Consider the following 57,671-nt stretch of genomic DNA (forward strand, 5'->3'; position numbering starts at 1 on the left):
CCTGCATCATGCGGCTTGCTGCTCATTTGTCCACCTCCTTCGCTCTCCAACCGCCTCCGCCGCCTCTCACTTTCCTTGGTCGACGTCGGCAAGTAACGTTCATATGGCGCTTTTTGCATGAAGGATTGCTCATGCAGGCGTCACTCACGCAGAGCTCCGCTCGCGTGATCGTCAGGGCACCGCACTGGCTTGCGACACAAACTTGGTTACGAGGTAGCCATCGAACGTCTCGCTGCCGCCTTCGCTGCCCATGCCGCTATCCTTCACGCCACCGAGCGGCGTCTCGGCCAGCGCCAGGCCGTAATGGTTGATGCCGACCATCCCGGCCTCGATACGGCCAGCGACGTGTTCGGCGGTCGCAATGGAACTGGTGAACACGTAGGAAGCCAGCCCGTACGGCAGCGCGTTGGCACGCGACAAGGCCTCTTCGGTGCTGCCGAATTTCGTTATCGGCACGACGGGTCCGAACGGTTCCTCGATCATCAGGCGTGCGCTATCGGGCACGTCGGTGAGGATGGTCGGCGCGAAGAAGTAGCCTGTTTCAGCCAGACGGCTGCCACCACAAACCAGCGATGCGCCGCGCTCCCGAGCGTCCGTCACCAGCGCCTGCATTGCGTCGACGCGTCGTTCGTGGGCCAGCGGTCCCATCTGGGTCTCGGGATCGAGGCCGTCTCCGACCCGTAGCGGCGCGTATTCGGCAGCGAAGGCGTCCACGAACCGCTCATAGGCTTTTTCGTGCACGAAGAAGCGGCTTGGTGCCATGCAGACCTGACCGGCATTGCGTGTCTTGGTGCGCGCGAGATACCGCGCTGCCTGTTCTACGTCGGCATCATCGAACACCAGCACCGGCGAGTGGCCGCCCAGTTCCATCGTCATGCGCTTCATGTGCGCGCCGGCGAGCGACGCCAGTTGTTTGCCGACCGAGATGGAGCCGGTGAACGAAATCTTTCGGACCGCCGGAGCGTTGATGAGATGCCTGGAAACCTCGGACGGCACGCCGAAGACGACGTTGAGGCATCCTGCCGGCAAACCCGCATCGTGGAATATGCGCGCCAGCGCGACCACTGCGCTTGGCGACTCCTCCGGGCCCTTCAGTACCATCGTGCAGCCCGCGCCCAAGGCAGCGACCACCTTGCGTAGCGCCAGGTTGAAGGGAAAGTTCCAGGGAGTGAACGCAACGCAAACACCGATGGGCTCACGGGAGACCGTCTGCCGCACGCCTGGCGTGCGCGGCGGGATCACACGCCCATAAATACGCCGGCACTCCTCCGCATGCCATTCAGCGTGCTCAGCACAGTTCTGTACTTCCTGAATGGCTTCGGCCAAAGGCTTGCCCTGGTCGAGCGTAATGTTACGGGCGATCTGCGGAGTTCGCTCCCGGATCAACGAGGCGACACGGCGCAGCAACGCTGAGCGTTCGATTGCCGACGCGTGCCGCCAGGTCTGGAATGCATCGGCCGCTGCGCTCACGGCATCATCCAGATCCTGGGGCATGGCGTGCGGCAATCGGGCGAATGCGTTGCCGGTCGACGGGTTGATCACATCCTGTTCGGGCCGCCCGTCGGCGCTCAGGAAACGGCCACCGATGTAGAGGCTGAGTGCTTCGTAATGTGCGGTTGTGGTGTCCATGGCGGTCTGACTCATAGGAACACACTTCCGCCGTCCACGGCGAGCGTCTGGCCGGTGACAAAGCCCGCACCATCACTGACCAGGTACGCGAGCGCCGCCACGAGGTCGTTTGGCACCTGATCGCGCTGGATACAGCGGCCGGAAGTACGGGCGTTTTCACCAATGCGGTCTTGCAGGTCGGTCTGCAGCACGCCGTCGCTCAGCGTGAAGCCCGGGGCAATCGCATTGACCGTGATGAGGTCCTTCGCCAGTTCCCGCGCAAGCGAACGCGTGAAGGCAATGACCGCCCCCTTGCTGGCCACGTAGTGCGCCATATTCACCGGTCCCTTGATCGGCACAGTGGAAGCGATGTTCACCAGGCGCCCCCGACCGCTTTGGCGCAGGTGCGGCAACACCGCCTTCGCACAGTTGAATGGGCCCAGCGTGTTGACTTCCATCACCCGCATCCATTCCTGATTGGTGATCTGCTCAAACGGCTTGAGCGTCAGGGTGGTAAAGAGTGCTGCGTTATTGACCAGGCCATCGATTCCGCCGAACTCCGAGACTGCTGCGGCCGTCATGTCAGCGACATCCGCTTCGCTGACAACGTCCGTGCGCACGCCGATGGCCTGATGTCCGGACTCGCGAAGCCGCGCTGCGGCTTCGTCGGCGCCACGCAGGTCGGCTATGACGACACGGTGCCCCAACTGCGCAAGGTGTTCGCTGAAAGCGTAGCCAATGCCGCTGGCACCGCCGGTGACAATAAGGCGTTTGGGTAATTCAGGTTTCATGGTTTCCTTCGCAAGTCAGAAGACTTCAGGTAGTCAGGTAGCAATGAGTGAGGCCCGTTTCGCCGGGAACCGCAGGCCCCTTTGCTGGCATTTCGCTACATACCTGATCAGATGTCAAAGATCCGGCTAGAATGTCCGCATACCGGACTTTTGTACGGAATTCGAATTTCGTGAGGGTTTATGGTGTCCGACACGGGCGGGAAAGAATCATCGGAAAGCGAACCGGAATACGTGATGGGCCTCGAAAAAGGGCTGTCCATCATCGAAGCATTCGGTATGAAGAAGGGGCCATTGACACTGACACAGGCGGCAGAGATAACCGGCCATACGAAGGGTTCGGTACGACGCAGTTTGCTGACCCTGTGCAGGCTGGGCTATGCCGCGCAGAATGGTCACAGTTTTGTCCTGGCACCACGCGCCCTGCGGCTGGGCTACGCCTATGTGGTCTCGGATCCGTTGACCAAGGTCGCACAACCTATCCTGGAGATCACCAGCGAACGCACGCAAGAGGCTGCCTCGATCGCTGTGCTGGATTCGCAAGATGCAGTGTTCGTCGCGCGCTCAACGCATCGGCGCAGCCTGGCCAGCGGCTTGGGTGTTGGTTCGCGCTTGCCTGCTTACTGCAGCGCCACAGGGCGCGTTCTGCTGTCAGGACGACCACCGGCCGAGGTGAAATTCATGCTGAACAGAATGGCACGTCCCGCTCTGACGCCTCACACCCGTACTACGACCAGCAGCATCATGAAAGAGATTGAATTTGTGGGCAGACACGGGTACGCCATCATCGATGAAGAACTGGAGATCGGTATTCGGTCGATCGCCGTTCCGATCTCCAACACACGTGGCGAAATGATTGCAGCCATGAGCCTTTCGGTCTCCACAAGCCGCATGACGCGCGAAGGCGTAGTGGAACACCTGCTGCCCGAACTTGAAATCGCCCGCCGTCATCTTGCAGCGCTGTTATAGCGTTCCACCTTTCCCCTGCGTGGCAAGGTCAGCGAGCCTGCGCGGTGGCTCGCACTCGCGCGGTTGATCGGCCTCGGTGGCCGCGAAAATCGTCGGCTATACGACGCCCGGGCGGATGGCGAAGGACCCGGTGCTGGGAGCCACCCATCACTTGCCCCCGTTGCGCCGCGGTCCTACGCGGTCAGGCTCTGGCCGCCGCACTGGTTCCGATCGGCACCAGTGCGCATGAGTGCGCCCGCACCCTACGTCAGGAATCCTCGGTAGGGAGCACGCCTTCCTATAGCGAGCGTTGCAGGCGCTCCGCCGTTTCACGCAGCGTTGGCAGAAAGTTTTCCCGCAACGTTTCGATGTTCACGCGCCCTGAAAATACGCTCACGCTCAGTGCCGCCTCGATCTGCCCGGCGCTGTTCTTCACCGGTACCGCCATTGCCGACATGCCGATTTCCAGTTCCTCGTCGCTGATCGCGTAGCCGTCCTCTGCCGCGCGCCGGATCGCCTTCAGCACGCCGTCGAGATTGGCCACCGTGCGATGGGTGAGCCGCTTCATAAGCACGCTTTCGAGGTGCGCGCGCATCTGCTGTTCAGGCAGGCCGCCGAGCAGCACGCGTCCCGTGGCTGAGCAATAGGCGGGCAGGCGGCCACCGAGCTTCACGCCCGTCGACACGATCCGGACCGCCTCGGCGCGTGCGATGAACACCGCAAAACCCTCGTCCAGCACGGCCAGCGAGACGGACTCCTGCAGCCTGTCGCGCGCGCTCGCCAGCAACGGCTGCGCAATCTGCGTCAGCGACGACGTGCTGAGGTATGCGCTACCCAGACGTAGCATGCGCGGCAGCGGCGTGAAGAACTTGCCGTCGTGCGCGAGATAGCCGAGATCGACGAGCGTCAGCAGGCAGCGCCGCGCCGCGGGGCGGCTCAGGTCAGCCAGATGTGCAGCATCGGAGACCGTCATGCGCGTGGTGTTCGCGCCGAACGCCTCGATGATCGCCAGCCCCTTGGCCAGCCCCGCCATGCCTTCCTTTGCGCGGGCCTGGATTGTCCCGGCCTCTTCCTTGTCGGGCGACAACGCGCCGGCCTCTGTCTTGACAGGGCTTTTGATGGGTGTCATATTGGATCACATACCGAACAATGTACGTTATTCGAACACATTCCGGCGAGGCTGTCAACCAGAGTCCCGCCGCGGTCCTCGCAACCTGTATTCGTCAAACGCCCCGCCAAGGAGTCGTCAACTTGAACATCATCCCCATCCAGCCGGCGCGGCGCGCCAGCATCGAGTGGCCCGCCGAGGGCGTCACGCGCGTGCCCTATGCGCTGTTCCAGAGCGACGAAGTCTATGCGGACGAGCAGGAAGCGATCTTTCGCGGTCCGAACTGGAGTTATCTGTGCCTCGAAGCCGAGGTGCCGAATCCCGGCGACTTCCGCAGCACGTTCGTCGGCGATGCTCCCGTGGTGGTCGCGCGCGACACGGACGGCGAACTCTATGCATTCGAAAACCGTTGCGCGCATCGCGGCGCGATGGTTTGCCTGGAGGACGAGGGCAACGCGAAGGACTTTAGCTGCGTCTACCATGCCTGGACCTACAGCCTGCAGGGCGATCTGCTTGGCGTCGCGTTCCGGGACGGCATCAACGGCCAGGGGGGCATGAAGGAAGACTTCTGCCTCGGCGATCACGGTTTGCGCAAGCTGCGCGTGGCGACGCTGCACGGCCTCGTGTTCGGCAGCCTCTCCGACGACGTGCCGCCGCTCGACGAATACCTCGGCGAGGAGATCGTCGAACGCATCGCGCGCGTGCTCGAAAACCGCACGCCCGTCGTGCTCGGCCGCTTCACGCAGATGCTGCCGAACAACTGGAAGCTCTATTTCGAGAACGTCAAGGATTCCTATCATGCGAGCATCCTGCATCTGTTCTTCACGACTTTCCAGTTGAACAAGCTGTCGCAGCGCGGCGGCATCATCGTCGACCCCAGCGGCGGGCATCACGTCAGCTATTCAGCAGTCGATCACGCGGCTGAAGCGGCAACGCAGGCGGCCACGAACGACTACGCGGGCCAGAAGATCCGTTCGGAGAGCGGCCACCAACTCGAGGACACGTCGGTGCTCGCGGGCGCCGATGAGTTCGGCGACGGCATCACGCTGCAGATTCTTTCGGTGTTTCCGGGCTTCGTGCTGCAGCAGATCCAGAACGCCATCGCGGTGCGCCGGATCCTGCCGCGCGGCGCGCGCCAGACCGAACTGAACTGGACCTATCTCGGCTTCGAGGACGATACGCCCGAATTGCGGGAAATGCGTCTGCGCCAGGCGAACCTCGTGGGCCCGGCCGGCTATGTCTCGATGGAAGACGGCTGCGTGGGCGGTTTCGTGCAGCGCGGCATCGACGGGGCAAGCGACGCACGCTCGGTGATCGAGATGGGCGGCGACGGCACGACCAGCAGCGCGAGCCGCGTGACGGAAGCCTCGATTCGCGGCTTCTGGAAGGCTTACCGTAACGCAATGGGATATTGATGATGACGCAGGACATCCATCAACTGATCGCCCGCGCGCAGGCCGAATACGCGCGCTGCATCGACGACGGCGACCTCGGGCAGTGGCCCGGGTTCTTCACCGCGTCGTGCGTGTACAGAGTCACGACCGCCGACAACCATCGCCGCGGCCTCGCGGGCAGCATGATCTACGCAGCCTCGCACGGCATGCTGGTCGACCGGGTCGCGTCGCTGCGCGACGCCAATATCTATGAACGCCACGCCTACCGCCACCTGCTCGGGCAGCCGTACGTGATCGGCGACGACGGCGCCGAAGCGCGCAGCGAAACCTCGTTCATGGTCGCGCGCATCATGCGCGACGGGACCACCGACCTGTTCGCGACGGGCCGCTATTGCGACGTGTACGTGCGCGACGAGGCGGGCGTGCGGTTGCGCGAGCGCGTCGTCGTGTGCGACAGCTCGCGTATCGACACGCTGCTCGCGTTGCCGCTGTGAAACCCGATGCCGGCGCCCGCCGGCTGATCCGCCCCGAACTTCGCCCCGGACTTTGCCCGACGGCTGACAACGCATCGAGGTCCCATCTTGGATATTCGTATTTCCGTCGCTGAGAGCGACATATCGTTCCCGTGCGCGGCCGGTGAGACCGTGCTCGACGCGGCCGAACGCGCCGGCTATGCGGTGCCGTACTCGTGCCGCAAGGGCGTCTGCGCGTCCTGCGAAGGACGCCTCGTGGCGGGCGCGGGGCGTTCGCCCGTGCAGGGCGCGGTGGTGGCGCCGGTCGAGCGCGCGCTGCTGTGCTGCCTGCGCCCCGACACGGACCTGACGATCGCGCCGCGTCGCATCGAGAAGCGCGACCCCGTCGCGCGCAAGACGCTCGAGGCCTCCGTGTACCGCATCACCCAGCCGGCCGACGACGTCAGCATCCTGCAGTTGCGGTTGCCCGCGGGCGTGCGCGCGAAGTTCGGTGCCGGCCAGTATCTGCAGATCGAGCTGGATGACGGCACGCGGCGCAACTATTCGATGGCGAATGCGCCGCACGAAAACGACAGCGTGCAACTGCACGTGCGCCACGTACCCGGCGGCCGGTTCTCCGAAGGCGTGCTGGGCCGCATCGCAAAGGGCGACAGGCTGCGCATCGAGCTGCCGTTCGGAGAGTTCACACTGCGCGAAGGGTCGGACAGGCCCGCCTTGCTGCTCGCGACAGGCACGGGGTTCGCGCCGGTGAAGTCGATCGTCGAGGACGCCATCAAGCGCAGGCTCGAACGGCCGCTGCATCTGTACTGGGGCGCGCGCCGCGCCGAGGACCTCTATCTCGCGGCACTCGCGCAGAAATGGCACGACAGTGGCCGCGTGAAGTTCGTGCCGGTGCTGTCCGAAGCCGACGAGGCGTGGACGGGCCGGCGCGGCTTCGTGCACGAGGCCGTGCTCGAAGACTTCGGCTCGCTCGCGGGATATGAGGTGTACGCATGCGGCAACCCGTCGATGACGAGCGCGGCGCGCGATGCCTTCGTGAAGGCCGGCTTGCCCGAAGACGACTTCTTCAGCGACGCATTCGTCCATACCGGCTGACGCGCCGGTATCCGTGTCCGTGCCCGCCAGCCCCTGACGTTCCCACAATACAAGCAAGGAGACGAAAATGGGGCGCTCGTTCCGCCTGCAGAATGGCTTCGGCAACCATTGCAACGTGCGTCGTCACCCTCCAATTGGAGAGGGAAAAGATTGCGTCTGCTTCGAGAGGTTGCAGCAGGCACCGATGACGCCGGGGCTGTCGCCCCCGTGAACGGAATCATCCGCTCGAAGCCTTCAGTCCAGGGCCGCTTCGTCCTTGGACATACGAATCAAATTGTTCTCAATCTGATGCGCGACCTTCCAGAACACCCGCATGTCACGCGGGGAAATTCCGTCGAGCGAGGCCGAGAACATGTCCACGAGTTCCGGCAACATGTCGTTGACCAGGCGCCTACCCTCGTCCTTAAGACTGACGTAATACTTTCTTCGGTCTTTAGGGTCCCGAACCCTTTGCACGAGCCCGCGCTTTTCCAGGTTGTCGAGTGCCGGCACTGCGGTCGTCGAGGCAATCCCCACTCGCTTGCTTAATTCGAGCTGGTTCAACTCGCCGCGCTCGGCCAGTACGCGAAGGTAATACCAATACGCAACGGTAAGGTTTTCCCTATCGAGAATTTTCTGGCCTTGTGCGTCATAGAGCCGGCGCACGGTTCTCGCCATCCATGGCACAGTTCGGCCACGCTCATCAAAGTGTTCGGGCGAGAGCTTCGCGGCTGCCTCGCCTGCCGGCTCGCGATCGAAAGTTGTCTTGGCGACGCTGGGATTCGACTTGGACATTCCCTCATTCCTTTATGAATGGGCAAACCGGGCAGATTTCCGGGCCACAAACAAATGGTAGTCAGGGCACACCCCACCCCAGTAGCCCTTGACTTTACTTGCACCAACCTACATCATTCGATATAGATTGATTTTTTTCGGTATCATTTCTTTACAGATGATTCGCCGTAGATAAAATCATACACGTGATCGACCGCTGCGTCGCGCTGCTCCGAAAAATTCGCTCATCGGGGCGCAATTCGGAACAGCATGGGACCGATGTCGCGGATCGTTCCCGGAAACACGGAGAGACAGGTAAATCCATTCAAGGCATAGCCGAGAACCGAGGGGCCGCGCGATGCCGTGGCCGCCTGAAACTGGCCTGGAATGGGTGATCGGAGTATGCGTACTCACGCAAGTAACTTTTTACTTATCGGCAACGACGCCTCGGACCAGCACCGGTAGCCGGCTGCTCGACCGATGCCTGACCGGCAGTCGTTGTGTCCAATCAGAGCGCAGTTCTGCTCAGGGGTGACATTCTCATGCAGCGCAAAATCGTTGTTCTTATCCTCTGGCTCATGCCGGCTGTCCTGCGTATTGCGGCCCGCAGGTTTCCGTCCGTGCGCGCGCATCTCGCCACAGGAAATGGCGTCATCCAGCTGCGGCTCAGAGACAACAGTCTCGCGAGGCAGCTTCATTTCAAGGATGGCAGCGTGTCCGGACGCTGGGGAGTGTGCGCCGAGCCCGACGCAGAGCTCATCTTCATGGACGCCGCGACAGCACATAAGATGTTCGCGCCGAAAACCGATCATGCGTTCCTGATCGATGCGCTCAAGAACTTCAAGATCACGCAAGGCGGAAGCGACGAGAAGCTCGTGTGGTTCGGCCAACTCGTCAACACGATGAAGACGGCTGCGTGGCGCAAGGGCACGCCGATGAAGGACGGAACCACGCGTTTCGTCACACTCACCAATGGCGGACCTGTGTTCGTCTTCGTCAAGGACGACAAGATCGTCCGCACCACGCCCATCGATCTGGAAGGGGACGATGGACCGAGTTGGAGTATCACGGCGAGAGGTCGCCGCTTTTCGCCGGCGCGGCGCGCGACGGTCAGCCCGCATGCGCTCTCCCTCAAATCGCTCGTGTACTCCGAGAAGCGCCTCCTCTATCCGATGAAGCGCGTCGACTTCGACCCCAATGGCGAGCGCAATCCCCAGAATCGCGGGATCTCGGGCTATGAACGCATCAGCTGGGACGAAGCGCTCGGTATCGTCGCCGGAGAAATCCGCCGCATGAAAAAGGATTACGGCCCCGGGGCCATCGCCATGGCCACGGGCGCACACCACCAGTGGGGGAACATCAACTACTACCTGAGCGCGATGCTGCGCTTCGGCAACCTGATTGGACACACCCGCGTCGAACCGAGTCCGATCAGTTGGGAAGGGTGGTACTGGGGAGCGATGCATCACTACGGCAACAGCCTGCGCCTCGGCACGCCGAGCTTTTACGGCACGACCGAGGACTGCCTTCAGCATGCCGAGGTCATCGTGTTCTGGTCGAGCGATCCCGAATCGACGAGTGGTGTCTATGGCGGATTCGAAGGCACCGAGCGCCGGCTATGGGCCAAGCAACTCGGCATCGAGTTCGTGCATATCGATCCCTATCTGACGCACTCCGCTCAATTCCTTGGCGGGAAATGGCTGCCGATCAAGCCGGGCACCGACTCGGCGCTCGCGATCGCCATCATGCACGAATGGATGGTTAGCGGCAGCTACGATCAAGCGTACGTGGCATCGAATACGACGGGCTTCGATGAATGGAGCGCTTACGTCCTCGGCAAAGAGGACGGCTTACCGAAGACGCCGGAGTGGCAAGAAGCGGAAACCGGTGTCCCCGCCAAGGATGTCCGCAGTCTGGCGCAGTTGTGGGCGTCAAAGAAGACCTATCTCGCGGCTGGCGGCCTCGGGGCAGGCTTTGGTGGTGCATGCCGCACCGAGACAGGCGCTCAATGGGCGCGAAGCGTCGTCATGATGATGGCAATGCAGGGGTGGGGGAAGCCGGGGATCAACTTCGGCAATTTGCAGATCGGTGCACCGCAGGACCTCAATTTTTACTTTCCCGGGTACGCCGAGGGCGGAATCTCAGGCGATCTGAACAACACTGCGAGCGCGGCCAACAACTACTGCCGCATGCCTCACATCATCACGATCAACCCGGTGAAGCAGTCCGTCCCCCGCCAACGGCTCGCCGAAGCCATCGTGCAGGGAAAGGCGGAAGGCTACGCGTGGGACGGCTTCTCGATCGAGGGACAATTTGCCGAATACTCGTATCCGAGGCCGGGCTATTCCCGCATCCACATGCTGTACCGCTACGGCTCGTCATCGTTCGGCACAACGCCAGGATCGAACAGGCTCGTTGAAGCGTATCGCCATTCATCGCTCGAATTTATCGTCAACCAGTCGATCTGGATGGAAAACGAGGCCCAGTTCGCCGACATCATTCTGCCTGCTTGCACCGCGCTCGAACGTGACGACATCTCCGAATGGGCCAACTGCGGCGGCTACATCCAGCATGCACAGAGCCAGCTCAATCACCGCGTGGTGACCATGCAGCACAAATGCATCGAGCCCCTCGGAGAATCCAAGTCGGACTATCAGATCTTCCTGGAAATCCTGACCAGGCTGGGATACGGCGGGATGTACTCGGAAGGCGGCTGCTCCGAATTGGCCTGGTGCGAGCGGATGTTCAATTCAACGGACTTGCCCAAGCAGACCACCTGGAAGAAGTTCCTGCAAAAAGGCTATCACGTGGTGCCGCCGCCGAAGGACGACGACCAGCCGCCTGTCGACATGCGCTGGTTTGCAGAGGGCCGCAACAAAGACTTGCCGGAAGCCAATCCGCTGCCAGGTGTGTATTCGATCGGCTTCGGCGACGGGCTGCCAACTCAGTCAGGCAAGTTCGAGTTCGTGCCGTCGAGCCTGCGCCGCATCGAACAGACTGATCCCGCAAGGCCGGCCGTCAACCGATACATGAACCGCTCCAGCGCCGCGAATCAACCGTTTCCGCTGCAGCTCGTGACCAACCATCCGGTCTACAGCTTCCATACGCATGCGGACGGGAAGAACAGTCACGTCAGCATGATCGACGAACACCGGATGGAGGTCGGCGGGTATCGATATTGTGTCCTGCGAATGAGTCCCCGCGATGCGGAGATTCGAGGTGTACAGCGTGGCAATCTGGTTCGGGTCTACAACGCGCAGGCGTCGGTCATCTGTGCCGTGGACGTCTCTCAGCTCGTCAAGGCGGGGGTGACGCGCGGCAACGAGTCGTGCGCCGTGCTCGACCTGATCGAGACTTCGGTGGGCCTGGTCGATCGCGGAGGCTGTCTCAATCTCCTGACGCCAGGTTCAAAAATGAGTCCGACCGCGGACGGAATCATGCCCAATAGTTGCTGGGTGGAGGTGGAAAAATGGGACTCAAGACTCGAGAAAGCAGCGTGAGCAGCTGGGCGCTGGTTGTTGATGTTTCACTCTGCATCAATTGCAGAAACTGCGTCCTCGCGACCAAGGACGAGTACACCGGCAATGCCTTTCCGGGTTATTCCGCGCCCCATCCGCCGGAAGGCCTGGAAACGATCCGGATCGAACGTCACATTCGCGGTGAAGGCTCGCTCGTCGATGTCACCTATATCCCGAAGACCTGCAATCACTGCGACAACGCACCCTGCGTCAATGCGGCATCGGACGGCGCGATCTACAAGCGTCCGGACGGCGTTGTCGTGATCGACCCGGTCAAGTCGCATGGCCGGCGCGATCTGGTCGGGACATGCCCTTACGGCATGATCGAATGGAACGAACAGGAACAAGTGCCGCAGAACTGGAACTTCGACGCTCACCTGCTCGACGCTGGCTGGAAAGAGCCGCGCTGCGCGCAGGCCTGCCCCACCAAGGCGATCCGTGCGTTGAAAATAGAGGACGCCCAATTGGCGGACATGGTCGAGAAAGAGCACCTGTCAGTCATTCGCCCCGACTTCGGCACCAAGCCGCGCGTCTTCTACAAGAACCTGGACGATGCGCTCAGCCATCTGGTGGCAGGCAACGTCTGCGAAGACCTGGGTGGCGGTCGACTGCGCAATCTGGAGGGCGCGGAAGTTGTCCTGCGCGACTCCTCCGATGGAAGCGAACGCGCAACCAGGACCGACCATTTCGGCGACTTCCGATTCTCCGGGTTGATTGCGCCGTCATCGCGCATCGAGTTGCGGGTGAGGAAGGACGGAATGGAAAAGGTCCTCGATACGAGAGAGCGCACTGGAAGCGTCAACCTCGGCACGCTACTCTATTGACACCGAGGTCTCTAGAAAAGTGAGCGCGAAACAGAGCTAAGGCAACGCTGAACAAGTACCTGAATTTCGCCGAAAGCTACGTGGCGACAAGGCTCTCGGAGAGGCCAAAAGGACTTAATCAGCGTTGCCCTAAGGATTCAACCGAATCGGCACGCCAATACTTTCCCGCAACGGTCGGCTCCCGACCGAAGGCGCCTTGCAGAAGGCCTGTCTCCACGAGAGCCGCGTCGCCCTCGACTGTCTGTCGCGTCACGCCGAACTGGAAATGGCCGCGGTCGATTGACCGGAGCGGAAATCGGGCCCTGCCTGACGTTGACGTTTGGTCGCCGCACGGCGATCGCGCATGCGGCAACAGCACGGCCGTAGAGGCGCGACCACATCGTCGTCCGCGCGACACGTGCGGTTGGCCTAGCCGAAAATTCACGTAGCCTGCCGGTTGAATCTTGAATCGTGTTCGCATGCCCGCCTGTTCGTTGACGGACACGCGACATTCGGGACAATCGGTTTTCCATCAGCCAGGACCTGTCATTCGGGGCTCGCACCCGGCTTCGACGCGTCGCCCCAGACAAAGCTCGACGCTGGAATCAGATCTTGAAGCTTTCGAGACTCGCAGGATGGAACAACTCCCGCGCCTGAAGCGGACGGCTGGACAATCCCTCGGCATGATGCCGGGCCAGGAAGCGGTCGATAGTCTGCTCGTTCTCGGCAAAGCCGTACGACCAGAAATCGAAGCCCATCAGCTTGCGCGCCGCCCGCAACTGGTCTTCGACAAACGGCAAAGTAATCTTGGTCACACCGGACTCGCTGAGCCGCGCGAGCGCGAGGGCCTTCGATTTCTCGAATGCCTTGACGAGTGCACCCGGCAGCCACGGATGCTGATCGGCGAGCGTTTTTCTGACACCGAGCGTGTGCATGATCGGAAACAGCTTGGTGCGCGCATACCAATCGGCCGCAGTCTTATGTGGATCGTCGAAGAGATACCGAACCTGCGGATGGCCCTGGTCAAAGCAGGAAGGCGCGCGCGGACCGATGACGGCGTCGATCTTTCCCGCCGCCAGAAGGCTGGAAATCGTTTCGCCTTCGGGAGCGTCTTCCAGCTTGATGTCGTCAGGCAGGTTCAACGAGATCTTCTCGACTCTGGCTGGATCTTCGTAGCCCCCGCGCACCCAGGTCACATCCGACGCTTTCACCCCATACTCTTCCTCTAGAAGAAGCCGGACCCAGACGTTGGCGGTGAGCTGGTACTCGGGTACTCCAATGCGCTTGCCCTTCAGGTCTTCAGGCTTGTCGATTCCCCGGTCCGCTCGCACGTAGATCGACGTATGTCGGAACGCCCGCGACGGAAAGACCGGCACGGCAATATAGGCCGACGTACCCGCAGCGGTCTTCACTGAATAGCTGCTGAGCGACAGCTCGCAGATGTCGTAGTCGGCGTGTCGAAATGCGCGAAAGAAGATCTCCTCAGGATCCTGCAGCATGAAGACCGGATCAACGCCGTCGATCTGAACATCCCCATCGATGAGCGGCCGCATGCGGTCATAGTTGCCAACGGCGATAGACAGCCGAAGCTTGTGATTTCCCATTACCTCTTCTCCTTGTTGCGGAACAGTAGAAACGAAAGCGCCAGCACGGGCCAGCCATGCGGGCCGGGAGATCGATCAAATTGATCTTTGTTTATCCTATATCGCATCATCCTACTTGGCTTTAGATATGTCAACGATCATGGGGGCGTTGCGTCTCAGTCCACTTGACCCCGCCTCACCTGCCCTCTCTCAATTTTGGCCTACGGTCAGGTGCGTGGCGCCCGCCCATCCTCACCGCTGCATGCGGAGCGCATTTAGGCCGCACCCGTCGCGTTCAAGTGCGCCTGGCCGGGGACTTTCCCTAGGGTGCTTGACTTAATTCATCCCGCCACACATTATTCGATATACATCGATCTTAAACCGCACTGTTTATTGCATTTGGAATCACGCATCAATGCCGCTACAGGAAAGTCCAGTTGCTTAATCGGCCCATTTCCCCTGCTCATCCATCACCCACGGCGAGGATCACCATGTTATTCAAGCTTGGCGTATCGCAAGCTGCAGTGCAAAAACTGCAAAGTCCGTTCGTTGCGCAAGAGACTACGCCCGCTCATCAGCGCAGCCTCAAGAACCGGCGCGATCTTCGATACTGGCCAGGAAAGATCCTCGTCTCGGCTACGCAATTGAGCGCCAGCCTGCTTCTTTCCACGGGTTTGCTCTGTACTGCTGCCTACGCGGCGGAAGATTCCATCACGAACCATCAAGGCGACATCACGCCGATGTGCGGCACAAAGCCGATGATCGTCGGCATATCCGACGGGTATGGCGGCAACACCTGGCGCAAGACCGGTCTCGAGGAAGCTCGGGACGAGCTCAGTCGGTGCAAGAACGTCAAGCGGATCATCTATAGCAACGCCAATGGCGACGCCCAGAAGGCGAACTCCGACATCAACAGCATGGTGGCGCAGGGCGTCAACGTCCTCATTCTGCTTCCCGACTTCGGCGCGGTGCAGCTTCCCGCAATGCGGGCGGCGATGAAAGCGGGCGTCGCAGTCGTCCCGTACTCGGCTCAGATGGCGGGCGTTCCTGGCCGTGACTATGTCGTCAACGTAGTGGGCGATACGAATCAGATCGGTGTCCTGTGGGCTGACTGGCTCGGAACCACACTCAAGAAGGGAAATGTCGTGTTCATGGGTGGATCGCCCGGAGCGACTACTTCCCAAAACTTCATGGATGGTCTGAGAGGTGGACTCAAGAAATACCCGGGTCTGAAGTTGCTCAACGAGCAGTACATCGTGACGAACTGGAATCCCGTCGACGCCCAGAAGGCCACAGCCGGTCTCATCGCGCAATATCCGAAGATCGACGCCATCGTGACGGATGGTGGCGGAACCGCACAGGCCGCCATAAAGGCATTCGAGCAGGCTCACCTTCCGGTCCCCGCCATCGCGACGATTGCAAGCAACAACGAGCTGAATTGCCATTTTCTCGCGGCGAAACAGTCGGGGAAGCCATTTCCCTATTACACGCTCGACGGCACGACGACTTATGTGCGCTTTGCGGTACGCCAGGGCGTAGCGGCATACCAAGGAACCGTGAACAAGGAATCTCCTGTGATCCTTCCGTTCCCGTATGCGGACAGCGCGAAAGGGCTCGACCCGAAGTGCGACGCCGCGGCACCACCGGATGCCGACCTTACCTCTGCGCTTCCGCCGCAGAAGCTGAAGGCCGTGTTCGAACATTGATAGCCAGGGACGATTCACGAACTGCATTCACTGTTGCAGATCATTGGGTCACGTAGCCCTTCCCGGCGTGCGAGCACTTGGCAACGTTTCGTTCTCGGTGCTCGCGTGCGAAGTCCACGGTCTCGTCAGCAAACCTCGGGGGACACCGAACAGGCGCACCGCCTTATGCTCGCGATCGTCCGGCAGGAGCCGGCCCTGAAGCCCGACATGGCCGCTGCCGAAAATCCCCATCTTCTTTTAGATGAGGATACCAAAATACAACGCTAACCCTTGCCACGACAGCGGTGGCTTTAGGTACGCGCAACGCGTACGCCCAAAGCAGAGCGACACTCTCTGGGCGCATCGCGGGGCCCGACTACGGCACCAACATCGCGACGCATTCTTCGACAAACGGTTACCGACAGGCGGCACAAGATCGTCGTCGCTCACGCGCCGTTCACTAGGGCTTTCCCTGAGTGCCTTGACTTACTTAATTCCGAACAGTATGATTCGATATAAATCGATCGTATGCGGAATTAATTTAGCGCAACCGATCTGATTGCGAGAGGGGCCAGCCCCTCGCATCCCGGCGGTTTCGTTTGCGCGGGGGTCGCGGGGCAGACGCCGTCTCGGGGAGGTCGAATGTATGGAGATGGACGTGGCGAGGAGGTCGCCGTGGTGTGCAAGCACTCCGGCAGGGGAGTTTCAGGCTCCCCCCTCAAGCGACCCGCGATTCGCCAAAGCCTCTCCAGTTTGATTGCCGTGGGTTCGGAACATTTTCGAACCTAATTTCACTACCTGTGTCGAGGATCACCATGATCGAAAAGCTGCCGCTCTGGGAAGCCGCCAAACGCGAATTGGAGGAGTATCAGTTTATTGCTGGGGCCGACCTGCAGCCCAAGTGGGATGTGTCGGAGAAGGTCGCCATCAACTGCGCGGTCTCCGGCCGCTTTGAAGACACGTCGTCTTTCCAGGCGTACGTGGATGAAGCGACCGCCGTGATCGAAGCCGGCGCCTGCGGCGTTCACATCGACTTCTCGTTCATGACCGACGCACAAGGGCGCCGCATGGATCGTGACATCCTGCCGGTCGAAGCGTACAAGCAGGTTATCGAGCCGCTGCGCGCCCGCTTCGGCAAGGATTTCGTGCCGAACGTGAATGTGCTGAACGGCACGACGTTCGATATGTGCTTGAGTCCCGCTCGCGAAGGCCTGACCGAAGTCGCGCCGTGTGCGCCGGGCCATCCGGAGGCGTTCGCGTTGCCGGCCGTCATGACGCTCGAGGAATTAGGCGTCAAGCCCGAATTGGCGGTCCACAGCTCCGGCGAAATCGAGCTTGCCAAGCGCAAGCTGATCGATACCGGCATTCTCAAGAAGCCGTACAACTGGCTGATTCTCTACGGCCTGCCGTTCAACGTCGGCCGCACGCTGGTTTCCGGCACGTGGGTGAGCGACGCCCAGGATATGGCGCAACACATGTTCCTGATGGTCGACCAGATTCGCAAGATCGATCCGACGTCGGTCATCAGCGTCTGCGCGGCGGGTCGCGCATCGCTCTATATGACCACCCTCGCCACCATGATGGGTCTGCATATCCGCGTCGGCACGGAAGACACGCCGTGGAAGTACCCGAACAGCGACGTGAAACTCACGAGCAACCTCGAGATGTTCAACATGGCGAAGGACATCGCCGCCCTGCTCGGCCGTAAGCCGGCAACGGCCAATGAATACCGGCAACTGGTCGGCTTGGCGGCCCGGACCTAAGGGATTCGTGCGGCGATGACGCGCAAGCGGACAGCGGGAACGGGCGATCGGATGTGAAGAGCAACGCAGACGAAGCCCGCTCCGCACGACCGACATCGCTGTACCGCGTTGCACACGGGCGATCTCCTCATGGTTCACGAAGAAGGTCGCCAGTTCTCCGGCATCAACACGTGCGAGCGTCGATGGCTTTCGAATAGCGAAATCCTGCTCTGATCGGCGAGAAACTTCGCTCTCACACCGGCGAAGCGCGATGAATGGAACATTTGATGCAGCAACGCACGATACGGACAGACCGAATGCCCAGGCGTCGCGAGTCCGTCGACCCTCGCCTCTTGACCCGCCCTTGCGGCGTCTTCGGGATGGTTTGCGCATGAAGGCTCGTGCAGTTCGAGGCCCTGCCCACGAAGCACACGGCGGGCGCATTACCAGATCTATTGCGGATGTATGCGTTCGAGAGCAAAAGGAGAGTGACAAATGAGCGATGAGACGAGAAGCGCAGAACCCGCCGTGCAACTGTGGACACGGGACGGGTTTCAAGGCGCGCTGTCGGTCGTTACCCGACCAACGTATGCGCCGGACTACCTTTCCGTCGAAGGGCCGCACGCGCCGCGCAGGGCGGTCCTCGACCACCTCACGCCGGATGATGCGACCGACCCGCAAGCGCTTCCCACCACCGTTGCGACCTCCCGCCTCGGCGTCCGACTGCATGTCTCGGGCCGTCGCACGCCGATGCCGTTCGTGGTCCGCAACGTGGAGGCGGACGAGATTCACTTCATTCAGTCCGGCACGGTCAAATTCGAAACCGATGTCGGCAGCCTCATTGCCGGCGAGGGGGACTTCGTCTGCATTCCTCGCGCGATCGCATACCGGTACTCCCCCGTCGACGGCGCGATGCGGAGCGTCATCGTGGAGAGCCCTTCCGCGGTCAAGCTCACGCCTCCCGCGCCGTCCGGCATGCTCAACGTGGCGCGCGACCTGAAGTACGCAGAGATCGATCAGGACATCCGGCCCGGCGGACCGACCCGTCTGATCCTCAAGACGCTCGATGGTGAAAACACCGTCTTCACGATGCCACACGACCCCCTTTCGCTAGGCGTGCTGCTTTCCGAGAGCGTGCCGGTCTGGAAGCTCAATCTGTCGTCAATCCAGGTTCACGCCTATCTGCCTGAGGGCGGTCCGCCCAGTCAGTTTCTGTCATCAGGCACGGGCGACATTCTGATGTTCAACCTCAGCGCGCGTCCCGGTGGGCGGCCACCGGTTCACATCAACGCCGATTTCGACGAGGTGATCTGTTACGTGCGAGGCCCGGGCGCCTGGGGCGGCTGTACGGAGCCAGGAACCTTGACATGCGTGCCCAAAGGCGTGATCCACCACGGCCCGTCCGAGGACGTTCATGAAGGCTACCAGGCGTGGCTGCTCGAAACACGCGCGACCCTGCGCTGGACGCCACGGGCGATCGCAGTGTCGCAATTGATGGAGACCGGCAATTACGCTCCGCATCCGAGTACGGTGAAGTGACCGCTGGCGCATAGTGCGACTCGATCGTCAGGTTGCGTTCCGGATTCGCAAGTGGAGGGTTCAATCCACTCACCCCCGGCGGCGTGGCATCGATTGCTTCAGCCGCGACGATTCAATCAAGGAGACCGAAGTTGGAAGCGAAACTTCAGCAGCTACTGGATGAAGCGGAGATTCGCCGCGTTCATATCCGCTATTGCCGCGGCATCGATCGGATGGACTGGGATCTCGTGCGGTCCTGTTATCACCCGGATGCGATCGACAGGCACGGCGCGTACAACGGAGATGTCGAAGGTTTCATCGACTGGGCAGCCGAGTTGTTGCCTAACTTCGAATCGACGCAGCACTTCACCGGCAACCAGTATGTCGAGGTGCACGGCGACGTGGCGTTTGCGGAGCACTATGCGCAGGCAAGCCATCGCACCAAACCCGACGGCGACAAGCCGGCGATGGATTGGGTGGTGAACGTTCGCTACGTGGACCGCATGGAGCGGCGAAACGGTGAATGGCGCATTGCCGATCGTTTGATCGTGCTCGATTCCCAGCGATCGGACCCGGTTCCCGGAGATCTGGCACTGCTCGAAAATTTCAATGTCGGGCGCCGTGACAAGGAAGACCCGTCGTACAAATACCAGATCGTATGACGGGCGCGGCCGGCGTCTGTGGCCGGCTCCAGAGGGTCAACCTTTGGGATCATGCGCTCAAGGTTACAGCAGCTACCTGAAGGTTAGAGGAGGAAGCAATGGAAGGAAAATATCGTGTCGGTATCGTCGGCCTGAGCCCGGGACGCGGTTGGGCGGCGACAGCCCATATCCCGGCCTTGCGGGCCTTGTCCGACATCTTTGAGCTCGCGGGCGTGGCGAATACGAGCCTCGCGAGCGCGCAGGCCGCGGCCGCCGCGTTCGACATCCCGCGGGCATTCGAAAGTGCCGCCGCGCTGGCCGCATCGCCGGACATCGACATCGTCGTCGTCACCGTCAAGGTTCAGCACCACAAGGAAGTCGTCACGGCGGCCCTGCAGGCGGGCAAGAGCGTGTACAGCGAATGGCCGCTCGGCAATGGGCTCGAAGAGACCATCGCGCTTGCCGAACTCGCGCGCGAGAAAAAGGCATTGGCCGTCGTTGGCGCGCAGGCGATCGCCTCCCCCGAAGTGCAGTTTATCCGCAAGCTCGTCGCGGACGGCAAGATCGGCGATGTCCTGTCTTCGACGTATGTCGGTTCGGGTTTCAGCTGGGGCGACGACATCCTGCAGGGTGACGGCTACGCCATGGACAATCGGAACGGCGCCACACTGCTTTCCGTGATCGGGGGGCACGCGATTGCGGCGATCGATGCCGTCCTCGGCGATATCGAACAAATCGACGCGGTGCTCTCGCAACGCAGGCAAACCGTGCGCATCATCGAGACGGGCGAAACCGTCGAGATGAAGACGCCCGACCACCTCATGGCGAACGCGATTCTGCGTTCCGGAGCGCCGCTGTCGTTGCAAGTCCGCGGTGGCCTGCCGCGCGGAACGAAGCTGCTGTGGGAGATCAACGGAAGCGAGGGCGATCTGCGCGTCACCGCGAGGAATGAATACGTCCCGGCGATCAACATCTCGCCCTTGCGCGTCGAGTTCGGACGCAAAGGCCAGGACGGCTACGAGGAACTCGACGTCCCGGATCCGTTCCCGATCGATGCCGGCGATGCCGTTGCGGCGCGCAATGTCGCCGGCGTTTACCGGTTGATCGCCGATGACCTGCGCCATGGCACCCGTACGGCGCCCAGCTTCGATCACGCATGCGCACTTCACGAAGTGCTCTATGCAATCGAGCAGTCGAGTGAAACAGGCAATCGGATCAAGGTGAGCAAGTAGCAAGCGTGTGCGGCTTTCAAATGCGCCGCACACGCACATGAAGCGCGCAGACATGAGTGTGCAGTGCTCCATCCTGTCCGTGGTCGGACGGGGTTGAAGGTGATGGCCCGGACTGGCCTCCCGGCGGACGCGAACGCACCTTTGGTGAGCGAGGCCGGTGGTCAGCGGGTTGTAGTCACGTGGTCAAGGCGTACGTGATAAGGAGAAGATGATGGCTAGCGCTGGAAAGTCGTTGCACTCGATGGTGGAACGCTGGCTTGCTCCCACCTCGATGGACACGGTGCACGTGGTCGAATTCAAGAACCAGCGTGCGAGGCGGCAATGTTACGTGTGCGTCGAAGCACGCAGGGCCGCCGGAACCGCAGCAATGTTTTTCTTTCGCCGCAAGGACGGGTTCTGGTGTATTTTCCCGCCGAACCAGGAGCGCCCGACCATGCGCGTGTTGTGAGCGCGACCGCGCCGGCGTTCTCCGCACCGGTCAGCAATGACCCGACGCCATCGTCGTCGTAGCAACGACCGGCGCATCCGGACTTTTGCTATCGTCCACGGGGCGTTGTTGGCGGAACGGATCGCTAAAAAAACGCGCACCGTATAACGCCTCGGATGCCGCCGGATCAATCCACGACCGAGTCGCCTTGGGAGATTTGCATCAGGTTGTTTTCGATCTGATGCATCACTTTCCAGAAGACTTGCATATCCTTCTGGGTGATCCCGTCGAGTGACGCCGAAATCATGTCGGTCAGTTCGGGCAGCATTTCATCGACCAACCGTTTGCCTTCATCCTGCAAATTGATGAAGTACTTTCGTCTGTCGTTCGGGTCTCGGGTTCGTTGTACGAATCCACGCTTTTCGAGGTTATCCAGCGCAGGCACTGCGGTTGTGGATGCAATGCCCACGCGCTTGCTGAGTTCCAACTGGTTCAGTTCACCGCGCTCGGCCAGTACGCGAAGGTAGTACCAGTGCGCAATAGCAAGGTTCTCCCTGTCAAGAATCTTCTGCCCTTGCGCGTCGTAGAGCCTGTGCACCGTCCGCGCCATCCACGGCACAGTCCGGCCACGGTCATCAAAAACGTCGGAAGATCTTTTCGCTCCCGGTACCCGTCCCGGTCCCGGCCGGATAGCAACGTCCATCTTCGCTTTGGTCGCAGTGGAGTTTGACTTAGGCATTCGCTCATTCCTCTACATAAGAGTGGCCAGTCGGACACGGAGCCGGTTGGCAATAAATACGACGATGACAGGCGTCTCGCCAGGAGATTCCCCAATCCCGTTGACGTTATGTTTCATGAAACACATCATTCGATATACGTCAATCTTGGGCGGAATCTTCTTTTCACAAATGATCCTTCGCGATGAGGATCATACATCAGGTGCCGATGCATTCGTCTCAATCCCTGGAGCATCTTGTGATGCAGCAACGCAATCCGACGCCTGCGGGCATGTAAGACGGCGCGGGGCAATTCAGAAAGGGCGCTGTTTCGGCTAGCTGGGGTGTGAATCGTCAGCCCGTCGCCGAGCCCGGATGCGATCACGGCACGCCACATGCTGGCACCGACCTCAGAACCGGGGAATTTTCGGGCGACGAGCGTGTCAGTTGGGACGCGGCGCTCGACATCGACGACCGGCGGTTTGCCGCCGATGAGATCGTGGTTTCACAGCGCAGTGTGCGAGCCGGCACCCGCCAGCAGTTTCTCTTTGAGGAAGACGCCGAGAGCATCCAGCGCTTTTGCCGATGCCGTCAACTTTCCGACACTGCCCGCAAATCCGTGCGGCATTCCCATCCAGACATCAAGCCGCACATCCGTCCCGGCAGCAACAGCGCGCTCGACATATCGGCGCGAATCGTCGAGCAATACTTCGTCGTCGCCGACATGGATGCGCACGGGAGGCAGGCCGGAAAGCCGGCTGTAAAGCGGCGAGGCCAGTGGAAGTTTCGGGTCGGCACTTCCCAAGTATGAACGCACCAGTTCCGTCACCTGCGGGAGCGTGAAATACGGATCGGCATCCGCGCGCGTCACATACGACTCGCCCGCGAGCGTCAAATCCGTCACTGGCGACAACGCGGCCACTCCTACAAGCGCCGTCTTGCCGGAAACGGCGTCGCCGGGGATGTGTGCGGCAAGCATGAGTGCGAGATTGCCTCCGGCAGAGTCACCCGTCACGGCAATCCGGCGAATGTCCCTTGCCTCAAGCCCGCGGTAACACGCCAGCACATCCTCCACGGCCGCAGGAAAAGGATGCTCGGGAGCAAGCCGGTAGTCCGGGATGAATGCGCTCGCTCCCGCCCTCGCGGCGATGTGCCCGACAAGGTGACGGAACGCTTTCGAAGTTCCCAAGGCGAACCATCCGGCGTGCAGATGGAGGATCGCTTCGTCAGACCGACGATGCGCAGGATGAACCCAGAGTCCCGGTATGCCGCCTAACGTGTCGGATTCAAAGGTCACGTCATCACGCGGCAAGACTCGCTCCATCATGGCATCGAATGGCTCGCGTGCTGCGATTCCTCGCAAAACGCCTTTCATGGAACTCGACATCGCTCGAGTCGCAGCGATGATCGCCGCATCTTCAGGGTCAAGCGGATGCGTTACGACGTGTTCTCTCAACGTGCTTTCAGTCGCCGGAGGTCGCATGGTCAGCTCATTTTGAATGGGTGAATCATGAATGACCTCGCCCGATGTCGGAATCGGGTCAGGTCGCGAGAAAGCCGCCGTCCACGGCCAACTCAGCGCCCGTCACGAAGGAGGACAAATCCGACAGGAGCCATACCGCAGCCGCGGCAATTTCTGCGGGTAAGCCAATACGGCCTACGGGGTGAGACGTCCGAAGTTTCTCGATCAGGTCGGCAAACTGAGGATCCGACGTCAGCGCCTGAACCATGGGCGTATCGACAGCACCGGGAAGAATCGCGTTGACGCGTATACCCTGTTGGCCATAATCGACAGCAGCGCCCTTAGTCAGACCCAACACGCCGCCCTTTGACCCGCAATAATCGGCCGAGCGCGGCACCGCCACCCGTCCGAGCGTCGACGATGTATTGACGATGGAACCCCCTCCGGTTCGCAACATCGCGCGTATCTCATGTTTCATGCAGAAGAAAACGCCGTCGTAGTTGACGCTTTGAATGCGGCGCCATTGCGTGACGGTCAAGTCATGCAGCAAGACGTTCGCTTGAGCGAGACCGGCGTTGTTGAACGCGCCGTCAAGCCGTCCGAACTTGCCTACCGCTGTCGCCACGAGCGCTTCGACCTGGGCTTCGTCGGCAACATCTGTCGACACGAAAATGGCCTCACCGTCCTGGTGCCGAATCGCCGACACGGTGTCCCGCCCATGCGCAACGTGGATGTCCGCCACCACGACGCGCGCGCCAGCCGCGGCGCACGCAATGGCCGCCGCGCGCCCGATACCCGTGCCGCCGCCCGTGACGATGATCGTCTTCCCTTCAAGCGTCCGGTTCATGCGCTTGCGCTCCCTTTGCAATCAATGCGCAAACAGTGGCGCAACGTCGATGTAGATACGGTAATCATTGATCTGTTTCTCGCACAAGCGCCAGATGGTCACGGCCGGCACCTTGAGTGTCGACCCGTCCTTGCGCGTGTAAGTCACGTCGAGCCGCGAAATGACGACGTCATCGGACGCCCAGACATCAAGCAGTTGATGCTTGATGCCGGCGATCAAAGCCATGAATGCCTTTGAAGCCTCGGCAACATTTTCGCGTCCGATGACCGGGTCACTATTGGCGTAAACAAACGTGCAGTTTTCTGTCAGATAGCGCGCTAACCGCTGCTCGTCCTTTGAATCAATGGCTTCGCATACTTCTGATGCGTATTCGAATGCTGCTGTCGGCGCCTGAGTGAACATGCCAGGGTCTCCTCCTCGAAGGGTGATTGAGTACGACGTATTGATAGCTCGAGGCACTACCCGCACAGCGCCTCGCAACTGACGGGGCAACTACTGCCCCGCGTTAGTGACTCAGTGATTCCACTCCGCCGGGCGTCGGTCTGAAGACGTGCGGCAGTGCACGCTGCTTGACCAGCAAAGCGATACACGAAAGCGCTCCGGCAACGGCGATCGTCGCGAAGATACCCACAAGCGAAAAATGCGACCGTACGAGTTCAGCAACGAGGAACGAGCCTGCGATCCCGCCAAAGCGGGCAATGCCGAGCATCCACGCGACACCCGTGCCACGCCCTTCAGTCGGATAAAACGCGGCCGCAAGCGCATTCATTGAAGCTTGCGCGGTGTTCACCAGCACGCCACACACAATAACGAAGGGCACGAGCAGGCCTACGTGTGCCGCGGTCTCTCCAATACAAAAGAGGCTGACGGCAGCGAGCGCGTAGCACGCGGCAATCACTAAATTTGCGTTGAAGCGGTCCATCAATGCACCGCATAACACCGCACCGATACCACCCAGCGGAAACAGTGCAGAGATCAGCGTCGCGCTCTTCGGGCTCAAACCCGCGTCCTTCAGCAGAATTGGCATCCAGTTGATCAACGCGTAGATAATCACGAGGCCCATGAAGGCGGCGAGCCATAGCATCAACGAGCCGACGATGTAGGGTCGCGACAGCACAAGCCCGATCCCGTTACCGCCCGTTCCCTGCGCGCGCTCGGTCAATGCGAAGCCGCGCGCATGGATCGCTTCATCGGAGATACGCACGAGAATTGCGCGAATGCGTTCTACAGCCTTGCCACTTGCAACCATGAAGCGCACCGATTCCGGCATCTTGAGCAATAGCAGGACCGTGTGGAGTATCGGTGCGATGCCGCCCAGTATCAGAACACTTCGCCAGCCGGCATGAGGAATCAACCATGCCGCAAACAGTCCACCCAAAGCCGCGCCCAATGGGAATCCGCAGCACATCAGGCTGGTCACGGTCGCGCGGCGCCGGGTCGGGCAGAACTCGTCCATCATTGTCACCGCGCCCGGCATCGCTGCGCCCAGGCCGATACCCGTGACGAAGCGCAGCACGGTCAGTTGACCCAGGTTCGCCGAGAATGCGGAGGCGACACAGGCAACACCGAAGAGGAACACGGACCCGACCATCAGCGACCGCCGTCCAACGCGGTCGGACAATGGACCGGACACGAGCGCACCGAATGCGAGGCCGAACAGTGCGGAACTCAGTACCGGTGCGAGATCCGGCTTCGCGAGATGCCACTCAGTCAGTAACGACGGTGCGATAAAGCCGATCGCGGCAGTGTCGAAACCATCCAGCATGACAATCACGAAACACATGAAAAAGATGAGTCGTTGAAAGCGGCCGAACGGGTGTTCGTCGATGAGCTTCTGGGCATCGATGACCGAAGCAAGTTTCATGGTTTATCTCCTGCCAATTCTGACGGGGATGCACTGGCCGCACATATCGCGCTGATTGACGATCGGAACGGATGCACAAGGCGCGCGCAGCGACGCCGCGACCTGGGCGGCTATCCCGGCCTATCCCTGCGTCCTCTGTTCAAATTGCAAAGCTTTCGAGGGTTGACGGATGGAACAGCTCGCGCGGCTGAAGCCGGCGAGTTGACAGTCCCTCTGCAAAATGACGGGCGAGAAAGCGGTCGACAGGATGCTCGTTGTCCGCAAAGCCGTACGACCAGAAGTCCGTACCCATCAGTTTGCGAGCGGCACGCAACTGGTCCTCGACGAATGGCAGCGTGACCTTGGTGGCCGCCGTGTCGCTCAACCGCGTCAAAGCAAGTGCTTTAGACTTCTCGAATGCCTTCATCACTGCGCCTGGCAGCCAGGGATGGCGCTCTGCCAGCGTCTTCCTGACTCCAAGCGCGTGCATGATCGGAAACAGCTTCGTACGTGCATACCAGTCCGCTGCGGCTTTGTGCGGATCGTCGAACAGATACTTGACCTGGGGATGTCCACGGTCGAAGCATGAAGGAGCTCGCGGACCAATGACGGCATCGATGTCCCCGTCCGCCAGCAGATTCGAAATCGTTTTGCCCTCGGGCGCATTCTCCACCCTGACATCCGCGGGCAAATTCAACGTGATTTTCTCCACCCTGGTCGGGTCTTCGTAACCGCCGCGCACCCAGGTCACATCCGAAGGCTTGACACCGTACTCCTCCTCGAGAAGCAAACGTACCCATACGTTAGCCGTCAGCTGATATTCCGGCACACCGATGCGCTTGCCTTTCAGATCTTCCGGGCTGTTAATGCCTCTATCCGAGCGCACATAAATCGACGTGTGTCGAAAGGCTCGCGAGGGAAAGACCGGCACTGCGATGTAAGGGGAAGTTCCCGCAGCAGTCTTCACCGAGTAACTGCTGAGCGAGAGTTCGCAGATATCGAAGTCCGCGTGCCTGAAGGCGCGAAAAAAAATCTCTTCGGGATCCTGCAGCATGAAAACCGGGTCCACGCCGTCGATTTGAACCTCGCCGTCGACCAACGGCCTGATCCGGTCGTAGTTGCCTACGGCGACGGACAACTGAAGCTTGCTCATTGTTTCTCCTGTCGTTGCTGCAAATGCGGCCCCGATTCGCGATCGTCAGATATTAGATTTATATAGGATGATCTACCGCAAATCGATATCTGTCAAGATATTGTGGTGGGTCGCCGGCGACAGTGCGAACCCGGCCGCGCTCGATACGTCTGATCACGCGGACCGTGCCTTCATCGCGCTTCATTGGACGCTGAGCCCGCAAGTCAATGAGACTCCGGAATGGCCCCGGAATGCACCGCAAGCAGCGTCCAGCCGCTTTCCCCGCGCTGCCCCCGCTGCCAAATGGCAAGCGCACGAGTGCTGAACGCTTTGGCCGCCCCGCGCGTGTTCATGCGGATCGACAGCTTGCCGAACACGAGCGCCACGTCGCGGCTGATTTCGATGCGCACGTCGGTGCGATCGATTTGCTGGTAGTCCCACACGCCCGAGCGCAATCCGTCGATATAGCTCGACTTCGTATCGACGACGCCGCTCGAATGCATGTAGATCAGTTTGTCGTCGAGCAGTCGCTCGAGTGTGCCGATGTCCTTGCCGAGCATCGCGGCATAGCGGCTGTTTTCGAGTTGCGCGATCCGCTCGGCTGGTTGAATGTCCTCTTTCATGCTTCGAACTCCGAATGAATGGTAATCATGCGGCAAGCCCGGCGAGTCCCGCGATCACCTTCACGCACGCGAGGTAATCCTCATCGCCGAAACCCGACGCCTCGGTGGCGACCATCAGTTGCTCCACGACCGCGCCGGGCAGCATCGGCACGCTCAGTTCCCGCGCGCCTTGGGAAATCAACTGGAGGTCCTTGCGCATCTGCGCCACGGTGAACGTCGGCGTGAAGTCGCGGCGCTGGAGCGCGTCGGCTTTGTAACGCAGATGCGGCGAGCCGATCGCGCTCGCGGCAATCGCTTCGAGCGCCGTCCCGGCTTCGATGCCGCCTTTGGTGCAGAGCGTGTAGGCTTCGCAGAGACTCTCGACCAGCGTCGTGACCATCAGGTTGATCGCCAACTTCATCGTGCGCGCCTGCTCCGCATCGCCGACGACGACCAGATTCGACGCATAGGCGCCGACGATCGGCCGCGCTTGTTCGATCGCATCGTGCGCGCCGGAGAGGAACGTGGTCAGCGCTCCGTTGGCCGCCGCCGCCACCGATCCCGACACCGGGCCGCGCACGTAGCCGATCCCGCGCGCTTGCGCGGCCTTCGCAATCGATGCGGATGCGCTCGCTGAAATGGTGCTCGTTTCGATGAGCAGCGCGCCTGCCCGGACGTTGCTCAGCGCGCCATCGGCGCTCGCGAGGAGTTGCAGCGCCGCCGCGTCGTTCGGCAGCGACGTCACGATCACGTCGGCACGGCCCGCGCTCTGCGGTGTTATCGCCACCGCTTCCAGATCATTCGCGCGCGCGGCGTCGCACCGTTCGCGGCTCGTATCGGATACCTGCACGGCGTGCCCCGCCGCCGCGACGCGGGCGGCCATCGGCTCGCCCATCTTTCCGTAGCCAATCCACAGGATGTTCATGGTCGTCACTTTGATGTTGGTTTGTCAGCGTCGCGGCTCGCGTCGCTCGCCAGAAACGGATTGCCGCGGCGCCATAGCCACGGATGGATTTCGACTCGCGAAAACAGTCCCGCTTGCGCATAGGGATCGGCCTTCATGAATGCATCGACAAGCGACAGCGAGTCAGCTTCGAGCACGAGCAGCGAGCCGGCTTCGTTGCCGTCGGCATCGAGCCACGGTCCGGTTTGCAGCACGCGCACGCCGTTGGCTGCCGCGTCCAGATGCTCGGTGTGCCGGGCCTTGGTCCCCGCGCGAAGGGCACTGCTGCCGGGGTGATCGGTTGCGAACACGACGAAGTACATGGCGTCACTCGCTTTTGCTCAGGACGAAATCGTTCGCGAGTTCCCAGAAGGCCCCGCGCGTGCCCCACTTCGCAGCCGCCTCGGCCGACTCGTTCAGCGTGAACTGGCGGATCAGCGAGGACTTCACCGCGAACACGACATCCGAGTCGAGCCAGGTATCCTCGGCATCAAACAGGTGTGTGGTCAACTTCTGGTAACCGGGCGCGCAGACCACGGCGTGCAGGTGCGCTGGCCGGAACGGATGACGCGCCGTGGCGCGCAACAGGTCGCCGACCGGACCATCGGTCGGGATCGGATAGGACGTGGGCCTGATGGTCTTGAGCAGGTACTCGCCGTTCTGCCTCGCGCGATACCAGCCGCGCAGGTTGTGTTCGGGCTGCGCCTTGTCCTGAATGTCGTACATGCCGTTCGCATCGGTCTGCCAGATCTCGATGGTCGCGCCCGGCACCGGTTCGCCTTGCGGTCCGAGAACCCGGCCGTGAATCAGGAGGGGAACGTCGTCCCCGTCACGAAGCAGCACGGATTCGCCCCACTCCCGTGCGGGCGATTCAGGAACATAGAACGGACCGAGCACCGTCGATTCGGTCGCACCCTCCGGCACGCTCGCGCTCACCATGTTGACGAGCGCCGACACACCGAGGTTGTCGGACAGGAGGATCATCTCCTGGCGCTTGTTGTCGCTGATCTGGCCGGTGCGGGTCAGGAACTCGATGCCCGCGAGCCACTCCGCTTCGGTCAGCCGTACGTCGCGGACGAACGCATGCAAATGCCGGATCAGCGATCGCATGATCGTGCGCAGACGGGGATCAGGTGCGTCGGCGTAGCGTTGCAGCACCACGTCGGTCATTTCGGCTTCGGTCATGTTTCTCATTGCGTCTCCGTGTTCAGTCAAAGGGTTGGTGTGGGCTGCGTCTTGGGCGCGAGGCGAAGGCGTTCGCTTCATGATGCACTTGTCGCAAGGATCCGGTCGGCCGCGTGCTCGGCCACCATCAGCGTCGGAAGATTGGTGTTGGCGCTCGGGATGACCGGCATGATCGACGCATCGACGACATGCAGGTTGCCGACGCCATAGACCCGGTACGAAGCATCCACGACCGCCTTCGGATCGCTCTCGCGACCCATCGCGCAGGTTCCGACGGGATGGCCCATCGGAGCAATGGACGACAGCAGGTCGGCGTCCGACAGCACAATGTCGCCGCGACGGCCGGCCAAGGGCTTTGCGCCCGCGAAGGCCCGCTCTAGCGCGAACCGGCGAAGCGGCCCCGGCGCGTTGAGCTTCACCTTCGCGCCCGCTGCGAGCAATGAACCAGCAAGGCCCGGGCGGTTGAATTGATTGAGCGCCATCCCGGGCGGCAAGAGCAGCGCCTCGCTATAAGTCGCCGCCACACCGGGTTCCCGCAGGAACTGCTCCGCGAGCCGCGCGCCCATGACGACGCGCGGCGCATCGCGCGGGTCGTCGAGCATGCGGAAATCGACCCGGGGATTCACATACGAATTGGCACTCGCGAGCGTAACGGCGCCCGTCGAAAACGGCGAGTACAGCGCGGAGGCGACCATCGCGACGTCGGTGCCGAACGAGCGCGGGCTGACCCGTCCGAGCATGAAGAGAAGCAGGTCGCCGCTCGGGCATCCGGGCAGGCGCGACGACGCGCGCAGCCCCGCCACGGCGAATCGCCGCAGACGCGGCGCCACGCGCTTGCCGCGCGGCAGCGTGAGCGCGAAGAACATGTACGAATGGTTCTGAAGATTGCGCCCGACACCCCGCCGATCGTCGATCGGAAACTCATCGCCATGAACGCTTACCAAGACGACCCGAACGCTGCGGTGTTCGCTGCATCCTCGCCACGCCACCTCGACCTCGCCCGGGCGCTGGCGGAGGAGATTCGGAACGGCCGGCCTCCCGTGGGCGGGTTGCTGCCGACAGAGGCCGAGTTGTGCGCGGAGTGGAAACTAAGTCGCTATGCGGTGCGCCAGGCAATTCAGAAGCTTTGCAGCCTGGGTCTGGTGACTCGTCAGGCGGGCGTCGGCACGCGGGTCATGTCCGACCGCCCGCAAACGCGCTACACCCAGTCCATGGACGCCCTGGCGGACCTTGTCTATTACGCGAGGGGAACGACGCTGCAGGTGTCCATGCGCGAGCGGATGTCAGCCAGCGAGGCCGATGCGGACTTGCTGCGCTGCGCGCCCGGGGCGAAGTGGTTGCACATCGGCGGCGTGCGCTACAGCGGCAGCGCCGCGCCTGAACCGATCGCACTCGTCGATATCTATGTCGAGGCGACCTACGGGCAATTGAAAGGGCTCGCAAAGACGTTGGACGCGCCGGTGCACACGATGATCGAAGAGCAGTACGGCATCAAGGTGACGCGGGTTGAACAGGAGTTACAGGGGCTGCTCATCGAGGGGGCCGATGCCGAAGCGCTGCAAGTGCCCAGCGGATCGGCCGGCATGCGCATCGTCCGGACTTACTTCGTGCGTGACAACGTGATCGAAGTGACGACCGGCGTGCATCCCGCAAGCCGCTTCAGCTATTCGATGACTTATCACCTGACGCAGGCGCCCGGCTAGGCAAGGCCAATGCCCGCCGCATCGAGAGCGCCCCTGGACAAGTAATGATGCGAGCCCGCCGGCCCAGTCTTTTGCCTACCAACTCGCGGAGGAAATGACGGACAAGGGTTGGACGAGATGCGCGTTCTATGGCTATGACAAGGCCATGAAAATTTACCCCAAGGGCAGGCCCAAGATGGCGGCCGACGGACGACGTGCGAGCGAAGCGCGCTGTAAGATCACGCTGTAATCCGAGAACGGGCGACCAAAGGCTGGCAGGCGCGACCGAGTCGCTGGAGTTGCAGATCAAGCTGGACCATTGAGGTGTTGCCCGCGGAAAATCTTGCACGCATCGATCGGGCCCGGCTTGATCCGAGCCGGGAGACGGCGACAGTATTCCTGGCTAAGAATTGTGTTGGATCGGCATTGGATTCGCTCAACTCCGAACCTTGCTGCCTGTGGCACAACGGGCTTCCGCACGAGCCGCTATTCCGGCGCCGGTTCGTTCGTCATACTACTTTGCTTCATCAAAGGGAGACGTGACATGAAGAACTCGCCGAAGATCTGGCCGGTGGTTTCCGCACTGACGTTCTCGCTCGCGGGCTGTGCCGCAGGCGGCACGCCGGAAGGCGCCGCGCATCTGAGCACAACCCAATGCCGCGATCTCGCCGCTCTCAGGAACAACGCGCCCATCACGCCCGAGCGCAACCGGAGTGAACTTGCTGCGCTGAAAAAGGCGGGGTACGACCCATCAAGGTTCGACGACCCATACTATCCCGATGATCTGCAAACGGCGCAGCGTCAGGTCGATCGCTGGTATCAGGCGGATTGCCGGTAGGCGCCACCCATCGTCGCAGGGCCTTGGACGTTGATTCATTGTCGAATTAGAAATGGAACAAGAGGGTCACGGCACCATCGGCTTGATGAATGTGTCGGCATTGCAATCGTTCGACCCGCGCTGGAAGCAAGCCCGTCACGCAGAGAAGTGCCCTCGATAGCATCGGCACGACCGTCCGCCGGCAGCCCGCGATGGCATCGGCCGATCCACCTAGAGCGCCCCGATTATAGGGTTCGCAAGAAAGGCATTGTTAGTACGATCTTGCTCATGATCGTCTCCACGCGCGCAGCCGCCAGCGGCGCGCCAGTCGAGAGCTTCCTGACGAGCCAGCACTTCGCGGATGCCGGCATGATCAAGAAGATCCGCCCGGTACCGGCGACCGACGCCGAATTGCTACCCGCACTGCAGATGCTCGCGTACTACGAAGTCAACAAGGCCAAGGGGCCAGGGGAATGGAACATCGCGCTCGCGCCGTTGTCACCCGGTCAGACACAGCCGGACGTGAATCGCTCCAGGTTCGACCAGAATCTTCACGTGAGTGGTTGCGTGGCGCCAGGCGCACTCCGATCAGCATCCGCATCGACGCGGCACGCATGTCTGAGCGACGTCTTAAAGCACAGCCACAACGCAAGCGACCCTACCGATACCGCGCCCAGCACGAGAAACGCGGACGAATACCCAAACCGATGCGCAAGCACGCCGCCGAGCGCCGGACTCAGCGCGGCGCCCACGCCCTGCACCGTCATCACCACGCCCTGCGCGACGTTCACGCGGCCCGTCCCCTGCATCAGCCGCACGACCAGGGCCGGCACCGCGACGCTTTGCAATCCCGCGCCGATGCCGTCGAGCGCCTGCACCGGCCACACGCCCCACGGCGTCATCAGCGACGCCGCGATCACGCCGCGCAGCGGCAGCGCGAGAAACGTCGCGAGAATCACCCACCAGTAGCCGCGCCAGCGAATCAGCCGGCTCGCGACGAGCGCCGCCACGACCATCACCCCTTGCGCGATGACGATCGTCTCGGCCGTGAACGCGCTCGGATCGGCCTGATGCGAGGCGACGACGGCCATCCCGTAGAGCGGCAGCATCGCGGCATTGCCGAGGTGGAACAGCAAAAGCGAGGCAGCCAGCAGCAGAAGCGGCCGGCAGTGCAGCAGGATGCGCAGGCCCTTCGTGTCGGGGTCGTCGTGGGCATCAGATCGAGCGCCGGAATCGAGGCCCCGCGCACTGTCGTGATCGATAGCGTCGCGTCGGATCATCGATACCGCGATCACTGTCAGCACGCCGAACACCGCGCTCAACGCGAACACCGCGCCGAAGCCGAAGCGCCAGCCGAGCCAGCCCGAGAGCGCCGCGCCCGCCACATTGCCGGCGTGATTGGCGACCTGGTTGCGGCCGAACTGCCGGTCGAAGCCGCGCTGGCGCACGATGCCAAGCGTGATGCCCGCCATCGCCGGCCCGAGTGCGGCGCCCGTTACCGCCGTCGCCACTTGCGAGGCCGCCACCGTCCAGTACGCATGCGAGATCCAGAGCAGGCCCGAAGCCAGCGTCGTCATTACGCCTGCGATCACGATCACCGCGCGCTTGTGGCGGGTTGCATCGACGAGCGCGCCCGCCGGTGAACTCGCGAACACGCCCGCGATTCCGCCGATCGTCATGACCGTGCCGATCACGTCCGTGCCCCAGCCGCGCGCTTGCAGAAAGACGCCGAGAAACGGTCCGATGCCCGCCTGCACGTCGGCCATGAAGAAGTTGAGCAGTTCGAGTGCGCGGGCCGGTTTCATTCGACACGACCCTCAGTTGGGAACGCGGATGCATCGGGCGGCGTCATGTCCGCTCCTTCGCTAGACGGGTTCTTCAGCGTCGATCAGGACCGCGCACATGACGGCGACCAGCGCCCAGAACACGGCAAGCTGGCTTGCGAACGAAAGACGCCGGGGTGCGACTTGCATGGCGTTGGGCAGTGAGAGCGGACCCGTCATCTAGCAAGAAGCTTGCCGCGACGTAGCAGAAGTGCCGACATCCCTCACGAATTCGGGTGAGGAGTTTTCTGGAGTTTCGCCGACGTGAGCGAGTGAGAAAACGCTTGCGGTTCCACTCGCTCAATGCGTTCATCGATAATCAGATAACTGAACACCGTGATGAGCGCGTTTGCGCGAACGAAAACCAGCCTTCGCCTTTCCGTCTATCCACACTTCTCGGTGAGATCGAGCGGTTTCGTACGAACAGGCAACGTCGAACTTTTTGACCGCTGATCCGCGCGGTTCAATCAGCGCGGTAACCGCTAAAATTGCGGTTTTAGTCTGGAATACGTGCATGTCTTTTGCCTCGCTTGGCCTGATCGATCCGTTGCTGCTTAATTTGGAGGGCCTCAATTATCAGACACCTACGCCAGTGCAGGCCAAGGCGATTCCTGCTGTGCTCGGTGGCAAGGACGTCATGGCTGCGGCCCAGACCGGCACTGGCAAAACGGCGGGTTTTGCGCTGCCGCTGTTGCAACGGCTGGTGCAGCACGGCCCGGCGGTGTCCAGCAACCGCGCGCGTGTGCTGGTGCTGGTGCCCACGCGTGAACTGGCTGAACAAGTGCTGCAAAGCTTTGTCGATTACGGCAAAGGCCTCGACTTACGATTTCTGGCCGCCTACGGTGGTGTGAGTATCAACCCGCAGATGATGAAATTGCGCAAAGGCGTAGATGTGCTCGTTGCCACGCCGGGCCGTTTGCTGGATCTCCATCGCCAGAACGCGGTGCAGTTTGATCAAGTACAAACGCTGGTGCTGGATGAAGCCGACCGCATGCTGGATCTGGGCTTTGCGCGCGAACTCAACGCCGTCTTTGCTGCCTTGCCCGTTCAGCGCCAGACCCTGCTGTTCTCTGCCACGTTCACCGATGATATCCGCGCCATGGCGGCGAGCATTCTGCGCGGCCCGGTCAATATCAGCGTCAGCCCGCCCAATGCCGCGGCCAGCAAGATCAAGCAATGGGTTGTGCCGGTGGATAAAAGGAACAAGCCTGACCTCTTCATGCACCTTGTGGCTGCGAACAACTGGAAGCACGCGCTGGTCTTCGTCAAAACCCGCAAAGGCGCGGATTACCTGGCGGCCATGCTGGATGAAGCGGGCTATGCGGTCGACACCATCCACGGCGACAAACCGCAACCCGCGCGCCTGCGTGCGCTGGAGCGCTTCAAGACGGGCGAAGTACACATGCTGGTAGCCACCGATGTGGCTGCGCGCGGGCTGGATATCGACGACCTGCCGCTGGTGATCAACGTTGATCTGCCGATCGTGGCGCAAGACTATGTGCACCGTATTGGCCGTACCGCCCGCGCGGGCGCCAGCGGCGCGGCGGTGTCCCTCGTGTGTGCCGATGAAGCGCCGCAACTGGCTGCGATTGAAGCGCTGATCCAGCAAACGCTGGCCCGTGAAGAAGAGCCAGGTTTTGAAGCCGAACACCGCGTGCCGCAAACCAGCGCGACGGGCCAGATCATCAAGAAACCCAAGAAGCCTAAGAAGCCCAAGGTGCCGCAAGCTGCGCCGGGCACCATGCAGGTGCTCAGCAAACAAACGAGGCCGCAGATTGGCGAAAACGGAAGCAAGCCTCGGGCGCAGCGCGCTGAGGCCGCGGGTACAGGCACAAGCTTGTCCAGCGGCAATCCATTCAGCGTGCAAAAGCCGCGCAGCAAACCCGCCAGCAAGCCAGTTGCGGATTCACGCAGACCGGCTGGCAAGCCCGCTGGTGGCCGCAGAAAACGCCAACCCTGATCCGTGGGGATGAGCAACGCCGGGGATCGAGTGATCGACATCAACATCCGGGGCGTATTCGCTACGACCAAGGCTGCGCTCAAGCATCTGAGTGATGGGGAGTCGATCAGCTAACGGAGCCGGCTCTCCATTAACCACCCCGTACGGTCATCAGGCCGCGCCGGTGCGGTTCGCAGGCGTGGCCCGCGTCTGGCTCGCTTATCGCGAGACATGATTGCCACTGCGCTGGAATATCAATTTGGTGTGCCGCCTTGCGCGCCTACGTTCATCAAGCGAACCTCGATCTGCGGCGGGCGCCCGTCAATTATCGGCTTAGGGCGGCCTGGGCCCGTTGCAACCACTCGCTGTTATGCTCGCGGGCGTGGCGCGGCCAATGCCTGGCATCGTGCACAATCTCAGCGTAAAGTTCGCGGGCACGCTGGCGATCGGCCTCGTTGGGCTGCACCGCTAGCCAATCGGCGTACAGGCAACGGGGTGCAGCGTCGCTTGCGCTCGCGAGCGCAATCTCGAACGCGGCGCGTGTGCCTGGCGCGCCAATCGCGTCCAAGGCCCGTGCATACAGCAAGGCAGGCTCCGGCTGCCGGCGGGCGAGAGGATCGGCGGCGAACAGTTTTTCCAGCGCGTCCTGCGTGGCCGAAGCATTGCCGTTGGCAAACTGCGCACGCGCCAGCCCTTGGAGTAAGGCCGGATCGGATGAGAACGGCCCGCTGGCCGCCGCTTGGTAATGCTCCAGGGCCTCGGCGGCATTTCCTGCATCCAGCAGCGCTGCAGCCAACCGCATGCGATGCGCGACGGTCGGCGCGCGATCGAAATCCGTGCGCGCCTCCCGCACCGCTCGGTTGGGATCGACAAACCGCGAGATGGCCCTCGTTGCCGCCCTTGCCCCACGCGACTGGCGCAGGGAGGGCAAGTAAATGACAAAGAAGTAGACCGCACTACCAAGGCCAGGGAAAAGAAACAGGATCAGCATCCAGTACATGTTCTGCTGGGTGCGCACGGCATGCACCGCAAAGAACAAGGCGATGATGACGTAAAGGCTGATTCCGAAGATACGCATTTACGAGAAGGTCAGTTGCGGGGCGTTGCTGACGGTACGTCAGCGAAACGGCAGTGCGCTATTGTGACAGAAGCGCGCTACCGACATTTTGGTGCTCGACGATCTCGCGATGGCACCGATGTCCGATCCGGCGCGGCGTGATCTGCTCGAGGTGCTCGATGACCGGTACGGTTCGCACTCGACGATCGTCACGAGCCAGATTTTACGAGTTCGGGCTCGTAAAATCTGTAATGCGCTCATCAGCTTTATGCGGAGTCCGATGGTACGAACCCCGCTTTCATCAGGCTTTAGTGGCTTTCCGTCTCTGCATAATCGTTGCAGAGGCCAGCGCCGCAACCAGCTTGTCCGCGGCTTTGAAGCGGCCGGAACGCAGCTTTGGCGCCGCGACAGATTCGAGCGCTTCCAACTTCACGGAATGGTCGATGCGAGTATACATTTCCGTGGTCTGCATGCTCGCATGGCCGAGCCATAGAGAGACCTTCCGCAAGTCTTCTGTCGCCTGCAAGACCGTAAGTGCGCAGGTATGTCTCAGCACATGCGGAGACCCGACACGCGCCGACGCGATCCGGGATCGGCTCGTTCACAACGCCCATCGACTCACGCTCGCCGGCGAGTCGATGCGCAAACGCCGAAATGGTTTGACCAGCAAGGAAGTGTCGGAGTAAAAACGCTCAGACCCGCAGCGTTCGCTTACTCGTGGAATGCGCGTTCGGATAACCGTGGATTGCACGTTCGCTTACGCCTGGAATGAGCATTAGGTTTGCGTGGGATACGCACTCTCTCTATCGGAGGTACGACGGGCATGATCACTTACTACATGTTGGGCGGCGGCAAGCGGCTCTGCGACATCGTCTTTGCCGGCAGCCACGACGCGGGCATCACGGGCGGCGACGCCAACGTCCAGACCCAGGACCTCGAAATCTTCGAGCAGGCCAAGGCCGGCGTGCGCCTATTCGACCTGCGGATCGCGGCAACCAAGAGTTCGACTCTGTCCTCCTCGCCGGTGTTGCTGAAGGCCTTCCATGCCGACCCGAAGCTGATGCACCAGAAGGATAAGAAGGACAAGATCGTCTTCGACCTGGGCGGCAGGAAGGCTGACGTCACCACCACCAAGCTGCCGCTTGACGGCGCGTTCGGCATGCGGCTCGTGGACATGCTGAAACAGGCGAAGGAGTTCGTCAAATACAACGGCAGCGAATTCCTGCTCCTGAAGTTCGACAAATGCACGAACTGGACCATCATCGCGGAGATCTGCGCGCGGGAGCTTGGCAACGCTCTCTTCACAGGCACGGGCAGCCTCAACGAGAAGACGCTCGACCAGCTGAAGAAGCACGTCGTCGTGCTCTTCACCCCGAAGGGCATCGCCGAAGTCGCCGGCCAGGGCTACCTTTCGTCGACCGGGATCTGGGGTTGCAAGCGCCTCGCGGACGGCACCGGCTACGGCAGCGGCTACGACGGGCTGCAATATGTCGGCAAGGGCGGCACGAACGCCTTGAACGGCGACAGCGACATGGGCAAGATCGCGTCCAACATCGAGAAGCAAGGTGAGCTGATGCAGATCGGCGCCCTCAACTCCGACCCCAGGGTGATGGGGATGATGTACTGGACGACCACCGGCCTGAAGCGGAGCATCCGGGAGCGCAACTCGACCATGTGGGGGGCGGACAACCGTCCGACCGCGCTCACCGAGCTGTGGATGGCCGGCTTCGGCGAGGCGATCACATCGCGGCTGCCGACCTACGTCTCGTCGACCGACTACACGAACGGTGTCGCGCTGAAGGCCTTCATGCCCAACATCGTCATGATCGATTTCGCCGACATCGACAAGGGCAAGTTCATCTTCGAATTGAACATGAAGGCGAGCACGGAGCTCACTCAGACCGCACGCAAGATCGCGCAGGCGCGCAAGCTGGCGCAGGGCCAGGGCGGCGGCCGGCGCCAGCAGCGGGTGGGTCTGTTCTGAGTTCCACCGGCCCCGGATAGTGGAGACCGGCAACTTCGCGGTCAATTGCTTCCCCAGGACTGGCCGGCCGCAGCGGCGCGAGCTCCGGCAGCGTCCGCTTGGCTTTGCGATGCTTGCGCTCCAAGAGAGCGTGCCGTTCTGAGCAAGCTGCTCGAGGCCCAAGCGTCGTCGCCAGGCTCAAGATTCCTCCCAGGCGCCTCGCTTCAACACCGTGCGTCGATGGTCATCTGTGCATGGGGCTCACCCGAAGCTGCTGCGTCGCGGGCATTCGAGAAAGGACGAGAACGTCTGAGAGCCTTGAGCGGCGGAAGGCAGCAGGAGTCGAACCTACCAGGGAGCGGCTGACGCCCCCTACTGAGTTTGAAGCTCAGCCGCACCACCGGATACGGATGCCTTCCTGCGGAGAAACGTGTCGCGCTTCAAAGTCTGCGCTTCAAAGCCCGAAAGTCAGATCAACTCCTGCCAGCGACTATCGACGCGCAACACATGCATGTCGCGGTGGAAGCGAGTATATCCAACGCGGTCGAAGAACTCCAAAACCTGAATCGCGCGCTTGCGACCGAGCGCGCTCGCATCGCGAAATGGCGCCGCGCCGATCTCGCCGTCGTGCCCGCTCGCCTCCGACGCGATGAGCCGCGCAAGTTCGCGAATCGCGTCGCGATGATAGAAGAGATCGCGCACGACCTGGAACACCTCGCCCTGCCGCGCGAGCTTGCGCAGCAACTGCCGCACCCGTTCTTCCGCGACGCCATGCGTGCCCGCGAGATCGCGCACCCAGGGCGGATCGAAACGCCCTCGTTCGATAGACACGAGCAGCGCATCGGCGAATGCGCGTTCGTCGGCATCGAGCGTGACAGTGTGCGCCGCCAAATGCAACCACGGACCGCTGCGCACAATCGACCGCTCGTCGACCGCTGCGTCGACGAGCGCGCGCCACAGCGCATCGGAGACGAGCGGCGCCGCGATGCGTCGCAGGCGCGCCGTGTCCGGCCCCTGCTCGTCGGGCGAACGCGCATGGAACGCACTCAATGCGTCGATCAAACGCGCCTTCAACGCATCCCAGCGCGCGGCCGCGATGAACAGCGCATCATCGGGCAGCGGCACGACATGCGTGCCCTGCGGCAGTGCCAGCGCAGCCGCCGGCATGCCGCTCAGATGTTCGAGCAGCGAGCGCCGCATGCCACTCGGCGCGTGCGCGAGCAAGCCGTCGATACGGCCGGCCTCAAGCATCATATGCAGCGCATCGAGCCATGCGCGCCGCTCGGGCGTGCGCCGCTTTCTTGTGGGACCGAACGGATCGAGCACACGGCCGCCGCCCACCGTACGGCTCGCTTGCGCGTTGCGCACGATGAAGCGATCGCCGGGCAGCGCGCACACCGATTTGTCGAACACGAGTTGCACGCGCGCGGTAGCGCCTGCAGCGAGCGTGTCGCCATCGAGCAGCGCGACGTGCGCGACCTGATGCGTCGTGCCGAGATGCACATGCAGCGGCGCCCAGTGCGTAAGGCTGAAGTCCGCATCGGGCAGCAGCGTGAGTTCGGTTTCGATACGCTCCGACGTCGCGCCGAGCCGCGCATCGACGATCCAGTCGCCGCGCGCGATTGCATCCTTGTCGATGCCCGCGAGATTCAGCGCGCAACGCTCGCCCGCGCGGCCCGTCTGCGCCGCGCGATTCTGCGCGTGGATGCTGCGCACGCGCACGGGTTTGCCCGCGGGCGCGAGCAGCATCGTATCGCCGACGTTCACGCGTCCCGCGAACACCGTGCCCGTGACGATCGTGCCCTGCCCGCTCAAGGTGAACACGCGATCGACGGCGAGCCGGAAAAGGCCGTCGTCGCGGCGCATGCGCCAGCGCGCGGCTGCTTCGCGCAGATGCGCGTCGAGCGCGGCGACGCCGGCGTCGTCATCCCGCGTGGCGTTGGTGTCGAAGAGCGGCGCGTTCTTCAGTGTGCTCGTCGCGAGCCACGCCTTGATCTCTTCGCGTACTTCCTTCAAGCGCCCGGCGTCGACGCGATCGATCTTGGTCACCGCGATCGCGCCCTGCGTCACGCCGAGCAATTCGAGGATCGCGAGATGCTCGCGCGTTTGCGGCATCACGCCGTCGTCGGCGGCGATCACGAAAAGCGCGTAGTCGATGCCGCACGCGCCCGCCGCCATCGTATGCACGAGCTTTTCATGGCCGGGCACGTCGATCAGGCCGAGCACGTTGCCGTCGTCGAGCGGCACGTACGCATAGCCGAGTTCGATCGAAATGCCGCGTGCCTTCTCTTCCTTCAGCCGATCGGTATCGACGCCCGACAGCGCGCGCACGAGCGTCGTCTTGCCGTGGTCGATGTGCCCCGCCGTTCCTACGATCATTCGCGAGCACCCTTCGCTTGCAACTGAGCGATGAATGCCGCTTCGTCGGCGGGTTCGAGACACCGCATGTCGAGTCGCAAGGCGTCGTCGGCAACGCGGCCGATCACCGGGCGGGGCAGTTCACGCAGGATCTTTTCGAGGCGGTTGATCTGGCGTCCCGCACGCTTGCCGCTTGCAAGCCGGATCGCGAGGCCGTAGCTCGGCAGCACGTCGACGGGCAGCGCGCCGCTGCCGATCTGGCTGAACATCGGTTCGACCGTGATCGAGAATTCTTCGCCGATCGCGTGCAGCAACGCGGGCGCGACGCGCTCGGCGGTGTTGCGCATGTCGTCGGCGGGACGCGTGAGCAGGCGCAGGGTAGTCAACCGCTCGCGCAGGAACTCGGGCGCGCGATAAAGACGCAGCACCGGTTCGAGCGCGGCAAGCGTCAACTTGCCGACCCGCAGCGCGCGCTTCAACGGATGCTTCTTGATCTTCGCGATCAGGTCCGCGCGCCCGACGATCAGGCCCGCCTGCGGGCCGCCGAGCAGCTTGTCGCCGCTGAACGTGACGAGGTCCGCGCCGCCTTCGATCGTTTCGCGCACGGTGGTCTCGCGTGGCAGGCCCCACTGCGCCAGGTCGACGAGCGTGCCGCTGCCGAGATCGACCGCGACCGGCACCCGGCGCGCCTTCGCGAGCGTCGCGAGTTCGTTGAGCGCCACTTCCTTCGTGAAGCCGCTGATCGCGTAGTTGCTGCAATGGACCTTCATCAGCAGCGCCGTTCGCTCGCCGATGGCTTCGTCGTAATCCTTCAGATGCGTGCGGTTCGTCGTGCCGACTTCGCGCAGCCGGGCGCCCGCGCGGCTCATGATGTCGGGGATGCGAAACGCGCCGCCGATCTCGACGAGTTCGCCGCGCGACACGATCACTTCCTTCTTCGAAGCCAGCGCCGACAGCACGAGCAGCACTGCGGCCGCGTTGTTGTTGACGACCGTGGCGGCTTCGGCGCCGGTGAGTTCGCAGATGAGGTCGTCGATCAGGTCGTCGCGGTCGCCGCGGCTGCCGCTCGCGAGATCGAATTCGAGATTCGCCGGGCGCGTCAGCACCTCGACGACCGACTGCACGGCCTCGTCCGGCAGCAGCGCCCGGCCGAGATTCGTATGGAGAACGGTGCCCGTCAGATTGAAGACGCTGCGAATCCTGCTGCGTTCGCGCTCCACAAGCGCCGCGCCCACCGATTGCACGAGCCGGGCTTCGTCGAGTGCTTCGACCAGGGCGCGGCCCGCCTGCGCATCGCGGCGCCAGTCGTCGAGCATGCGGCGCAGTGCGGCGAGCGCCTGCGTGCGCCCGTATTGCGCCACCAGCGGTGCCATTCCCGCCGACGTCATCACCCGCTCGACCGATGGCACCCGCGCCATCAGCGACTTCAATTCGATACTGGTTACTTCGCTCACTCGACGTACCCCGTTTTGTGCACACCCGGTGCGAACGCTTATTCCAGGTCCTGATTTTCGCCGGCTTGTTCCGGCCAGAGCCACGGATGCGGCGACGCCCGCCGATAACCCTCCTCGCCCATCAGCAGATCGAGCGTAAGGCTTGCGAGATCATCGGCGAACGGCTCGAAATCGTAGGCCTTGTTCTGGTATCCGATCTTGCGGTACGTGCCGCACTCGTCACACGATTCGGCCTTTAGCCAGGCATCCCTGGCCTGCTGGTCCTTCGTTTGCTGGTCGGCGTCGGCGGCGCCGAGCGCGTGATACGCGATGCCCTTGGTCGAATCGCAATTCGAGCACTTCGAGCGGACCATGTGCCATTCGGTGGCGCACAGGCCGCATTGCAGGAATCGATAACCCTCGTACGCGCCGCCGATCCGCACGACGCTCGCGACCGGATGCGAGCCGCAGACGGGGCACAGGCCGGGTGTGTCGAGATACGGCACCTGCGACTTGTCGATGCGGCTCGCGAGGTCGGTCCATACGACTTGCAGCGCGGCGGCGATGAACGGCGCGCCCGCCGGATCGACCTCGGCGAAACGCTCGGCGAAGATGGCGTCGGCCTGGGCGTCGAGCGTTTGCGCATCGAGCGCGCGCAGGTTCGCGATCAGTTGCGCGAGCGGCGGGGTGAGCGGGCCGGCCGCCTCGATCGTGTCGAGCAGTTTCAGCAGCACGTCGCGCCAGGCCGGGTCGCGCACGCCGGAAAGCGCGGGGATCAGCGGCATCGAATGCTGCTGGGCGCTCGCGATCAGTTCGGCGCTCGGTGGAGTTGCTTCGAAGCCGGTGAGCACGCGTTGTTGCGCGTCGGCGAGCGCGGCCATCAGGCGCAGATAGCCCGCGATCGGATTGGCGGCGTCGGCGAGCGCACGCAGGCGCGCGGCGCGGGCCGGGAAAACCGCCGCGCGTTCCGGCGTGCGAATGCGCGGAATCGCCGAAGGGTCGAGCGATGAAATCTGCTCGGGTTCGAGAACGCGTTGGACCACGGATGACCTCGGCAGACGAAATCGGCTACGCGGGCATGGAACGGTCGACGCCCGTTGCCTTAAATAACTGTGCAGAAAGAATACCAGCTTACGCCCGGCCGGCGAGCCGGGTCTACAGGGCGTGCCATCGCCGGATGCATTGCGCGACAAGTCGATTACCATGACCAATCCTGAAAGCGATGATCACGCTCCACAAGCCTGCCAGACACCACGAGGACAGCTTGATAGACCCTCCCACGCAATGCCACGTGCGGACCGCCTGCATCGACGACGTGCCGGATGTCGCCAGCATCCACGTCCGGTCATGGCGTGCCGCCTACGTCTCGATCTTGCCAGCCGAATATCTGAACGGACTTAGTGTCGCGAGGCGAACTGAAGTCTGGACGCGAGTCGTCAAGCAGGGTAAGCCTAACCTGATCCTGGCCGTCAAAGGGTCCTCCGCGCTGGGCTTCGCCGCATGGGGTGCTTCACGCGACGCCGACGCAACTCAGTCAGTTGCTGAAGTCGAGGCATGCTACGTCGACCCTGACCACTGGCGAACGGGCGCCGGACGCGCACTGTTTCAAGTACTGAAGCGGGCAGCGGAAGAACAGCGCTTTCAGCGTGTCACCGTGTGGGTATTGGAAGAGAACTACCCTGCACGGCGCTTCTACGAAGCACATGGCTTCCGGCATGAAGACAGAAAAAGGCAACTGACTATCGGCGGGCAAAGCGTCGAAGAGCATCGGTACGTATGCGATATCGGTTAGGTAGTCAGTTAGTTCGATCAACCGGGCACACGTAAAAACGCCGCCCGATTTGAGGCGGCGCTTTTACGGCGCCCCGAGAACCCTACTTCCCGATCACCTCCCTGAACCACCGCGGATGGTGCTTGCGCGCCCACCCATACGTAACCGTCCCGCGCGTCATCGCCCCGATCGACCCCTTGACCCAAAGCGCAGCATAGATGTGCACGATGATCCCCACGATCAGCACGAAAGCCGCTGCCGCATGCACCACCGACGCGAGCCGAATGACGCCAATCGGAAAATAGAACGAGAAGTAGCGCCGCCAGATCACGATCCCACTCGCCAGCAGCAGGAACAGACACACGACCATCGTGAAGAACAGCAGCTTCTGTCCCGCGTTATAGCGGCCGATTTCCGGCAGCCGGTCCTCGCGATTGTTGAGCACGTCGTCCATCTGCTTCATCCACTGCACGTCGTTCCTGTCGAGATAGTTGTGATGCCAGAACCGCAGCATCAGGATCAGGAACGACAGGAACATCGCCACACCGATGAATGGATGCAGTATCCGCGTCCACTGTCCGCCGCCGAGCACGAAATAAAGCCACGACATCGCCGGATGAAACATCGCGAGCCCCGACGACGCGAGCAGCACGAACGTGATCGACGTGATCCAGTGGTTGCTGCGCTCGTTCGGCGTGTAGCGGACGATCAGACGATTGCCCTCGACGTCTCTCAGCTCAGGGTCGCCATCGTGCTTCAGGTCATCGTGCTTCATCTGGACGCTCCTCTTTGCGCGCGCGGCGTGCTTCGTCGGCTTCCTGCTGCGCTTCCCGTTCCTCTTCCGCCGTCACCTCGTTCGGACCGATCCGCGTGTAGTGGAAGAACCCCGCCACCGCCGCCACCGCCATTCCGGCGAGCGCAAGCGGCTTCGCGATTCCCTTCCACAGCGAGACCAACGGACTGATGTGCGGATTCTCGGGCAAGCCGTGATACAGCGTCGGCTTGTCCGCGTGGTGCAGCACATACATCACATGCGTGCCGCCGACGCCCGCAGGGTCGTACAGCCCGGCGTTCTGGAAGCCGCGTTCCTTCAGGTCCTCGATACGGTCCGATGCCTGCTGCTTCATGTCCTCCTTGGTGCCGAACATGATCGCGCCGGTCGGGCAGGTCTTCACGCAGGCCGGTTCCTGCCCGACCGCGACGCGATCGGAGCAGAGCGTGCACTTGTACGCGCGATGATCCTGCTTCGAGATGCGCGGCACGTTGAACGGGCAGCCCGTCACGCAGTAGCCGCAGCCGATGCAGTTCTCTTCATGAAAATCGACGATGCCATTCGTGTACTGAACGATCGCCCCCGGCGACGGACACGCCTTCAGACACCCCGGGTCCTCGCAATGCATGCAGCCGTCCTTGCGGATCAGCCATTCGAGATCGCCCGCCTCGTTCTCGTATTCGGAGAACCGCATGACGGTCCACGAATGCTCGGTCAGGTCGCGCGGGTTGTCGTACACGCCGATCGAATCGCCCACTTCATCGCGCAGGTCGTTCCACTCCATGCAGGCCGTCTGGCAAGCCTTGCAGCCGATGCACTTCGACACGTCGATCAGTTTCGCGACGGTCCCCGTCACAGGCACGCGAATCTGCGGCGAGGGCGTCGTGGTGGCGGAGACGCGTTTGATATCCAGTGATTGCAGCGCCATCTCTGCTCCCCTATGCCTTCTCGACCTTGACTAGGAACGACTTGAATTCGGGCGTCTGCGAATTCCCGTCGCCCACGGAAGGCGTCAGCGTATTGACGAGATAGCCCGGCTTCGTGAGTCCCTTGAAGCCCCAGTGCAATGGAAGGCCGACCGTCTGCACTTTCCTTCCCTCGATCATCAGCGGCTTGATTCGCTTGGTAACGACCGCGACCGCCACGATATGCCCGCGATTGCTCGACACCCTCACGCGGTCCCCCGCGACCACGCCCACTTCCTTCGCCAGGTCTTCGCCGATCTCGACGAACTGCTGCGGCTGCACGATCGCATTGAGCCGCGCGTGCTTGGTCCAGTAGTGGAAATGCTCGGTCAGGCGATATGTGGTCGCCGTATGCGGGAAGTCCTTCGCCGTGCCGAACGCGGCGCGATCGTCCGGGAACACGCGCGCTGCCGGATTGCTGACGGCCTGCTTGTTGTCCGGATAGAGCGGGTTGTAGCCGAGCGGATTCTCGAACGGTTCGTAGTGCGCGGGGAACGGACCTTCGTTCATGCCGTCGCGGGCGAAGAAGCGCGCCACGCCTTCGGGGTTCATGATGAACGGGTTCATGCCGTTTTCAGGCGGCTCGTCCGCCTTGAAGTCGGGAATGTCGGAGCCGGTCCAAGCCTTGCCGTTCCACGCGATCAGCTTGCGGGTCGGGTCGAACGGCTTGCCGCTCACGTCGCACGAGGCGCGGTTGTAGAGAATGCGCCGGTTCGCCGGCCACGCCCACGCCCAGCCGAGCGTCTGGCCGATGCCCGTCGGATCGGAGTTGTCGCGCCGGCCCATCTGGTTGCCCGCCTGCGTCCACGCTCCGCAGAAGATCCAGCAGCCCGACGACGTCGAGCCGTCGTCGCGCAGTTGGGCGAAGCTCGCCAGTTGCTCGCCCTTCTTCGCGATGACCTTGGTCTTGTCGGCGGCGTCGGTCACGTCGGCGAGCGCGCGGCCGTTGAACTCCATCGCGATTTCCTCGGGCGTCGGGCTTTCCGGGTCCGCGTACGGCCAGCTCATCTTGAGGATCGGATCGGGATACTTGCCGCCCTTGTCCTTATACGCCTGACGAATGCGCAGCCACAGCCCCGACATGATCTCGAGATCGCTCCTCGCCTCATACGGCGCCTGTGTGCCCTGCCAGTGCCATTGCAGCACGCGGCTGGAACTCACGAGCGAGCCGCGCTCTTCAGCGAAGCAGGTGGTCGGCAGGCGAAACACTTCAGTTTGGATCTTCGACGAATCCACGTCGTTGAACTCGCCGAAGTTCTTCCAGAACTCGGAGGTCTCGGTGGCGAGCGGGTCCATGATGACGAGCCACTTCAGCTTCGACAGCCCAAGGCCGATCTTCGCCTTGTTCGGCGCCGCCGCGAGCGGGTTGAAACCCTGCGCGATGTAGCCGTTCATCTTGCCCTGCGCCATCAGCTCGAAGACTTGCAGCATGTCGTAGGACTTGTCGAGCTTGGGCAGATAGTCGAAGCCGAAGTTGTTCTCGGCGGTGGCGTTGTCGCCCCACCACGACTTCATGAAGCTCACATGGAACGCGCGATAGTTCTTCCAGTAGCTCAACTGGTTCGGCCGCAGCGGCTGGGTGGCGCGCTTCGTGATGAAGGCCTCGTAGTCCTGCTCGGCTTCCATCGGCAGCGTCATGTAGCCGGGCAGCAGGTTCGACATCAGGCCGAGGTCGGTCAGGCCCTGGATGTTCGAGTGCCCGCGCAGCGCGTTCATGCCGCCGCCCGCGATGCCGATGTTGCCCAGCAGCAACTGCACCATCGCGCCGGTGCGGATCATCTGCGCGCCGACCGAGTGATGCGTCCAGCCGAGCGCATACAGGATCGTGCCCGCGCGCCCAGGCACCGCCGTCGAGGCGAGCGTCTCGCAGACCTTCAGGAATTTGGCCTTGGGCGAGCCGCACGTCCTCTCGACCTGCTCGGGCGTGTAGCGCGAGAAGTGCTGCTTCATCAGGTTATAGACGCAACGCGGATGCTGCAGCGTGGGATCGACCTTGGCGAAGCCGTCGTCGCCGCGCTCGTAGTCCCAGCTCGTCTTGTCGTAGTTGCGCTTGTCCGCGTTATAGCCGGAGAAGAGGCCGTCATTGAATACGAAGTCCTCGCGCACGATGAACGGGAAGTCCGTGTAGTTCTTCACGTACTCGTGCTGGATCTTGTCGTTCGTGAGCAGATAGTTGATCACGCCGCCAAGGAACACGATGTCCGTGCCGGTGCGGATCGGCGCGTAGAAATCCGCCACCGATGCCGTGCGCGTGAAACGCGGGTCGACCACCATCAGCCGCGCCTTGCGGTGCGCCTTGGCCTCGGTCACCCACTTGAAGCCGCACGGATGCGCTTCTGCGGCATTGCCGCCCATCACCAGAATGACGTCCGCGTTCTTGATGTCGACCCAATGGTTCGTCATCGCTCCACGGCCAAACGTCGGGGCAAGACCTGCCACCGTCGGGCCATGTCAGACACGCGCCTGGTTGTCGAACGCGAGCATGCCGAGGCTGCGCACCGTCTTGTGCGTGAGGTAACCGACTTCGTTGCTGGCGGCTGATGCGGCCAGCATGCCGGTGGTCAGCCAGCGGTTGACCTTCTTGCCGTCTTCGGTCGTCTCGACGAAATTCGCGTCGCGGTCTTCCTTCATCAGCACGGCGATGCGATCGAGCGCGTCGTCCCACGAGATGCGCTTCCACTCGCTCGATCCCGCCGCGCGGTACTCGGGATACTTCAGGCGGCTCGGGCTGTGAATGAAGTCGATCAGCGACGCGCCCTTCGGACACAGCGTGCCGCGATTGACCGGATGATCGGGGTCGCCTTCGATATGGATGATGCTCGACTTCGCGTTCTTCGCGTTGTCACCGAGGCCGTACATCAGGATGCCGCAACCGACGGAGCAGTACGGACAGGTGTTGCGCGTTTCGGTGGTGCGCGACAGTTTGTACTGGCGGACCTCGGCGAGCGCGGGCGCCGGCGAGAAGCCCATCAGGGCTAGACTCGATCCGGCGAGCGTACTCGCGGAGACCTTCAGGAACTGGCGCCGGGACATGTGCAACATGGCCGCCTCGGTCGTTATGTGGGGGGTGAATGAATTATAGGGGCATCATTCGGGCTTCGTCGGGGCATGCATTAGAGTATTTCCCCGCATGTGACGAGACTCGAAGCGTGAGCCGGAGAGTGTGCGGGCGGACGCGTGCGTCGCGCGGTAAATCGGCCTGGGCAAATTGTTCCGCGCGGTACAAAGTTCGCTTGCGCGTTCTTCGGGTGTCCGTTAAATGTCCTATGTGTGCGGGGCAGCCGCATCGTCAGCGAGCGCACAGACGTTCGTTCTGGAACGGATCGTGCTCGAAGGACCACACTTAGTTCAGACGAACATCAAATCCACCAAGAAACAGAGGTCCGTGATGAGCACCCTGTCCACGCAAAAAATCGAGGCCGCCGTGAAGAAGGACGCCTCCTGGGTCGTCGGCGCGCTCAAGCAGTTCGGCGAGGACCGCTGCGCCGCGATGGCCGCGAGCATCGCGTTCTACTCCGCCTTCTCGCTTGCGCCGACGCTCGTGATGGTGATCGCCGTCGCCGGCTGGGTGTTCGGCGCCGAAGCCGCGCGCGGGCAACTCTTCCATCAGGTCAATGGCCTGATCGGCGACCAGGCGGCGGCGGGCGTGCAAAGCATCGTCGAGAATGCGCATCGCAGCGGCGGGACCGGGATTGCCGCGATCATCTCGTTCGTGCTGCTCGCGGCCGGCGCATCGGCGACGTTTTCGTCGCTCAATACCGCGCTCAATCTTGTCTGGCCCGTGACCGGTGACCAAAAGTCGAGCGTATTCGCGCTGGTCCGCGTGCGGCTGATCTCGTTCGGTCTCGTGCTTGGCGTCGCGTTCCTGCTGATCGTGTCGCTCGTGCTCGATACCGCGATCCAGGCCGTCGGCATGTGGTTGTGGGGGAATTCGCCGTTCGTGATCATCGGCGACATCGTGCAGCTCGTGGCCGGGCTCGCGATTCTCTCGGTCGCGTTCGGCGCGCTGCTCAAACTCCTGCCCGACGCGAAGGTGGAATGGCGCGACGCGCTCGTCGGCGGCGTCATGTCGGCCGTGCTGTTCTCGGCGGGCAAGAAGCTGTTCGCGTTTTATCTGACCCATGCCGGCACGGCCAGCGCGTTCGGCGCGGCCGGCTCGCTCGCGGTCCTGCTGATGTGGCTTTACTTCTCGGCGGCGGTTTTGCTGCTGGGCGCCGAATTTTCCGCGGCCCGCGCGCGCATGCACGATCCGCGCGGCGCATGGGGCATGCAGAACGGCCGCGTGCCGCCCGGCAGCCGTGCGAAAATCGGCTCGCTGCTGGCGGGCTCGACCCGTGAGGCCGCCGCCACGGCAACCGGCGACGCACCCGCCGTTCCCGTCAATGCGCGTCGCTCGATCGGCGCGCGCAGCGGCCGCACGCAGCAACTGACACAAGAGGCCCGCAAGAAGGTATCGGCATTGAGCCGGGCGCTCGCGCTCTCGCGCACGGTCGTGCGCGCCGAGACCACGGCCACCCGCGCCGCCGCCGACGCGCTGATCGGTGCCGGCCGCAAGGCAACCCAGGCCAACGAACTGGTGCGGCGTCATCCGTGGCGCGCGGTCCTCCTCGCGGCGAGCGCGGGCGTGGCGGTCGCGCTGCTTTCCAGCCGTGAATCGCCCCGTCCCGCCGATAGCGATCGCAACGTCTGATCACGCTCTTTCCGGGCGGCATTCGCGTGGAATGCATTTGTTACCAAAGGTAACGACAATCCGCCTAATCAATATATAAGCCGAGTTGCGGGCGGCACCATTCCGCTGCCCCAACGGAACTTTTCACGAGCGGTTTTGTCATCTCGAATTCATCTAATCGACAGCCTGAAAGCCTTTACAGACGGACCTCTCAGGAAGTGTCTGTTTTTTGAGACAGTCAATTTTTTTCATTTCTTAAGTTTTGAAACACTGCGTTATTCTCTGCGCCGGTAACAACGATTTTAATCATTCGCGTGGAGAATTCGATGAAACGACTCGCACTGACGTCCCTCTCGCTGGCCCTGCTCGGCACAGCCGGCGCAGCACAAGCACAATCGAGCGTAACGCTGTATGGCGTCATCGACGCAGGTCTCTCGTATGTCAGCAACGCTGACCAAGCGGGCAACCATCGGTGGGGCACGCAAAACGGCACCCTGTCGGGCAGTCGTTGGGGCCTGAAGGGTCAGGAAGACCTGGGCGGCGGCCTGAAGGCGATTTTCCAGTTGGAAAACGGCTTTGACCCGGGCACGGGCCAGTTGAACCAGGGTGGCCGCGAATTCGGCCGTCAGGCGTTCGTGGGCGTGACCGGCGACTCCTGGGGTACGGTGACTTTGGGTCGCCAATACGACCCGTCCGTCGACATGGTTCAGGGCATCACGGGTGACAACTACTGGGGCTCCACGGGCGCCACGCCTGGCGACGTCGACAACTACGACAACACGCTGCGCGTAAGCAACGCCGTCAAGTACGTTTCGCCGAACTTCGCCGGCTTCCAGTTCGAAGGTTTGTATGGCTTCAGCAACCTGACCACGACAGGCCAAGGCCAGACGTGGTCGGGCGCGGCGTCGTACACCAACGGCCCTCTCGCCTTGGCGGCCAGCTACTTGTACGTGAACAACCCGAGCGCAGGCCGTCCGACCCCCGCTGGCGGCGGTTGGAACAGCCCGTCGTCGGATAGCCTGTTCCAGACTCCGATCAACATCGGCTACCAGACGGCCAAGGCCATCGGTATTGCCCGCGCTGCAGGCCAGTACGCGATCGGACCGTTCACGTTCGGCGCTTCGTACAGCAACGCGCAGTACAAGAACGATGGTAATTCGCTCTTCACCCAGTACGAGAAATTTGATATCGGCAACGGTTTCGTGAACTGGCAGCTTTCGCCGGCGTTGCTGCTGGGCTTGGGCTACACGTACACGCATGCTCACGGCGATACGTCGGCAACGTACAACCAGGTCAACATCGGCGCGGATTACTCGCTGTCGAAGCGCACCGACTTGTACACGACGGCTGCATGGCAGCACGCAAGCGGTACGCAGAAGAATGCGGACGGCACGACGACCTCGACCGCGCAAGCTTCCGTCGCCGACTTTGGCTACTTGAGCGGCAGCAGCCACCAGGAAATCGTGATCGTCGGCATCCGCCACAAGTTCTAAAGCCGATTGGGCGCGGCGCTTCGGCGGCGCGCTTGTCGAGCGCGATTGCAGCACCCGAAACCAGCCATCGGCTCCGCCGATGGCTGGTTTTTTTATGTGCTTCGGGGGATGAGTCGCTGACGCCGGCCTGAACCGGCAATGCGCGGCTGATGAGCGCCGCCGGGTTGCCCGGCGGCCAGCCGTTGAACGCCTATTGCTGCGATGCGCCCGTATCGATCTGCGCAAGCGTCTGCGCAGGCGCCTCGGGACACGGCAAATCGCCGATCACGAGACGCGGCACGCTCGATGCCTGCTCGCGCGGCCGCAGCGGCACGTCGGAGGGATCGGTCCACGCCGGGTTCGGAATCTCGCCGAAGATCTGCCGCAGCCGTTCACCCCAGGTGCGATGGATCATCTGGAAATACTCGCTGTCATTGTCGAGCGACGCGAAACGCGTGACGCGCAGCGAGTCCTTCTCATAGACGAGCAGGTCGAGCGGCAAGCCCACCGACAAATTGGAGCGCAGCGTCGAGTCCATCGAGATGAGCGCGCATTTCGCAACTTCGTCGAGCGACGTGGTGGGCGTGATCACGCGATCGATGATCGGCTTGCCGTACTTCGACTCGCCGATCTGGAAATACGGGCTCACGCGCGTCGATTCGACGAAATTGCCTGCCGCGTAGATCATGAAGAGCCGCGGGGCCTGCGTGCCGATCTGGCCGCCCAGAATGAAGCAGCAATTGAAGTCGACGCTGAATTCCGCAAGCGACAGCGCATCGCGCTTGTGCACTTCACGCACCGCATCGCCGACGATCCGCGCCGCCTCCGCCATGTTCGCCGCGTTGTAGAGCGTCGGCCTGGACGGGTCGGCGGGCGCGGCGAGCAAGTGCGTGACGGCCTGCGTCAGCGCGAGATTGCCGGCCGCGAGCAACACCAGCACGCGCTCGCCGGGCTGCTCGAAAACGGCCATCTTGCGCGCGGCGCTCACATGGTCCACGCCGGCGTTGGTGCGCGTGTCGGACAAGAACACGAGGCCCTCGTCGACGCACATCCCCACGCAATAAGTCATGTCGTTTTGTTCCGGAAAATACAAAAGCACCATTGTAATGGCACCACCGCCATGCCGCATCCACGGACAGCAACACCTGGTGTTTCGCGATGCAAACCATCCACACCGGCCGCCCTTCAACTTACTTTACGGCAGATTCGCGCCGCCGTTCGAGCATCGGAGGCGTTTATTGATCGAGTTGTGCGTCCACGGACACATGCACGCTCAAATGCTCCTCCTTGCCGCCGACGCGCGACCCGCGCACGGGCGCCGCCGCTTCGTAGTCGCGCGCGACCGCCAGCCGGCAGTACCGGCTGCTCGCAAAGCGCGTGTGCGTGACGTCCACCGACACCCAGGCGTCGTCGATCCACACGTCCACCCACGCATGGCTCGCGGCGTAATCGACCTCGCCCGGTTCGACGTAGCCGCTCACGTAGCGCGCCGGGACGCCGCGCGCGCGGCAGCAGGCGAGCATCAGGTGCGCGTGATCCTGGCAGACGCCGTTGCCGAGTTCGAGCGCCTCGGCCGCCGTGCTCGTCACTTCCGTCACGCCCGGCTGATAGGCGACCCGCTCGCCGATGCGCTCCGCGAGCGTCATCACGGCGGCGGGCGAATCGATCGACGGCACGCTGTTCGCGAGTTCGCGGATCGCCGCGTCCGGCTCGGTGAGTGCGGTCGGGCACGTATAGTGTTCGAGCGGGATCGGGCCGGCGTCGTCGTAGAGACGGCCGTCGTCGAGCGGCGTGGTTTCGACTTCGCCCGCCACGGTCAGGCGGATCTCGCTGTGCGCCTTCGTCAGCACGAGCGTGTGCAGCGTGTTGCCGTAGGCGTCGCGGGTGACGTCGAGCTTGGCCGGCGCTTCGATATGCCAGCGCCGCACCAGTTGCGACGCCCCGTTGGCCGGCGTCATCCGCAACTGCTGGATCGAGTACTGCACCGGCGACGCATAGCGATAATTCGTGTCGTGGCGGATGGTCAGGAGCATGGTCGGTCCTTCGAGGGTTCGTGCCACGTCAGCCGAGCGGCAGCATGAGAAACGCGCGCATCACGCGCAGGCCGAGTTCGTCGACGCGCTTGAGGAATTGCGTGAGCCACGCATGCACGCCGGTTTCGAGAATCTGCCGGATGTCCGCGTAGAGCACGTCCGCGCGCAGCTTGCCCGCGAAGCGCTCGCACTCGTTGGAATTGCCCGTGCGCAGGTTGACGAGCGTCTCGCAGACGCCATCCAGCGACGCCAGCAGCGAGCGCGGCATCGCCTCGTTGAGGATCAGCAGTTCGACGACCCGCGAGGGCGTCACGACATCGCGATACACCTTGCGGTAGATCTCCAGCGCCGACACCGAACTCAGGATCGACGTCCAGTAGTAGAAATCTTCGAGCTGGCGCGCGGCCTCGCGCGAATTCGGCTCGGCGTCGGCGAAACGCACGTCGAGAATGCGCGCGGTGTTGTCCGCGCGTTCCAGGAAGGTGCCGATTTGCATGAAGAAATACGCGTCGTCGCGCAGCGCGGTGCCCACCATCACGCCGCGGCACAGGTTCGAGCGGTACTTCACCCATTCGAAGAGCGTATCGGGGCTGCGCTGCAGTTCGCCCGAGGCAAGCCGTTCGCCGAATTCCAGCCACGTGTAGTTGATGGTTTCCCAGCCTTCGGTTGTCAGCGTGCCGCGCACGGCACGGGCGTTTTCGCGGGTCGCGTGCAGGCAGGCGTTGATGCTCGACGGATTGCCCGCGTCCGCGACCATGAAATCGAGCATGTCGGCGCGGGAATCCGAGTCGGGATGGCGTTCCGCGAAACTCGCTTCCAGCTCGGAGATGCGCAGCACCGAACGCTGCGCGCGCGCTTCCTGCTCGGGCGTCTGCGGCAGGAGCAGGCCCTGCGAATTGATGTCGAGCATGCGCGCCGTGTTTTCTGCGCGCTCCATGTAGCGTGCCATCCAGAAGAGGTGATCGGCGGTGCGGCTTAGCATGATGGTGTTCCGTTCGTTGTGTGGGCGCACTCGTGGCTGCCCCGCGTGGGGCTATGGCCGGTGGCTTTCCCAGTCGATGTCAGTCCACCATCCAGGTGTCCTTGGTGCCGCCGCCCTGCGACGAATTCACGACGAGCGACCCCTCTTTCAACGCGACGCGCGTGAGCCCGCCCGCGCACATGTTCACCTCGCGGCCCGACAGGACGAACGGCCGCAAGTCGATGTGGCGCGGCGCCAGCCCCGCTTCGACGAAAGTCGGGCAGGCGGAGAGCGCGAGCGTCGGCTGCGCGATATAAGTGTTCGGCCGCGCGACCAGGCGCTCGCGGAACGCCTCGATCTCGGCTTTCGTCGACGCCGGGCCGACCAGCATCCCGTAGCCGCCCGCGCCGTGCACTTCCTTCACGACCAGTTCCGGCAGGTGCGCGAGTGTGTAGGCGAGATCGGCGGGCTTCCTGCACTGATAGGTCGGCACGTTGTTCAGGATCGGCTTCTCGCCGAGATAGAACTCGATCATGTCGGGGACGAACGGATAGATCGACTTGTCGTCGGCGATGCCCGTGCCCATCGCGTTCGCCAGCGCCACGCGGCCCGCGCGATACGACGTCAGAAGCCCCGGGATGCCGAGCGCCGAATCGGCGCGGAAGGCGAGCGGATCGAGGAAGTCGTCGTCGAGGCGCCGGTAGATCACGTCGACGCGGCGCGGGCCTTGCGTCGTGCGCATGAACACGTAGTTTTCGTCGACGAACAGATCCTTGCCCTCGACCAGTTCCACGCCCATTTGCTGCGCGAGGAACGAGTGCTCGAAGTACGCCGAGTTGTACATGCCGGGCGTGAGCACGACGACGACCGGGTCGTCGACGCCTTCCGGCGCGATCGAGCGCAGCGTCTCCAGCAGCAGGTCGGGATAGTGCGCGACCGGCGCGACGCGGTTCTGCACGAAGAGTTCGGGAAAGAGCCGCATCATCATCTTGCGGTTTTCCAGCATGTATGACACGCCCGACGGCACCCGCAGGTTGTCCTCCAGCACGTAGAACTCGCCCTCCTCGCCCGCGCGCACGACATCGACGCCCGCGATGTGCGCATAGACATCGAGCGGGACGTGGACGCCCTGCATCTCCGGCCGGTACTGCGCGTTGGTGTAGACCTGCTCGGCCGGCACGCGGCCGGCGCGGACGATGTCGTGATCGTGATAGATATCGTGGATGAAGAGATTGAGCGCCTGCACGCGCTGCCGCAGGCCCGCTTCGAGCGTGCGCCATTCATCGCCGGGGATGATGCGCGGGATCATGTCGAAGGGAATCAGGCGCTCGGTGCCCGACAGGTCGCCGTTCACCGCGAACGTGATGCCGACGCGGCGAAACAGCAGATCGGCTTCCGCGCGCTTGCGGGCGATGGTCTCGGGGCTTTGGGCCGCCAGCCAGCGGGAGAACCGCGCGTAGTGCTCCCGTACGGTTTCGTCGTGACGCATTTCGTCGTAGATCTGCATCGTGTGCGTCCTGGTTGTGCGCGGTTTTGGACCGCTTGCCCGGCGACTGGTTTTTGGGTGCCGGTGGGTCGACGCGAGGTCTATTTTAGTATCGTAGGAAAGTGCAAGCGGTGTGCCATTTTTTGGAGGTTAAGCGGGAGGTTTTTTGGCCGGCGCGGTGGGGATGCGTCGATTCGGTGCCGCGAGGGAGGCAAGTCGCGTCGGGTATGCGCCGTTTTGGTGCGGCGCGGGGGCGGGGTCGGTTTTGGGTTACACCCGTTTGATGTTTTTGCGCTTCTATGGAACTTGTTTTGTTTTTGGTTTATTTGCTCTGCCCCTGTCCGGGGCGGGACTCACTTTCTTTGCTGCTGCAAAGAAAGTAAGCAAAGAAAGCAGCTTTCCACCGCCAATCCTTGCCATGCGC

Annotated in this window: 49 protein-coding genes, 1 tRNA gene and 2 pseudogenes (1 of these 52 only partly in view); 21 read left to right on the forward strand and 31 right to left on the reverse strand. The window is 62.5% G+C overall.

The features are described from left to right. The 3 genes from AWB68_RS06200 to AWB68_RS06210 form a co-directional block, all read right to left on the reverse strand. On the reverse strand, positions 1-26 hold the start of the coding sequence (locus tag AWB68_RS06200) for a homogentisate 1,2-dioxygenase (protein WP_087643471.1). 1,021 nt of this gene lie to the left of the window's left edge; the window shows 26 of its 1,047 coding nt (coding positions 1-26); its start codon is at positions 24-26; the stop codon falls past the left edge of the window. 145 nt (positions 27-171) lie between these two features. Continuing rightward, positions 172-1,629, reverse strand: coding sequence for an NAD-dependent succinate-semialdehyde dehydrogenase (locus tag AWB68_RS06205; RefSeq protein ID WP_087643472.1), 1,458 nt, complete (start codon positions 1,627-1,629; stop codon positions 172-174). Between the two features lie 11 nt (positions 1,630-1,640). Further along, positions 1,641-2,399: an SDR family NAD(P)-dependent oxidoreductase gene (locus tag AWB68_RS06210; RefSeq protein ID WP_087643473.1), complete on the reverse strand. Its 759-nt coding sequence runs from the start codon at positions 2,397-2,399 to the stop codon at positions 1,641-1,643. Positions 2,400-2,579: 180 nt separating this feature from the next. Here AWB68_RS06210 and AWB68_RS06215 point away from each other — a divergent pair, with 180 nt between their 5' ends. Beyond that, positions 2,580-3,365: an IclR family transcriptional regulator domain-containing protein gene (locus tag AWB68_RS06215; protein ID WP_235028234.1), complete on the forward strand. Its 786-nt coding sequence runs from the start codon at positions 2,580-2,582 to the stop codon at positions 3,363-3,365. 277 nt (positions 3,366-3,642) lie between these two features. Here AWB68_RS06215 and AWB68_RS06220 read toward each other — a convergent pair whose 3' ends face one another. After that, the gene (locus AWB68_RS06220; RefSeq protein WP_087643474.1) at positions 3,643-4,473 is read right to left on the reverse strand and encodes an IclR family transcriptional regulator domain-containing protein; all 831 of its coding nucleotides are present in this window, start codon (positions 4,471-4,473) and stop codon (positions 3,643-3,645) included. A gap of 122 nt (positions 4,474-4,595) precedes the next feature. Here AWB68_RS06220 and AWB68_RS06225 point away from each other — a divergent pair, with 122 nt between their 5' ends. The 3 genes from AWB68_RS06225 to AWB68_RS06235 all read left to right on the forward strand — a co-directional run bounded on the left by AWB68_RS06225 (position 4,596) and on the right by AWB68_RS06235 (position 7,414). After that, positions 4,596-5,867: an aromatic ring-hydroxylating dioxygenase subunit alpha gene (locus tag AWB68_RS06225; protein WP_087643475.1), complete on the forward strand. Its 1,272-nt coding sequence runs from the start codon at positions 4,596-4,598 to the stop codon at positions 5,865-5,867. A 2-nt stretch (positions 5,868-5,869) separates the two neighbouring features. After that, positions 5,870-6,340 (forward strand): aromatic-ring-hydroxylating dioxygenase subunit beta, encoded by a 471-nt coding sequence (locus AWB68_RS06230; protein WP_087643531.1) that lies wholly within the window; start codon positions 5,870-5,872, stop codon positions 6,338-6,340. Between the two features lie 87 nt (positions 6,341-6,427). Further along, positions 6,428-7,414: a 2Fe-2S iron-sulfur cluster-binding protein gene (locus tag AWB68_RS06235; RefSeq protein WP_087643476.1), complete on the forward strand. Its 987-nt coding sequence runs from the start codon at positions 6,428-6,430 to the stop codon at positions 7,412-7,414. A 234-nt stretch (positions 7,415-7,648) separates the two neighbouring features. Here the strand turns inward: AWB68_RS06235 and AWB68_RS06240 are convergent, their stop codons facing one another. Beyond that, complete coding sequence (locus tag AWB68_RS06240) at positions 7,649-8,188, reverse strand: MarR family winged helix-turn-helix transcriptional regulator (protein ID WP_087643477.1); 540 nt, start codon at positions 8,186-8,188, stop codon at positions 7,649-7,651. Between the two features lie 521 nt (positions 8,189-8,709). Here AWB68_RS06240 and AWB68_RS06245 point away from each other — a divergent pair. Both AWB68_RS06245 and AWB68_RS06250 read left to right on the forward strand, forming a co-directional pair. Then, complete coding sequence (locus tag AWB68_RS06245) at positions 8,710-11,667, forward strand: molybdopterin-dependent oxidoreductase (RefSeq protein ID WP_087643478.1); 2,958 nt, start codon at positions 8,710-8,712, stop codon at positions 11,665-11,667. Beyond that, positions 11,637-12,509: a 4Fe-4S dicluster domain-containing protein gene (locus tag AWB68_RS06250; RefSeq protein WP_087643479.1), complete on the forward strand. Its 873-nt coding sequence runs from the start codon at positions 11,637-11,639 to the stop codon at positions 12,507-12,509. The genes AWB68_RS06245 and AWB68_RS06250 overlap by 31 nt, the downstream gene beginning before the upstream one ends. A 584-nt stretch (positions 12,510-13,093) precedes the next feature. Here the strand turns inward: AWB68_RS06250 and AWB68_RS06255 are convergent. Continuing rightward, positions 13,094-14,092, reverse strand: a complete 999-nt coding sequence (locus tag AWB68_RS06255) for an ABC transporter substrate-binding protein (protein ID WP_087643480.1) — start codon at positions 14,090-14,092, stop codon at positions 13,094-13,096. Between the two features lie 470 nt (positions 14,093-14,562). On the opposite strand from AWB68_RS06255, the gene AWB68_RS06260 reads away from it, so the two are divergent. From AWB68_RS06260 to AWB68_RS06295, 6 genes are all read left to right on the forward strand, one after another. After that, positions 14,563-15,777 carry a substrate-binding domain-containing protein gene (locus AWB68_RS06260; protein ID WP_087643481.1) on the forward strand — a complete coding sequence of 405 codons (1,215 nt, stop codon included), beginning with the start codon at positions 14,563-14,565 and terminating at the stop codon, positions 15,775-15,777. Positions 15,778-16,571: 794 nt separating this feature from the next. Next, positions 16,572-17,519 (forward strand): 3-keto-5-aminohexanoate cleavage protein, encoded by a 948-nt coding sequence (locus AWB68_RS06270; protein ID WP_087643482.1) that lies wholly within the window; start codon positions 16,572-16,574, stop codon positions 17,517-17,519. 474 nt (positions 17,520-17,993) lie between these two features. Beyond that, the gene (locus AWB68_RS06280) at positions 17,994-19,037 is read left to right on the forward strand and encodes a homogentisate 1,2-dioxygenase (protein WP_087643484.1); all 1,044 of its coding nucleotides are present in this window, start codon (positions 17,994-17,996) and stop codon (positions 19,035-19,037) included. An 83-nt stretch (positions 19,038-19,120) separates the two neighbouring features. Beyond that, positions 19,121-19,678, forward strand: a complete 558-nt coding sequence (locus AWB68_RS06285) for a nuclear transport factor 2 family protein (RefSeq protein WP_235028235.1) — start codon at positions 19,121-19,123, stop codon at positions 19,676-19,678. A 98-nt stretch (positions 19,679-19,776) separates the two neighbouring features. Continuing rightward, positions 19,777-20,889, forward strand: a complete 1,113-nt coding sequence (locus AWB68_RS06290; protein ID WP_087643486.1) for a Gfo/Idh/MocA family protein — start codon at positions 19,777-19,779, stop codon at positions 20,887-20,889. Positions 20,890-21,100: 211 nt separating this feature from the next. After that, positions 21,101-21,337 carry a hypothetical protein gene (locus tag AWB68_RS06295; RefSeq protein ID WP_087643487.1) on the forward strand — a complete coding sequence of 79 codons (237 nt, stop codon included), beginning with the start codon at positions 21,101-21,103 and terminating at the stop codon, positions 21,335-21,337. 166 nt (positions 21,338-21,503) lie between these two features. On the opposite strand, the gene AWB68_RS06300 is transcribed toward AWB68_RS06295, so the two are convergent. The 11 genes from AWB68_RS06300 to AWB68_RS06350 all read right to left on the reverse strand — a co-directional run bounded on the left by AWB68_RS06300 (position 21,504) and on the right by AWB68_RS06350 (position 30,912). After that, entirely contained in the window at positions 21,504-22,055 is a 552-nt protein-coding gene (locus tag AWB68_RS06300; protein WP_087643488.1) for a MarR family winged helix-turn-helix transcriptional regulator, read from the reverse strand. Between the two features lie 482 nt (positions 22,056-22,537). Next, the gene (locus AWB68_RS06305; protein WP_087643489.1) at positions 22,538-23,515 is read right to left on the reverse strand and encodes an alpha/beta hydrolase; all 978 of its coding nucleotides are present in this window, start codon (positions 23,513-23,515) and stop codon (positions 22,538-22,540) included. Between the two features lie 58 nt (positions 23,516-23,573). Continuing rightward, complete coding sequence (locus tag AWB68_RS06310; protein ID WP_087643490.1) at positions 23,574-24,341, reverse strand: glucose 1-dehydrogenase; 768 nt, start codon at positions 24,339-24,341, stop codon at positions 23,574-23,576. 21 nt (positions 24,342-24,362) lie between these two features. Next, positions 24,363-24,743, reverse strand: a complete 381-nt coding sequence (locus tag AWB68_RS06315; protein ID WP_087643491.1) for a nuclear transport factor 2 family protein — start codon at positions 24,741-24,743, stop codon at positions 24,363-24,365. Positions 24,744-24,846: 103 nt separating this feature from the next. Beyond that, positions 24,847-26,205 (reverse strand): MFS transporter, encoded by a 1,359-nt coding sequence (locus tag AWB68_RS06320; protein ID WP_087643492.1) that lies wholly within the window; start codon positions 26,203-26,205, stop codon positions 24,847-24,849. A 139-nt stretch (positions 26,206-26,344) separates the two neighbouring features. Next, the gene (locus tag AWB68_RS06325; protein ID WP_087643493.1) at positions 26,345-27,337 is read right to left on the reverse strand and encodes an ABC transporter substrate-binding protein; all 993 of its coding nucleotides are present in this window, start codon (positions 27,335-27,337) and stop codon (positions 26,345-26,347) included. Positions 27,338-27,540: 203 nt separating this feature from the next. Next, positions 27,541-27,939, reverse strand: coding sequence for a nuclear transport factor 2 family protein (locus AWB68_RS06330; protein ID WP_087643494.1), 399 nt, complete (start codon positions 27,937-27,939; stop codon positions 27,541-27,543). A gap of 25 nt (positions 27,940-27,964) precedes the next feature. Continuing rightward, positions 27,965-28,843, reverse strand: a complete 879-nt coding sequence (locus tag AWB68_RS06335) for an NAD(P)-dependent oxidoreductase (RefSeq protein ID WP_125482883.1) — start codon at positions 28,841-28,843, stop codon at positions 27,965-27,967. Positions 28,844-28,848: 5 nt separating this feature from the next. Then, positions 28,849-29,184: a YciI family protein gene (locus AWB68_RS06340; RefSeq protein WP_087643496.1), complete on the reverse strand. Its 336-nt coding sequence runs from the start codon at positions 29,182-29,184 to the stop codon at positions 28,849-28,851. A gap of 4 nt (positions 29,185-29,188) precedes the next feature. Continuing rightward, a complete protein-coding gene (locus AWB68_RS06345; protein ID WP_087643497.1) occupies positions 29,189-30,055 on the reverse strand; it encodes an intradiol ring-cleavage dioxygenase in 867 nt (288 codons plus the stop codon). A gap of 68 nt (positions 30,056-30,123) precedes the next feature. After that, entirely contained in the window at positions 30,124-30,912 is a 789-nt protein-coding gene (locus AWB68_RS06350) for a GMC oxidoreductase (RefSeq protein ID WP_087643498.1), read from the reverse strand. A gap of 6 nt (positions 30,913-30,918) precedes the next feature. Between AWB68_RS06350 and AWB68_RS06355 the strand changes: the two genes are divergently transcribed. Together AWB68_RS06355 and AWB68_RS06360 are read left to right on the forward strand one after the other, a co-directional pair. Beyond that, positions 30,919-31,749, forward strand: coding sequence for a GntR family transcriptional regulator (locus AWB68_RS06355; protein WP_235028236.1), 831 nt, complete (start codon positions 30,919-30,921; stop codon positions 31,747-31,749). Between the two features lie 523 nt (positions 31,750-32,272). Then, positions 32,273-32,566 carry a DUF4148 domain-containing protein gene (locus AWB68_RS06360; RefSeq protein WP_087643499.1) on the forward strand — a complete coding sequence of 98 codons (294 nt, stop codon included), beginning with the start codon at positions 32,273-32,275 and terminating at the stop codon, positions 32,564-32,566. A 530-nt stretch (positions 32,567-33,096) separates the two neighbouring features. On the opposite strand, the gene AWB68_RS06365 is transcribed toward AWB68_RS06360, so the two are convergent. Then, positions 33,097-34,350, reverse strand: a complete 1,254-nt coding sequence (locus AWB68_RS06365) for an MFS transporter (RefSeq protein WP_087643500.1) — start codon at positions 34,348-34,350, stop codon at positions 33,097-33,099. Between the two features lie 532 nt (positions 34,351-34,882). Here AWB68_RS06365 and AWB68_RS06370 point away from each other — a divergent pair. Further along, positions 34,883-36,328: a DEAD/DEAH box helicase gene (locus AWB68_RS06370; RefSeq protein ID WP_087643501.1), complete on the forward strand. Its 1,446-nt coding sequence runs from the start codon at positions 34,883-34,885 to the stop codon at positions 36,326-36,328. A gap of 304 nt (positions 36,329-36,632) precedes the next feature. On the opposite strand, the gene AWB68_RS06375 is transcribed toward AWB68_RS06370, so the two are convergent. Continuing rightward, entirely contained in the window at positions 36,633-37,385 is a 753-nt protein-coding gene (locus tag AWB68_RS06375; protein ID WP_087643502.1) for a hypothetical protein, read from the reverse strand. Positions 37,386-37,464: 79 nt separating this feature from the next. Here AWB68_RS06375 and AWB68_RS06380 point away from each other — a divergent pair. Further along, positions 37,465-37,587, forward strand: a pseudogene (locus AWB68_RS06380) (ATP-binding protein); the annotation flags it as partial. 78 nt (positions 37,588-37,665) lie between these two features. Here AWB68_RS06380 and AWB68_RS06385 read toward each other — a convergent pair. Then, positions 37,666-37,920, reverse strand: coding sequence for a site-specific integrase (locus AWB68_RS06385; protein ID WP_235028237.1), 255 nt, complete (start codon positions 37,918-37,920; stop codon positions 37,666-37,668). Between the two features lie 4 nt (positions 37,921-37,924). Between AWB68_RS06385 and AWB68_RS06390 the strand changes: the two are divergent. Together AWB68_RS06390 and AWB68_RS06395 are read left to right on the forward strand one after the other, a co-directional pair. Continuing rightward, positions 37,925-38,050: pseudogene (locus AWB68_RS06390) on the forward strand (ATP-binding protein); the annotation flags it as partial. 137 nt (positions 38,051-38,187) lie between these two features. Further along, positions 38,188-39,348, forward strand: a complete 1,161-nt coding sequence (locus AWB68_RS06395; protein WP_087643503.1) for a PI-PLC domain-containing protein — start codon at positions 38,188-38,190, stop codon at positions 39,346-39,348. 305 nt (positions 39,349-39,653) lie between these two features. On the opposite strand, the gene AWB68_RS48140 is transcribed toward AWB68_RS06395, so the two are convergent. The 4 genes from AWB68_RS48140 to fdhE form a co-directional block, all read right to left on the reverse strand. Then, a tRNA-Sec gene (locus tag AWB68_RS48140) sits at positions 39,654-39,746 on the reverse strand. A gap of 49 nt (positions 39,747-39,795) precedes the next feature. Then, positions 39,796-41,706, reverse strand: coding sequence for a selenocysteine-specific translation elongation factor (gene selB, locus AWB68_RS06400; RefSeq protein WP_087643504.1), 1,911 nt, complete (start codon positions 41,704-41,706; stop codon positions 39,796-39,798). Then, entirely contained in the window at positions 41,703-43,103 is a 1,401-nt protein-coding gene (gene selA, locus AWB68_RS06405; RefSeq protein WP_374729556.1) for an L-seryl-tRNA(Sec) selenium transferase, read from the reverse strand. The genes selB and selA overlap by 4 nt, the downstream gene beginning before the upstream one ends. Positions 43,104-43,177: 74 nt before the next feature. Next, positions 43,178-44,161 carry a formate dehydrogenase accessory protein FdhE gene (gene fdhE, locus AWB68_RS06410; RefSeq protein WP_087643506.1) on the reverse strand — a complete coding sequence of 328 codons (984 nt, stop codon included), beginning with the start codon at positions 44,159-44,161 and terminating at the stop codon, positions 43,178-43,180. A 179-nt stretch (positions 44,162-44,340) separates the two neighbouring features. Between fdhE and AWB68_RS06415 the strand changes: the two genes are divergently transcribed. Beyond that, complete coding sequence (locus AWB68_RS06415) at positions 44,341-44,910, forward strand: GNAT family N-acetyltransferase (protein ID WP_087643507.1); 570 nt, start codon at positions 44,341-44,343, stop codon at positions 44,908-44,910. Positions 44,911-44,992: 82 nt separating this feature from the next. Here AWB68_RS06415 and AWB68_RS06420 read toward each other — a convergent pair whose 3' ends face one another. The 3 genes from AWB68_RS06420 to fdnG are packed head-to-tail and all read right to left on the reverse strand — an operon-like array spanning position 44,993 to position 49,668. Then, positions 44,993-45,664, reverse strand: coding sequence for a formate dehydrogenase subunit gamma (locus AWB68_RS06420; protein ID WP_087643508.1), 672 nt, complete (start codon positions 45,662-45,664; stop codon positions 44,993-44,995). After that, complete coding sequence (fdxH, locus tag AWB68_RS06425) at positions 45,651-46,589, reverse strand: formate dehydrogenase subunit beta (protein WP_087643509.1); 939 nt, start codon at positions 46,587-46,589, stop codon at positions 45,651-45,653. The genes AWB68_RS06420 and fdxH overlap by 14 nt, the downstream gene beginning before the upstream one ends. Before the next feature lie 10 nt (positions 46,590-46,599). After that, positions 46,600-49,668 (reverse strand): formate dehydrogenase-N subunit alpha, encoded by a 3,069-nt coding sequence (gene fdnG / locus AWB68_RS06430; RefSeq protein WP_087643510.1) that lies wholly within the window; start codon positions 49,666-49,668, stop codon positions 46,600-46,602. Positions 49,669-50,014: 346 nt separating this feature from the next. Between fdnG and AWB68_RS06435 the strand changes: the two genes are divergently transcribed. Beyond that, positions 50,015-51,316: a YihY/virulence factor BrkB family protein gene (locus tag AWB68_RS06435; protein WP_087643511.1), complete on the forward strand. Its 1,302-nt coding sequence runs from the start codon at positions 50,015-50,017 to the stop codon at positions 51,314-51,316. A 305-nt stretch (positions 51,317-51,621) separates the two neighbouring features. After that, positions 51,622-52,788, forward strand: a complete 1,167-nt coding sequence (locus AWB68_RS06440) for a porin (RefSeq protein ID WP_087643512.1) — start codon at positions 51,622-51,624, stop codon at positions 52,786-52,788. A 190-nt stretch (positions 52,789-52,978) separates the two neighbouring features. Here the strand turns inward: AWB68_RS06440 and AWB68_RS06445 are convergent, their stop codons facing one another. From AWB68_RS06445 to AWB68_RS06460, 4 genes are all read right to left on the reverse strand, one after another. Continuing rightward, complete coding sequence (locus tag AWB68_RS06445; RefSeq protein WP_087643533.1) at positions 52,979-53,836, reverse strand: proteasome-type protease; 858 nt, start codon at positions 53,834-53,836, stop codon at positions 52,979-52,981. A 166-nt stretch (positions 53,837-54,002) separates the two neighbouring features. Beyond that, positions 54,003-54,800 (reverse strand): transglutaminase family protein, encoded by a 798-nt coding sequence (locus AWB68_RS06450; protein WP_087643513.1) that lies wholly within the window; start codon positions 54,798-54,800, stop codon positions 54,003-54,005. 28 nt (positions 54,801-54,828) lie between these two features. Further along, entirely contained in the window at positions 54,829-55,782 is a 954-nt protein-coding gene (locus AWB68_RS06455) for an alpha-E domain-containing protein (RefSeq protein ID WP_087643514.1), read from the reverse strand. A 79-nt stretch (positions 55,783-55,861) separates the two neighbouring features. Beyond that, positions 55,862-57,268 (reverse strand): circularly permuted type 2 ATP-grasp protein, encoded by a 1,407-nt coding sequence (locus AWB68_RS06460; RefSeq protein WP_087643515.1) that lies wholly within the window; start codon positions 57,266-57,268, stop codon positions 55,862-55,864. Between the last annotated feature and the right edge of the window lie 403 nt (positions 57,269-57,671).

Origin of the sequence: Caballeronia choica (assembly GCF_001544535.1) — a bacterium.
Lineage (GTDB): Bacteria > Pseudomonadota > Gammaproteobacteria > Burkholderiales > Burkholderiaceae > Caballeronia > Caballeronia choica.

Bases quoted from the DNA above. Each gene is read 5' to 3' on its own strand.
- AWB68_RS06205 (WP_087643472.1), bottom strand. From the start codon at position 1,629: ATGGACACCACAACCGCACATTACGAAGCACTCAGCCTCTACATCGGT.
- AWB68_RS06210 (WP_087643473.1), bottom strand. From the start codon at position 2,399: ATGAAACCTGAATTACCCAAACGCCTTATTGTCACCGGCGGTGCCAGC.
- AWB68_RS06215 (WP_235028234.1), top strand. From the start codon at position 2,580: ATGGTGTCCGACACGGGCGGGAAAGAATCATCGGAAAGCGAACCGGAA.
- AWB68_RS06220 (WP_087643474.1), bottom strand. From the start codon at position 4,473: ATGACACCCATCAAAAGCCCTGTCAAGACAGAGGCCGGCGCGTTGTCG.
- AWB68_RS06230 (WP_087643531.1), top strand. From the start codon at position 5,870: ATGACGCAGGACATCCATCAACTGATCGCCCGCGCGCAGGCCGAATAC.
- AWB68_RS06240 (WP_087643477.1), bottom strand. From the start codon at position 8,188: ATGTCCAAGTCGAATCCCAGCGTCGCCAAGACAACTTTCGATCGCGAG.
- AWB68_RS06245 (WP_087643478.1), top strand. From the start codon at position 8,710: ATGCAGCGCAAAATCGTTGTTCTTATCCTCTGGCTCATGCCGGCTGTC.
- AWB68_RS06250 (WP_087643479.1), top strand. From the start codon at position 11,637: ATGGGACTCAAGACTCGAGAAAGCAGCGTGAGCAGCTGGGCGCTGGTT.
- AWB68_RS06255 (WP_087643480.1), bottom strand. From the start codon at position 14,092: ATGGGAAATCACAAGCTTCGGCTGTCTATCGCCGTTGGCAACTATGAC.
- AWB68_RS06260 (WP_087643481.1), top strand. From the start codon at position 14,563: ATGTTATTCAAGCTTGGCGTATCGCAAGCTGCAGTGCAAAAACTGCAA.
- AWB68_RS06270 (WP_087643482.1), top strand. From the start codon at position 16,572: ATGATCGAAAAGCTGCCGCTCTGGGAAGCCGCCAAACGCGAATTGGAG.
- AWB68_RS06280 (WP_087643484.1), top strand. From the start codon at position 17,994: ATGAGCGATGAGACGAGAAGCGCAGAACCCGCCGTGCAACTGTGGACA.
- AWB68_RS06290 (WP_087643486.1), top strand. From the start codon at position 19,777: ATGGAAGGAAAATATCGTGTCGGTATCGTCGGCCTGAGCCCGGGACGC.
- AWB68_RS06295 (WP_087643487.1), top strand. From the start codon at position 21,101: ATGGCTAGCGCTGGAAAGTCGTTGCACTCGATGGTGGAACGCTGGCTT.
- AWB68_RS06300 (WP_087643488.1), bottom strand. From the start codon at position 22,055: ATGCCTAAGTCAAACTCCACTGCGACCAAAGCGAAGATGGACGTTGCT.
- AWB68_RS06305 (WP_087643489.1), bottom strand. From the start codon at position 23,515: ATGCGACCTCCGGCGACTGAAAGCACGTTGAGAGAACACGTCGTAACG.
- AWB68_RS06310 (WP_087643490.1), bottom strand. From the start codon at position 24,341: ATGAACCGGACGCTTGAAGGGAAGACGATCATCGTCACGGGCGGCGGC.
- AWB68_RS06315 (WP_087643491.1), bottom strand. From the start codon at position 24,743: ATGTTCACTCAGGCGCCGACAGCAGCATTCGAATACGCATCAGAAGTA.
- AWB68_RS06320 (WP_087643492.1), bottom strand. From the start codon at position 26,205: ATGAAACTTGCTTCGGTCATCGATGCCCAGAAGCTCATCGACGAACAC.
- AWB68_RS06325 (WP_087643493.1), bottom strand. From the start codon at position 27,337: ATGAGCAAGCTTCAGTTGTCCGTCGCCGTAGGCAACTACGACCGGATC.
- AWB68_RS06330 (WP_087643494.1), bottom strand. From the start codon at position 27,939: ATGAAAGAGGACATTCAACCAGCCGAGCGGATCGCGCAACTCGAAAAC.
- AWB68_RS06335 (WP_125482883.1), bottom strand. From the start codon at position 28,843: ATGAACATCCTGTGGATTGGCTACGGAAAGATGGGCGAGCCGATGGCC.
- AWB68_RS06340 (WP_087643496.1), bottom strand. From the start codon at position 29,184: ATGTACTTCGTCGTGTTCGCAACCGATCACCCCGGCAGCAGTGCCCTT.
- AWB68_RS06345 (WP_087643497.1), bottom strand. From the start codon at position 30,055: ATGAGAAACATGACCGAAGCCGAAATGACCGACGTGGTGCTGCAACGC.
- AWB68_RS06350 (WP_087643498.1), bottom strand. From the start codon at position 30,912: ATGTTCTTCGCGCTCACGCTGCCGCGCGGCAAGCGCGTGGCGCCGCGT.
- AWB68_RS06355 (WP_235028236.1), top strand. From the start codon at position 30,919: ATGGTTCTGAAGATTGCGCCCGACACCCCGCCGATCGTCGATCGGAAA.
- AWB68_RS06360 (WP_087643499.1), top strand. From the start codon at position 32,273: ATGAAGAACTCGCCGAAGATCTGGCCGGTGGTTTCCGCACTGACGTTC.
- AWB68_RS06365 (WP_087643500.1), bottom strand. From the start codon at position 34,350: ATGAAACCGGCCCGCGCACTCGAACTGCTCAACTTCTTCATGGCCGAC.
- AWB68_RS06370 (WP_087643501.1), top strand. From the start codon at position 34,883: ATGTCTTTTGCCTCGCTTGGCCTGATCGATCCGTTGCTGCTTAATTTG.
- AWB68_RS06375 (WP_087643502.1), bottom strand. From the start codon at position 37,385: ATGCGTATCTTCGGAATCAGCCTTTACGTCATCATCGCCTTGTTCTTT.
- AWB68_RS06395 (WP_087643503.1), top strand. From the start codon at position 38,188: ATGATCACTTACTACATGTTGGGCGGCGGCAAGCGGCTCTGCGACATC.
- selB (WP_087643504.1), bottom strand. From the start codon at position 41,706: ATGATCGTAGGAACGGCGGGGCACATCGACCACGGCAAGACGACGCTC.
- selA (WP_374729556.1), bottom strand. From the start codon at position 43,103: ATGGCGCGGGTGCCATCGGTCGAGCGGGTGATGACGTCGGCGGGAATG.
- AWB68_RS06415 (WP_087643507.1), top strand. From the start codon at position 44,341: ATGATCACGCTCCACAAGCCTGCCAGACACCACGAGGACAGCTTGATA.
- AWB68_RS06420 (WP_087643508.1), bottom strand. From the start codon at position 45,664: ATGAAGCACGATGACCTGAAGCACGATGGCGACCCTGAGCTGAGAGAC.
- fdxH (WP_087643509.1), bottom strand. From the start codon at position 46,589: ATGGCGCTGCAATCACTGGATATCAAACGCGTCTCCGCCACCACGACG.
- AWB68_RS06435 (WP_087643511.1), top strand. From the start codon at position 50,015: ATGAGCACCCTGTCCACGCAAAAAATCGAGGCCGCCGTGAAGAAGGAC.
- AWB68_RS06440 (WP_087643512.1), top strand. From the start codon at position 51,622: ATGAAACGACTCGCACTGACGTCCCTCTCGCTGGCCCTGCTCGGCACA.
- AWB68_RS06445 (WP_087643533.1), bottom strand. From the start codon at position 53,836: ATGACTTATTGCGTGGGGATGTGCGTCGACGAGGGCCTCGTGTTCTTG.
- AWB68_RS06450 (WP_087643513.1), bottom strand. From the start codon at position 54,800: ATGCTCCTGACCATCCGCCACGACACGAATTATCGCTATGCGTCGCCG.
- AWB68_RS06455 (WP_087643514.1), bottom strand. From the start codon at position 55,782: ATGCTAAGCCGCACCGCCGATCACCTCTTCTGGATGGCACGCTACATG.
- AWB68_RS06460 (WP_087643515.1), bottom strand. From the start codon at position 57,268: ATGCAGATCTACGACGAAATGCGTCACGACGAAACCGTACGGGAGCAC.